Annotated in this window: 46 protein-coding genes, 1 pseudogene and 1 riboswitch (1 of these 48 running past the window's edge); of the genes and pseudogenes, 27 read left to right on the forward strand and 20 right to left on the reverse strand. The window is 65.9% G+C overall.

Features of this window, described 5'->3' with window-relative positions; translation table 11 throughout:
* A pseudogene (locus tag ACLMAL_RS04405) lies at window positions 1–1,801 on the reverse strand (DNA-directed RNA polymerase subunit beta); the annotation flags it as partial.
* Between the two features lie 689 nt (window positions 1,802–2,490).
* On the opposite strand from ACLMAL_RS04405, the gene ACLMAL_RS04410 reads away from it, so the two are divergent.
* Complete coding sequence (locus ACLMAL_RS04410; protein WP_411997909.1) at window positions 2,491–4,227, forward strand: cutinase family protein; 1,737 nt, start codon at window positions 2,491–2,493, stop codon at window positions 4,225–4,227.
* A 102-nt stretch (window positions 4,228–4,329) separates the two neighbouring features.
* Here ACLMAL_RS04410 and ACLMAL_RS04415 read toward each other — a convergent pair whose 3' ends face one another.
* The 3 genes from ACLMAL_RS04415 to ACLMAL_RS04425 all read right to left on the reverse strand — a co-directional run bounded on the left by ACLMAL_RS04415 (window position 4,330) and on the right by ACLMAL_RS04425 (window position 6,786).
* Window positions 4,330–4,509 (reverse strand): YegP family protein, encoded by a 180-nt coding sequence (locus ACLMAL_RS04415; protein ID WP_411997910.1) that lies wholly within the window; start codon window positions 4,507–4,509, stop codon window positions 4,330–4,332.
* A gap of 63 nt (window positions 4,510–4,572) precedes the next feature.
* Window positions 4,573–5,376: a DUF1460 domain-containing protein gene (locus ACLMAL_RS04420; protein WP_411997911.1), complete on the reverse strand. Its 804-nt coding sequence runs from the start codon at window positions 5,374–5,376 to the stop codon at window positions 4,573–4,575.
* Window positions 5,377–5,514: 138 nt separating this feature from the next.
* Window positions 5,515–6,786 carry an SGNH/GDSL hydrolase family protein gene (locus ACLMAL_RS04425; protein ID WP_411997912.1) on the reverse strand — a complete coding sequence of 424 codons (1,272 nt, stop codon included), beginning with the start codon at window positions 6,784–6,786 and terminating at the stop codon, window positions 5,515–5,517.
* Window positions 6,787–7,054: 268 nt separating this feature from the next.
* Here ACLMAL_RS04425 and ACLMAL_RS04430 point away from each other — a divergent pair, with 268 nt between their 5' ends.
* From ACLMAL_RS04430 to ACLMAL_RS04455, 6 genes are all read left to right on the forward strand, one after another.
* The gene (locus tag ACLMAL_RS04430; RefSeq protein ID WP_411997913.1) at window positions 7,055–7,372 is read left to right on the forward strand and encodes a hypothetical protein; all 318 of its coding nucleotides are present in this window, start codon (window positions 7,055–7,057) and stop codon (window positions 7,370–7,372) included.
* Between the two features lie 89 nt (window positions 7,373–7,461).
* Window positions 7,462–8,367, forward strand: a complete 906-nt coding sequence (locus ACLMAL_RS04435; RefSeq protein WP_411997914.1) for a DMT family transporter — start codon at window positions 7,462–7,464, stop codon at window positions 8,365–8,367.
* Window positions 8,368–8,446: 79 nt separating this feature from the next.
* Window positions 8,447–8,866 (forward strand): nuclear transport factor 2 family protein, encoded by a 420-nt coding sequence (locus tag ACLMAL_RS04440; RefSeq protein WP_411997915.1) that lies wholly within the window; start codon window positions 8,447–8,449, stop codon window positions 8,864–8,866.
* Window positions 8,867–8,880: 14 nt separating this feature from the next.
* Window positions 8,881–9,525, forward strand: coding sequence for a class I SAM-dependent methyltransferase (locus ACLMAL_RS04445; protein ID WP_411997916.1), 645 nt, complete (start codon window positions 8,881–8,883; stop codon window positions 9,523–9,525).
* 135 nt (window positions 9,526–9,660) lie between these two features.
* On the forward strand, window positions 9,661–11,022 hold the full coding sequence (locus ACLMAL_RS04450) for a WS/DGAT/MGAT family O-acyltransferase (RefSeq protein ID WP_411997917.1): 1,362 nt from the start codon (window positions 9,661–9,663) through the stop codon (window positions 11,020–11,022).
* 203 nt (window positions 11,023–11,225) lie between these two features.
* Complete coding sequence (locus ACLMAL_RS04455; RefSeq protein WP_411997918.1) at window positions 11,226–12,350, forward strand: NAD(P)H-dependent flavin oxidoreductase; 1,125 nt, start codon at window positions 11,226–11,228, stop codon at window positions 12,348–12,350.
* A gap of 17 nt (window positions 12,351–12,367) precedes the next feature.
* On the opposite strand, the gene ACLMAL_RS04460 is transcribed toward ACLMAL_RS04455, so the two are convergent.
* The 3 genes from ACLMAL_RS04460 to ACLMAL_RS04470 form a co-directional block, all read right to left on the reverse strand.
* Complete coding sequence (locus ACLMAL_RS04460; protein WP_411997919.1) at window positions 12,368–13,336, reverse strand: DUF5996 family protein; 969 nt, start codon at window positions 13,334–13,336, stop codon at window positions 12,368–12,370.
* A gap of 629 nt (window positions 13,337–13,965) precedes the next feature.
* Window positions 13,966–14,937: an oxidoreductase gene (locus tag ACLMAL_RS04465; protein ID WP_411997920.1), complete on the reverse strand. Its 972-nt coding sequence runs from the start codon at window positions 14,935–14,937 to the stop codon at window positions 13,966–13,968.
* Between the two features lie 59 nt (window positions 14,938–14,996).
* Complete coding sequence (locus ACLMAL_RS04470; RefSeq protein ID WP_411997921.1) at window positions 14,997–15,782, reverse strand: GntR family transcriptional regulator; 786 nt, start codon at window positions 15,780–15,782, stop codon at window positions 14,997–14,999.
* Between the two features lie 107 nt (window positions 15,783–15,889).
* Between ACLMAL_RS04470 and ACLMAL_RS04475 the strand changes: the two genes are divergently transcribed.
* Window positions 15,890–17,374, forward strand: coding sequence for an ABC1 kinase family protein (locus tag ACLMAL_RS04475; RefSeq protein ID WP_411997922.1), 1,485 nt, complete (start codon window positions 15,890–15,892; stop codon window positions 17,372–17,374).
* Between the two features lie 166 nt (window positions 17,375–17,540).
* Here the strand turns inward: ACLMAL_RS04475 and ACLMAL_RS04480 are convergent, their stop codons facing one another.
* Window positions 17,541–18,140 carry a GDSL-type esterase/lipase family protein gene (locus tag ACLMAL_RS04480; protein WP_411997923.1) on the reverse strand — a complete coding sequence of 200 codons (600 nt, stop codon included), beginning with the start codon at window positions 18,138–18,140 and terminating at the stop codon, window positions 17,541–17,543.
* An 89-nt stretch (window positions 18,141–18,229) separates the two neighbouring features.
* Here ACLMAL_RS04480 and ACLMAL_RS04485 point away from each other — a divergent pair, with 89 nt between their 5' ends.
* Entirely contained in the window at window positions 18,230–19,021 is a 792-nt protein-coding gene (locus ACLMAL_RS04485; RefSeq protein ID WP_411997924.1) for a 2OG-Fe(II) oxygenase, read from the forward strand.
* On the forward strand, window positions 19,008–19,799 hold the full coding sequence (locus ACLMAL_RS04490; RefSeq protein WP_411997925.1) for an SDR family NAD(P)-dependent oxidoreductase: 792 nt from the start codon (window positions 19,008–19,010) through the stop codon (window positions 19,797–19,799). The genes ACLMAL_RS04485 and ACLMAL_RS04490 overlap by 14 nt, the downstream gene beginning before the upstream one ends.
* A gap of 15 nt (window positions 19,800–19,814) precedes the next feature.
* On the opposite strand, the gene ACLMAL_RS04495 is transcribed toward ACLMAL_RS04490, so the two are convergent.
* Entirely contained in the window at window positions 19,815–20,678 is an 864-nt protein-coding gene (locus ACLMAL_RS04495) for an SDR family oxidoreductase (RefSeq protein WP_411997926.1), read from the reverse strand.
* A 52-nt stretch (window positions 20,679–20,730) separates the two neighbouring features.
* Window positions 20,731–21,630, reverse strand: coding sequence for a polysaccharide deacetylase family protein (locus ACLMAL_RS04500; RefSeq protein WP_411997927.1), 900 nt, complete (start codon window positions 21,628–21,630; stop codon window positions 20,731–20,733).
* A gap of 270 nt (window positions 21,631–21,900) precedes the next feature.
* Here ACLMAL_RS04500 and ACLMAL_RS04505 point away from each other — a divergent pair, with 270 nt between their 5' ends.
* Both ACLMAL_RS04505 and ACLMAL_RS04510 read left to right on the forward strand, forming a co-directional pair.
* Entirely contained in the window at window positions 21,901–24,273 is a 2,373-nt protein-coding gene (locus ACLMAL_RS04505) for a flippase-like domain-containing protein (RefSeq protein ID WP_411997928.1), read from the forward strand.
* Between the two features lie 662 nt (window positions 24,274–24,935).
* On the forward strand, window positions 24,936–26,033 hold the full coding sequence (locus tag ACLMAL_RS04510; protein WP_411997929.1) for a lysylphosphatidylglycerol synthase transmembrane domain-containing protein: 1,098 nt from the start codon (window positions 24,936–24,938) through the stop codon (window positions 26,031–26,033).
* Window positions 26,034–26,070: 37 nt separating this feature from the next.
* Here ACLMAL_RS04510 and ACLMAL_RS04515 read toward each other — a convergent pair whose 3' ends face one another.
* Window positions 26,071–26,781: a methyltransferase domain-containing protein gene (locus tag ACLMAL_RS04515; protein ID WP_411997930.1), complete on the reverse strand. Its 711-nt coding sequence runs from the start codon at window positions 26,779–26,781 to the stop codon at window positions 26,071–26,073.
* Between the two features lie 131 nt (window positions 26,782–26,912).
* On the opposite strand from ACLMAL_RS04515, the gene ACLMAL_RS04520 reads away from it, so the two are divergent.
* The gene (locus tag ACLMAL_RS04520; RefSeq protein WP_328407570.1) at window positions 26,913–27,554 is read left to right on the forward strand and encodes a TetR/AcrR family transcriptional regulator; all 642 of its coding nucleotides are present in this window, start codon (window positions 26,913–26,915) and stop codon (window positions 27,552–27,554) included.
* On the opposite strand, the gene ACLMAL_RS04525 is transcribed toward ACLMAL_RS04520, so the two are convergent.
* Window positions 27,513–27,851 (reverse strand): cupin domain-containing protein, encoded by a 339-nt coding sequence (locus ACLMAL_RS04525; RefSeq protein ID WP_411997931.1) that lies wholly within the window; start codon window positions 27,849–27,851, stop codon window positions 27,513–27,515. The two genes, ACLMAL_RS04520 and ACLMAL_RS04525, sit on opposite strands and share 42 nt — an antisense overlap.
* 64 nt (window positions 27,852–27,915) lie before the next feature.
* On the opposite strand from ACLMAL_RS04525, the gene ACLMAL_RS04530 reads away from it, so the two are divergent.
* Window positions 27,916–29,340, forward strand: coding sequence for a PLP-dependent aminotransferase family protein (locus ACLMAL_RS04530; protein WP_411997932.1), 1,425 nt, complete (start codon window positions 27,916–27,918; stop codon window positions 29,338–29,340).
* 389 nt (window positions 29,341–29,729) lie between these two features.
* Here ACLMAL_RS04530 and ACLMAL_RS04535 read toward each other — a convergent pair whose 3' ends face one another.
* Together ACLMAL_RS04535 and fadD5 are read right to left on the reverse strand one after the other, a co-directional pair.
* Entirely contained in the window at window positions 29,730–30,335 is a 606-nt protein-coding gene (locus tag ACLMAL_RS04535; RefSeq protein WP_411997933.1) for a cysteine hydrolase, read from the reverse strand.
* Window positions 30,336–30,400: 65 nt separating this feature from the next.
* On the reverse strand, window positions 30,401–31,972 hold the full coding sequence (gene fadD5, locus ACLMAL_RS04540) for a fatty-acid--CoA ligase FadD5 (RefSeq protein WP_411997934.1): 1,572 nt from the start codon (window positions 31,970–31,972) through the stop codon (window positions 30,401–30,403).
* 389 nt (window positions 31,973–32,361) lie between these two features.
* Here fadD5 and ACLMAL_RS04545 point away from each other — a divergent pair, with 389 nt between their 5' ends.
* Window positions 32,362–33,339 (forward strand): NAD(P)H-dependent flavin oxidoreductase, encoded by a 978-nt coding sequence (locus ACLMAL_RS04545; protein WP_411997935.1) that lies wholly within the window; start codon window positions 32,362–32,364, stop codon window positions 33,337–33,339.
* A gap of 73 nt (window positions 33,340–33,412) precedes the next feature.
* On the forward strand, window positions 33,413–34,504 hold the full coding sequence (locus tag ACLMAL_RS04550; protein ID WP_411997936.1) for an RNA ligase (ATP): 1,092 nt from the start codon (window positions 33,413–33,415) through the stop codon (window positions 34,502–34,504).
* A 229-nt stretch (window positions 34,505–34,733) separates the two neighbouring features.
* Here ACLMAL_RS04550 and ACLMAL_RS04555 read toward each other — a convergent pair whose 3' ends face one another.
* Together ACLMAL_RS04555 and ACLMAL_RS04560 are read right to left on the reverse strand one after the other, a co-directional pair.
* Complete coding sequence (locus ACLMAL_RS04555; protein ID WP_411997937.1) at window positions 34,734–37,418, reverse strand: LuxR C-terminal-related transcriptional regulator; 2,685 nt, start codon at window positions 37,416–37,418, stop codon at window positions 34,734–34,736.
* 67 nt (window positions 37,419–37,485) lie between these two features.
* Window positions 37,486–38,436, reverse strand: coding sequence for an MBL fold metallo-hydrolase (locus ACLMAL_RS04560; RefSeq protein WP_411997938.1), 951 nt, complete (start codon window positions 38,434–38,436; stop codon window positions 37,486–37,488).
* Between the two features lie 175 nt (window positions 38,437–38,611).
* Between ACLMAL_RS04560 and ACLMAL_RS04565 the strand changes: the two genes are divergently transcribed.
* From ACLMAL_RS04565 to ACLMAL_RS04585, 5 genes are all read left to right on the forward strand, one after another.
* A complete protein-coding gene (locus ACLMAL_RS04565; protein WP_406234735.1) occupies window positions 38,612–38,872 on the forward strand; it encodes an acyl carrier protein in 261 nt (86 codons plus the stop codon).
* A complete protein-coding gene (locus ACLMAL_RS04570; protein ID WP_411997939.1) occupies window positions 38,869–44,121 on the forward strand; it encodes an SDR family NAD(P)-dependent oxidoreductase in 5,253 nt (1,750 codons plus the stop codon). Before ACLMAL_RS04565 ends, ACLMAL_RS04570 begins: the two co-directional genes overlap by 4 nt.
* Window positions 44,121–45,848: a fatty acyl-AMP ligase gene (locus ACLMAL_RS04575; RefSeq protein ID WP_411997940.1), complete on the forward strand. Its 1,728-nt coding sequence runs from the start codon at window positions 44,121–44,123 to the stop codon at window positions 45,846–45,848. Before ACLMAL_RS04570 ends, ACLMAL_RS04575 begins: the two co-directional genes overlap by 1 nt.
* 87 nt (window positions 45,849–45,935) lie before the next feature.
* Window positions 45,936–46,313 (forward strand): hypothetical protein, encoded by a 378-nt coding sequence (locus ACLMAL_RS04580; protein ID WP_411998136.1) that lies wholly within the window; start codon window positions 45,936–45,938, stop codon window positions 46,311–46,313.
* Entirely contained in the window at window positions 46,310–47,446 is a 1,137-nt protein-coding gene (locus ACLMAL_RS04585; RefSeq protein ID WP_411997941.1) for a cation:proton antiporter, read from the forward strand. The genes ACLMAL_RS04580 and ACLMAL_RS04585 overlap by 4 nt, the downstream gene beginning before the upstream one ends.
* 69 nt (window positions 47,447–47,515) lie before the next feature.
* On the opposite strand, the gene ACLMAL_RS04590 is transcribed toward ACLMAL_RS04585, so the two are convergent.
* From ACLMAL_RS04590 to ACLMAL_RS04600, 3 genes are all read right to left on the reverse strand, one after another.
* On the reverse strand, window positions 47,516–47,920 hold the full coding sequence (locus ACLMAL_RS04590; RefSeq protein ID WP_328407602.1) for an RNA-binding S4 domain-containing protein: 405 nt from the start codon (window positions 47,918–47,920) through the stop codon (window positions 47,516–47,518).
* A gap of 3 nt (window positions 47,921–47,923) precedes the next feature.
* Window positions 47,924–48,514, reverse strand: coding sequence for a C40 family peptidase (locus tag ACLMAL_RS04595; RefSeq protein WP_406239073.1), 591 nt, complete (start codon window positions 48,512–48,514; stop codon window positions 47,924–47,926).
* Window positions 48,515–48,592: 78 nt separating this feature from the next.
* Window positions 48,593–48,764: riboswitch (cyclic di-AMP (ydaO/yuaA leader) on the reverse strand.
* A 223-nt stretch (window positions 48,765–48,987) separates the two neighbouring features.
* A complete protein-coding gene (locus tag ACLMAL_RS04600) occupies window positions 48,988–49,272 on the reverse strand; it encodes a hypothetical protein (protein WP_411997942.1) in 285 nt (94 codons plus the stop codon).
* Window positions 49,273–49,443: 171 nt separating this feature from the next.
* On the opposite strand from ACLMAL_RS04600, the gene ACLMAL_RS04605 reads away from it, so the two are divergent.
* The 4 genes from ACLMAL_RS04605 (at window position 49,444) to ACLMAL_RS04620 (ending at window position 54,599) form a co-directional block, all read left to right on the forward strand.
* On the forward strand, window positions 49,444–50,625 hold the full coding sequence (locus ACLMAL_RS04605) for an AAA family ATPase (RefSeq protein ID WP_411997943.1): 1,182 nt from the start codon (window positions 49,444–49,446) through the stop codon (window positions 50,623–50,625).
* 128 nt (window positions 50,626–50,753) lie between these two features.
* Window positions 50,754–52,703 (forward strand): acyl-CoA dehydrogenase family protein, encoded by a 1,950-nt coding sequence (locus ACLMAL_RS04610; RefSeq protein ID WP_411997944.1) that lies wholly within the window; start codon window positions 50,754–50,756, stop codon window positions 52,701–52,703.
* A 434-nt stretch (window positions 52,704–53,137) separates the two neighbouring features.
* Window positions 53,138–54,103 (forward strand): alpha/beta fold hydrolase, encoded by a 966-nt coding sequence (locus ACLMAL_RS04615; protein ID WP_411997945.1) that lies wholly within the window; start codon window positions 53,138–53,140, stop codon window positions 54,101–54,103.
* Between the two features lie 208 nt (window positions 54,104–54,311).
* The gene (locus ACLMAL_RS04620) at window positions 54,312–54,599 is read left to right on the forward strand and encodes a hypothetical protein (RefSeq protein WP_411997946.1); all 288 of its coding nucleotides are present in this window, start codon (window positions 54,312–54,314) and stop codon (window positions 54,597–54,599) included.
* 53 nt (window positions 54,600–54,652) lie between these two features.
* Here the strand turns inward: ACLMAL_RS04620 and ACLMAL_RS04625 are convergent, their stop codons facing one another.
* Window positions 54,653–55,876 (reverse strand): acetyl-CoA C-acyltransferase, encoded by a 1,224-nt coding sequence (locus ACLMAL_RS04625; RefSeq protein WP_411997947.1) that lies wholly within the window; start codon window positions 55,874–55,876, stop codon window positions 54,653–54,655.
* Between the two features lie 394 nt (window positions 55,877–56,270).
* Between ACLMAL_RS04625 and ACLMAL_RS04630 the strand changes: the two genes are divergently transcribed.
* Together ACLMAL_RS04630 and ACLMAL_RS04635 are read left to right on the forward strand one after the other, a co-directional pair.
* Window positions 56,271–57,101: a hypothetical protein gene (locus ACLMAL_RS04630; RefSeq protein WP_411997948.1), complete on the forward strand. Its 831-nt coding sequence runs from the start codon at window positions 56,271–56,273 to the stop codon at window positions 57,099–57,101.
* Window positions 57,102–57,117: 16 nt separating this feature from the next.
* A protein-coding gene (locus ACLMAL_RS04635; RefSeq protein ID WP_411997949.1) for a fumarate reductase/succinate dehydrogenase flavoprotein subunit crosses the window boundary here: on the forward strand, window positions 57,118–57,671 show its 5' portion. The gene runs 1,387 nt beyond the window's last position; only the first 554 of its 1,941 coding nucleotides appear in the window; it begins with the start codon at window positions 57,118–57,120; its stop codon lies beyond the right edge, outside the window.

Here is a 57,671-nt window from a genome sequence, read left to right on the forward strand (position 1 = left end):
CACCCATCAGGGCACGGTTGGCGTCATCGTGCTCGAGGAACGGGATCATCGCGGTCGCCACCGACACCATCTGACGCGGCGACACATCCATGTAATCGACCTCGGCGGCCGAAACGAACTCGACCTCGGAGTTCTTGCGACGCACCGCGATTCGCGCAGCAACCAAGCGTCCCTCGGCATCGAGCGGCTCGTTCGCCTGCGCCACCACATGCAGGTCTTCCTGGTCGGCGGACAGGTAGTCGACATCGTCGGTTGCCTTGCCGTCGATCACTTTTCGGTACGGCGTCTCGATGAAACCGAACGGGTTGACCCGCGCATACACCGACAGACAACCCATCAGCCCGATACTCGGACCTTCGGGCGTCTCGATCGGACACATCCGGCCGTAATGGCTGTAATGCACATCGCGGACCTCGAGACTGGCGCGTTCCCGACTCAGACCACCCGGCCCGAGCGCCGACAGGCGACGTTTGTTGGTCAGACTCGCGAGCGGATTCCGCTCATCCATGAACTGCGAGAGCTGCGAGGTTCCGAAGAACTCCTTGATCGCGGCGACGACCGGGCGGATATTCATCAGCGTCTGCGGCGTGATCGCCTCGACGTCCTGAGTCGTCATCCGCTCGCGGACCACGCGCTCCATGCGCGACAGTCCCACCCGGATCTGGTTCTGGATCAACTCGCCGACGGTGCGCACCCGACGATTACCGAAGTGGTCGATGTCGTCGACCACGACCCGAACCTCGATGCCACCCGGCGCGGTCATCACCCGATCACCCGCGTGCAGGCGCAGCAGGTATTCGATGATCGTGACGATGTCTTCCTCGGTGAGCACCGGTGACCCGATGACTTCGTCGGTATGGATGCCGAGCTTCTTGTTGATCTTGTAGCGACCGACGCGCGCCAGGTCGTAGCGCTTCTCCTTGAAGAACAGGTTCTCCAGCAAGGTCTGCGCGGACTCCTTGGTCGGCGGCTCACCCGGGCGCAGCTTGCGATGGATATCGAGCAGCGCCTCATCGGTGCCCGGTGTGTTGTCCTTCGCCAGGGACGTCGTCATGATCTCGGAGAAACCGAACCGCTCGGTGATCTGTGCACTGGTCCAGCCGAGCGCCTTGAGCAGGACTGTTACGGGTTGACGGCGTTTGCGGTCGATGCGAACGCCGACGGTGTCGCGCTTATCGATGTCGATTTCCAGCCATGCGCCACGCGACGGGATGACGCGCACGCTGTGCAGATTTTTTTCCGTGGCCTTGTCGACGGTGCGATCGAAGTAGACACCCGGCGAACGCACCAACTGCGAGACTATGACGCGCTCCGTGCCATTGACAACAAAGGTGCCTTTGTCGGTCATCATCGGGAAATCACCCATGAAGACCGTCTGACTCTTGATCTCACCGGTGTTGTTGTTCATGAACTCAGCGGTGACAAACAGCGGCGCCGCGTAGGTCATATCCTTGTCTTTACATTCCTCGATCGAGGCCTTGACCTCCTCGAAACGGGGCTCGGAGAGCGTCAAAGACATCGTTGCGGCGAAATCCTCGATCGGGCTGAGCTCCTCGAGCACCTCCGCCAATCCGCCGACGAGTGAGCTGCCGCGCGCCGCTGCCCGTTCGCGCCAGGCCGGCGCCCCGATCAGCCATTCGAACGAATCGGTCTGGACATCCAACAACCCCGGAATATCGAGGGGCTCACGGAGTTTGGCGAACGAGACCCGCTTCGGCACCCCGGAGATTCCGGTATCGACGGGTTTTCCGGCATTGACCTTGGTCTGACTCGAGACTGCCAAGATGCGTCCTTCCAGCACCTCGCGCCGCCCACGCGTTCGCATGGTCGTCACGGTATCTGCTTGTCCTGTGGGCTGTATTTCACATTGCGCACCGTGCCGGCCGCTGCCCGAACATGACTCGACAACAACGGGTAGAAAATGACACGCAGACAGTGCCACTTTCTACAGTCATTTCGTATTTCGAGAGTTGGACAGCACGCGCCCCGGCGCGAAGTCTCAAATTACACCCCAACTCGACCGATGTCGAGGGCGAAAGAAAATAGACACACGATTTCCTTGTGTCTTCCCCTATTAATAATGGCATCTCAATATGCCATTCGTCAAGTCTATTAGCGGTAATTCGCCAACGCATTCACACGGGCAGGAGAAAAGCCCGGCCCACAAGCGAGCGCGCTGCGTTCAGCGTCATGGTTCCCGAGCTGCAGCGAAGGCGCCCACGCGAGAAAACCGGGTCCCGCGCCTGCTCACCTGTCATCGGCTCCGGGCGGGCTCAGAGGGCGGCCGACGAGATCGCGGCAGCTACTTGTCGAAGACGGCTTCGAGGTGATCCTGGAGGTGCTTCAAAAGCACCTCGCGACGCCGAAACAAGATCGACAACCGATTGCCCGAGTAACGCTCGGCGCCCCGACCACGACGTTCTTGGTGACGCATGGCCCGTCGGGGGGCTTGTCCGTCCGCTTTGTTGGTAATTGAATGGGGATCAGGACATGGCTTTTCGCGAGTTCATCGCGCGACATCGCATCGCTTCGGCCGTTGCCGGACCGGCGGTATTGGGGGTGGCAGCGGTCGTCGCCTCCTCCTGGGCACTGACATCGACGCCACAGACCAGGGATACGCAGCTCACCACGTCGGTGACCGAATGCCACGACATGGTGACCATCTCGGTGGCAGGCCGCGGCGACACTCCGGTCGCGGGGACCACCAAGCTGCTCGTCGGGGCCAACGGTGAGGAATTGCCCGCCGCGCTGTCCGGTGACCATTCCAGCGAGTGGGTCGATCCGGTCGTCAACGCACCAGCCGGTGCCGTCGACCCGGGCTCGTACGCCGCCGTCTACATCGCGTATCCCGCGAACATGGCCAGCTATGAAGATGCCGTCAACACCGGTGTTGCGAATACCGAACAGGTGATGCAGGAGATCACGAGGGCCTGCCCCGACACCAAGTTCTCGATCGTCGGATACAGCGAGGGCGCCGACGTCGTTCGTCGCGTCGCGATGCAGATCGGACACCAGGAGGCCGACAAGGACGGTGGCTACGGGATCGTCGATCCCGGCGACGTCGTCGGTGTCGTCATCCTCGCCGATGCGGGTCGCTCGGCGGGCGAGGGGCCGTTCCCCGGCGCGAAGGACCCGTTCGGCAATCCCGACGGCTTCGACCAGCAATATCAGAACGGCACGAAACCGGCACCGGGCAGCGGTGCGGTGCCGGGCACCCGCGGTGACTTCGGTGCGCTGAACGGCAAAATCGCCTCGTTCTGCTCCGAAGGCGATCTCACCTGTGCGGCGCCGGAGAACATTTCCCTGCTGCAACTGGTGGCCAATGTGGGCAGGCAGTTGAACGTCGACGCACTCGAACGAGAAGGGCTGACGCCCGCAACAGGGCAGGACGTTGCTGTCGTCCTCGGCCAGATCGCGCTTGCGGCGTTCGCCGACATTCAGTCGCAGCCGAACTGGATGCAGAGCGACGAGACGTTCCTCCAGGTACTGCTGAAGGTGTCGGATCCGGCGTACAAGCCGGGTGCGCCGAAGGCGCCGGCGAAGGCGGACTCGATCTCGACCAACCAGATGTCGCCGCTGGCCTACCTGCCGCAGAAGGTGCTGAACGAGATCATCGGTCTCATCGTGACGAATCAGAACACGATCCCCGTGGTCATGAGCGACCCGTACCAGCTCACGCTGGGGCCGAACCACACCGGTCACCACTTCGACTACTGGCGTGACGCCAGCGCTGCCGACGGCAAGCCGCTGACATCTGCCGAGTATGCGGCTGCCTGGCTCACGCACCTGGCAAAGCAGGCACAGGCGGGTCAGCCGGTCGACACGACCGCCAAGCCGCAAGCGGCGGACCTCGACGCGGTGTACAAGGCGGTGGCGGTCACCTCGGCGGCGCCGACGACCGAACCGACCAAGACCCCGTCTACGTCTACGTCTACGTCTACGTCGACATCCACGTCACCGTCCGCATCAGCGACGACCACGCCTGCTGCGCCCGCTAAGACCGATGTCAGCAGCACCACGACGACTCCAGCGCCGACGACTTCCGCGCCGCCGTCCGAGACCGCGAGCACGACAACCCCACCGGCTCCGACTTCGGTCGCGGCGCCCGTCGAGACCACGAAGCCGACCACAACACCCACCGAGACCACCAAGCCGACCACAACAACGGAATCCGCGGTGGTGACCACTACCACCGGTGCGCCCCTAGCGGCAGGCACCGGCGGCTAGTCGAATTCTCGACCCTGCCCGACTCACTACGCGTCGGGCAGGGTCTTTTTTGATCAGGCACCGAGCGCCGTGGCTCGAAGTGAATGCGCCGCGAAATCCGGATCAGGTCTGGTCGTCGAATTGCGCGACCGGTGCGTTCTTCTGGACCGATTCGATGCCGTTCAAGGCGGCGGCTTTGCTTTCGTAGGCCTGGCCGGCGGCGATGGTTTCGCCGTTCGCGGCGTTGAGTCGCCAGCGGAACTTCGCGTCCTTGTCCTTGTACAGCTCGAACTTTGCAGCCATTGCGGTCACCTCGTCTCGAAACGGGGATAGCACCTGGTCGGTGCAGAATACCGCTGCGGTCGGCTACTGCGGACGAAGTACGACTATGCCCGGGGTGGACCGCACATAGTCGGCGAAGGAGGAGTCGACCACTTTATTGTCGGCGGCGAGGGAGGACGCGTTGCGGAAAATCGGGCCGTTGGGCGTGCTGACGAAGATGCCGACGTGAGTGACATCCAGGCCGGGCAGGTCGGCGTAGGCGCCGATATAGTCGCCGGTGCGGAGTCGGCCGACGACATTCTCGTCTACGGCCGCGCTGGGAATGTAGGTGATCGCGCGATCGACCACCGGCAGTCCGGGGAGATAGGTCACCCCGTCGGCTTTCGCGTTGAGGTGTTTGGTGACGGTCAGTGCGGCACCGCTCAGGGTTGCGGTGACGTCGGTAGCGGCGATTCTCGGCGTGTACGCCCAATCGCTGAAGAAGTGTTTGCGCTGTAGATAGTCGACTCTGCCGTCGGTATAGCGCGTCTCGATCAGATTCGTCACGAACTGGCTCCGGTCCGTTGACCTGCTCAGCGCTTCGACATAGTCGAGATAGGTGAAGCAATCCACGCGCCGGAAGTCGATGACGAGCTGTTCTGGCTTGCTCGCCGAGCCGACGAGCATATTCGCGCCGTACGGCGTGCCGAGGAATTGGCGAGACAGCACCTCGATCTGCTCGCCCTTGCTGTGCCCGCCGGTGCCCAACGCCAGCAATTCGTCGATCTTCCCGGCCGTAGCGTCGTCGATCCCGGCAGCGCTCGGTGCGCCGAGCGCGGTGGGCAGCATCGGCGCAACGCCGCAGACCATGGCCACGATGACGAACAGTAAGCGGGTGATGGTGCGCAAGACGCCTCCAGAGGTGAACCGGTGCACAAACCGACACCCACGGTAGTCCGGGCACTCCGGCGGCGTAGCCGGTTGCTCGGCACCGACGTGCGCGGGCCGAGCTGGTTTGCTCGGTCCGCGCACCGTAATCGTCTCGCGCTAAAGGGTTTTCAGGTCGATCGCGGCGGCCATTGCCGCATAGCCTGCGGCATTGGGGTGCTTGTGGTCGCCCGAGTCGAAGGCGGGCGCCAAACGTTCGGGGTCGGCCGGGTCTGCCAGTGCGGCGTTGAAGTCGACGACGGCGTCGTACTCGCCGCTGGTGCGGATCCACTCATTGAGCAGGCGGATCTTCGCGGCGGATGTTTCGGTGTAGTACTCGGCACCCCGCATCGGTAGCAGGGTCGCGCCGATCGCCGAGATCCCGGCCTGGTGTGCCTTCGCGATCAGCTCGCGGTAGCCCTTGATCAGTTCGTCGACGGACACCACCGGATTGGGCTTGTAGGTCGGCAAGTCGATCTCGGAGAAGCCGACGTCGTTGAGGCCGGCCAGAATGACCACCGAGGACACGCCGGGCTTGGCGATTACGTCACGCTCGAACCGCTTCAGCGCACTGTCGCCGAACCAGGGTGAGTCGTTGCGGACCAGGTTGCCGCCGATGCCGGAGTTGAGGACAACGCGGGATGCACCGGCCTCGGCCAGGCGGTCGGCCAGTAGGTCCGGGTAACGGTGGTTGGTGTCGTTGCCCGCACCGTAACCGTCGGTGATGGAGTCACCGAAAGCTACGACCGTGCCGGCCGGTTTCCTACCGCCGGTGACCTGGAGGTCGGACAGGTAGTACCAAGAGTGAGTGGTCTCGGTGAAAGCCGCGCCGCCGGTGTCACCGGCGTGGTCGCCGCCCGCGCGGTAGCTGGTTGCGTAGCCCTGGGCATGGAAGGTCGCAGGTCCGGTGCGCGCCGGGAGGTACAGCGTCACCGTCGCCGACTCGAAGGGTGCCAGGCGTAGTTCGGCTGCGTCGCTGGTGGCCGCGTCGCCGGGCGCGATCGTCACCGATTCCGTGCCGCCGAACCGCAGTGGCCGAATCGTCTCCGGCGCCACCGCAGCGGCCTGGCTCGTCCGGGCGATCGTGGCGGCGTTGATCTGTAATTTGTCCGCGCCGTAGCGATTGGACAGCGTGATCCGTGCCTCGGTGCCGCCGCCGGTCACTCTGACCACCTGCCGCACCGTCTGGTCGGCGAAACCATCGGTGGACCAGTTCGGTTCGAAACCCTCGCTGGGCAACTGCATCGGCACCGCCCACGCGGCGCGCCAGTCAGATGTTTCGGCAGGGCCGTCCGAGTGCGCGATTCCGACGGCGCCCGCAACGGCGATTCCCACGGCCGTGGCCGCCAGCAGTTTCTTCCAGTTACGCACTACAGCGCTTGTGATCGTCATGTCGTACCCCACTATCGGGAATGCCGTTCCGTTAAGACAAAAGAGACCGTAGCACGACTCGGATCATTAACGAAACCCCAGTTCCATTAGACCTGCTCCCGGGAACGCCCTTCCAGGTAGCGACCTGGACCGAAACACGCCGTCAGACGCAAACGGGCGCCTTGTTCGCCAGCTCGGTCGCCGATCGGTTCGGACTGTTCGCCGCACCGGACGCGCCGGGAGTCTCCTGGGGCAGCTACTCGCGATTCATCGACTACACCGCACACTGATGCCCTCGACATTGGACTGGGCCGCACCGACGGTGGGGACCATCGCGACCGTCCTCGAGGCAGCCATCGCACTCGGACTGCTGCTCGGCATCGCGACGAGCAGCACCGCACGGGCAGCGACCGCCCTCCTGATCGCGTTCGTCACAGCGATGTGGACATCTGTCGGGTTCGGCGAAATGTCTTCCTACGGCGTCCTTGTCGTCGCCGGTGGCACGGCCGTCCTCGGGACCTGCGACACGGCTGTGCACCTCGATCGAGGTGTTCCAGCGATCGGCAACCCCCGATGGGTGAGGTCGGTCGCGGAAAACCCGCGCTGAACGGGGTGTCGGATGATGGGATCTTCCGGATAGGCTCCCCGCTGGAACGAAAGTGAGCGGGAGATGTCCGAGAAAGAAGCGGTCGCACGATGACCAGGCGTGGGTGGGTGCTTTTCCTGGCCATGGGCGTCATCTGGGGCGTGCCCTACGCAATGATCCGCGTCGCGGTGCAGGACCTCGATCCGACCGTGGTCGCCTTCGGCCGGACGCTGATCGGGGCGACGATTCTGTTGCCGATCGCGTTGTACAGCAAGACTCTTGCACCGGTGTTCCGGCGATGGCGACCGCTGCTGTTGTACACGCTCGTCGAGATCACCGGGCCGTGGTTCTTGATCGGATACGCGGAGACCACGTTGAACAGCTCCACCGTCGGTCTGCTGATCGCCGCCGTGCCGCTGATCGCGGTGGTGATCGTGACGAAGCTGGGCCACGACCGCTTCGACGCCCGGCGCACCATCGGACTCGTCATCGGTTTCGCGGGCGTCGCCGCCCTTGTCGGTCTGGACGTCGACCTCTCACAGCCGGCCGCCATCGGCGCAATCGCGCTGACCACGCTCGGCTATGCGATCGGTCCGATCATCATCAACCGTGCGCTCGCGGATCTGCCGCCGCTCGGCGTGGTCACCGCATCACTGATCCTGGCCGCGGTGATCTACGCGCCGTTCGCCGGTCTGCGCTGGCCCGCCCGCATCACCGTCGACGCTGCATGGTCGGTACTCGGGCTTGCCGTAATCTGCACGGCCGCTGCGTTCCTGGTGTTCTTCGCGCTGATCAGCGAGGTCGGCCCGGCCCGAGCGACCGTGATCACCTACATCAACCCCGCGGTGGCCATCCTGCTGGGCGTGACCCTGCTCGACGAACCACTGACCATCGGAATGGCAATCGGCTTCCCCCTCGTCATTCTCGGATCCGTGCTCGGCACCGCACGCACGCGCACCACACCGGACCAGGATCTGGTGCACGCGGCTCCCGCCGCGCCTTTACCTGACGAGTAATCGCCAAGGCCGCAGGCCCCGACAAGGATGGCGGTCGGCACCCGTCGCCGGACGCGGTGCGGATCGGAGGACACCTGTCATGACCACTCGCGCCGTAGTAGAGGATTTGCTGGGACGCATCGGGTCCGGCGATCCCGAACGAATTGCCGCGCTGTATGCCGACGGCGCGGACTGGAAGCTGGATTGGCCGCAGGACGAGCACGGGCGCACCGCGACCCCGTGGATTCGGCACAAATCAACCCGCTCCGAGGCCGCCGCGCATTTCCGTGAGATCGCCGAGCATCACGTGCCGGAGCAAGCCGACACCCGGATCGAGCAGATCCTGATCGACGGTGCGCACGCGGTGGTGCTCGGCGAGATCCGGCAGACCGCCCGGGCGACCGGTCGTGCGTACCGCTCGCGGTTCGCGCTGCACCTCACCGTCGAGCACGGCCTCATCACCCGCCACCATGTCTACGAAGACAGCCTCGCGGTTGCAAAGGCTTTCGACCCGGCGTAAGTACTCTGCACAGGGTGTTGGATTCGAGGGCCGATACGGCCGCCACCCGAGCCGCCTACGACGACATCGCGGAGCTCTACGCGGACTTCGTCAAGGATCACCTCGCAGCGAGCACGTTCGATCGCGCCATGCTCGCGGCGTTCGCGGAACGGGTGCAGGCCATGGGTTCCGGTGTGGTTGCCGATATCGGATGTGGACCCGGACGGGTGACAGCGCATCTGACCGATCTCGGGTTGGACACCTTCGGGATTGATCTGTCGCCGGAGATGATCCGGCTGGCGCGGCAGAATTATCCGCAGCTGCGGTTCGACGAGGGATCAATGGAGCAGCTCGCGCTGGGCGCGGGCACCCTCGCGGGCATCGTGGCCTGGTATTCGATCATCCATCTGCCGCCGGAGCGGGTCCCCGAGGTGTTGACCGAGTTTCATCGGGTACTTGCGGTAGAAGGGCACGCGCTGCTGGCATTTCAGGCGTCGGACGCGGCCGATGTGGTGGAACCGTTCGACCACAAGGTGATTCGCGCCTACCGCTGGTCACCGCGACGACTTGCCGGACTACTACAGGCGGCCGGGTTCGTGACTGTCGCGCAGCTGGTTCGGGAACCGGAGCCCGGTGAGCGTTTCCAGCAGGCTTACCTGCTGGTAGTCAAGGATCGATGATTCGGCGAACGCGAACCACTCGGGCCGGGTAAGTTCGAGGCGTCGCGCAGGGGATTTCATGGCCGCGCGGACCCGTACGACAACGTGGTCGATGCACCGAACACACCGCACTGCTGTCGTCAGGGGGCGACCACCATGGAACTCATTTCACCGATCGATGCCGTCTTCCTGCTCGCCGAATCGCGTGAGCACCCGATGCATGTCGGCTCCTTGCAATTGTTCGAGGCACCCGAGGACGCCGGTCCGGATTTCGCGCAGCTGACCTACGAGAAGCTCTCGGCGGACAGGGAATTCCACCCGACCTTCCGCAAACGCCCCGCGACGTGGCTCGGCGCGCCACAAGTGGGCTGGACCCAGGAAGGCGACGTCGAGCTCGAATACCACCTCCGACGAGCCGCCCTACCGGCTCCGGGGCGATTCGACCAGCTGCTCGACCTGGCCTCCCGCCTGCACAGCACACTGCTCGACCGCCATCGTCCGCTGTGGGAGATCCATCTCGTGGAGGGCCTCGACGACGGCCGCTTCGCGATCTATTCCAAGATGCACCACGCGCTGATCGACGGCGTCGCGGCACAGCGTCTGCTGGCGCGGACGCTGACCAACGACCCGAACTCCGCCGAGACCCGGGTGCCCTGGCACCTGCCGCGCTCGACGCGCCCACCCAAGGCCGCCGCTGCCGGGTCCGGGCTGGGCAATGCGGCACGAAATCTGTTGTCGGCGGCAGGTTCCGCGCCCGCCGCAGTGCGGGTTGCCCGTGCCGCACTTGTTGAGCAGCAGTTGACGCTGCCGTTCGATGCGCCGCGCTCGATGTTCAATGTGCCCATCGGTGGCGCCCGCCGGTGTGCGGTCCGATCGTGGCCGCTGGAGCGGGTCAAGCAGGTCAAGAAGGCGACCGGCTCGACCATCAACGATGTCGTGCTCACCATGTCCGCCGGCGCTCTTCGCTCCTATCTGATCGAGCGAAATGCCTTGCCGGACAAGCCGTTGATCGCGATGGTCCCGATGTCGCTGCGGGCCACCGACGAGGACGAGGACACCAACGGCAACAAGATCGGCGCGATCCTGTGCAACCTGGCCACCGATGTCGAGGACCCGATCGAACGACTCCGGGTGGTGAGCGAGTCGATGCGCCGCAGCAAAGAGGTCTACAACTCGCTGTCGAGCGTCCAGGCCATGGCGCTGTCCGCGGTGATGCTCAGTCCGCTCGCGCTGACCCTGCTGCCCGGCGTCGTCTCCTGGACCAATCCCCCGTTCAATATCGTCATCTCCAATGTCCCCGGCGCGCGCGAACCGCAGTACTGGAACGGCGCCCGCCTCGATGCCACCTATCCGATGTCGATTCCGATGGACGGCCAGGCGGTGAACATCACCCTCACCACCAATGCCGACAATCTCGACTTCGGCCTGGTCGGCTGCCGCCGCAGTGTGCCGCAGTTACACCGCCTGCTCGACCACCTGGAGGACGCGCTGACCGGCCTGGAGCAAGCCGCTCGATAGCAGGTCTATCCCAGCAAAACTAGAACGTGTTACTGTCGAATTATGGTGCACTCGCCAGTCGACGGGGCCGCTGCCGCGCCATGGCGATACTCGCGGTATGCGGCCCATTCGGCCGGTTCAGGGAATCACCCGCCCTGCCGGACTGGAACACGGCAGAGCAACTATGTAACCCGTTCTAGAGCCACTAGGGAGACCAGCACGCCATGCGTACCGAAATCTGCGATCGGCTGGGGATCGAGTTCCCCATCTTCGCCTTCACCCATTGCCGCGACGTGGCGGCCGCGGTCAGCAATGCAGGCGGGCTCGGCGTGCTCGGCGCGGTGGGCTTCACCGCCGAGGAGCTGGAAGTAGAACTGGCGTGGCTCGATGAGCACGTGAACGGCGTCTACGGCGTCGACCTGGTCATCCCCTCCAAGTACGAGGGTAAGGGCATCGACGGGCTGAGCCCCGAGGAGCTGGAAGCCAAACTAGCGGAACTGGTTCCGCAGGGACACCGCGATTTCGCCGAGAAGATCCTTGCCGACCACAATGTTCCGCACCTGCCCGACAGCGAACACCACAACCAGCTGCTCGGCTGGACCGCGACCACGGTGGCACCGCAGATCGAAGTGATCCTGCGCCATCCCAAGGCCAAGCTGGTAGCCAACGCACTCGGCACGCCGCCGCCGGACGTCGTGCGTCAGATCCAGGACTCGGGCCGCCTGATCGGCGCGTTGTGCGGCTCGGTGAAGCACGCGCTCAACCACAAGAAGGCCGGCCTGGATTTCGTGGTCTGCCAGGGCACCGAGGGCGGCGGACACTGCGGCGAGATCGCGTCGATGGTGTTGTGGCCGCAGGTCGTGGACGCCATCGGCGATATGCCGATGCTGGCCGCGGGTGGCATCGGCAACGGCCGTCAGGTCGCCGCGGCCATGGCGATGGGCGCAGCGGGCGCGTGGACCGGCTCGCTGTGGCTGACCGTCGAGGAGGCCAATGTGCCGCCCGCGCAGATGCAGACCTACATCGACGCCACCAGCCATGACACCGTGCGCTCGCGGTCGTGGACCGGTAAGCCCTGCCGCATGCTGAAGAACGACTGGACCGAAGCATGGGAGCAGGCCGACAATCCCGACCCGCTGCCTATGCCGCTGCAGATGATGGTGGCGCTGGACGGCGTCAAGCGCGGGCACCGCTACCCCGAGGCCGCCAAGGACGTGAACTTCAACCCCGTCGGCCAGGTGGTCGGCCAGCTGAACAAGGTGGAGCGCTCCGCGGACGTGGTCGGCCGCCTGATCCAGGAGTACGTGGAGGCGTGCGACCGCCTCAACAAACTCAACGACGCACTCTGACATTCACCGCAGGGCCATCACTCCGGCCATTCCGGCCATGAGTGCTTCGCCTCGAGCACCGGGTCGGTGATGCCGCCCCAGCAGGCCAGCTGGGCGGCATCCCATCCGGCAAGCTCGGATCCGGCCGCGTAGACGGACTGGAAGAACTCGAGCGCGGCGCCGACCGGATCCGGGGACAGACGGGCTTTGTCGTAGGGGTAGTACGCGGCGTGCCCCGTACCGGACGGCACCCACAGCGCACCCGCGGGCAGCAGGCGATCGGTGAGCCCGGCGGGCTCGGGTGCGATGTAGGAATAGAACGTCGGCTCGGGCACCTTGGCGTCGCCGAACCAGAATCCAGCGCTGATGACCTCGCGCGAGTACGCCTCGCGCGTCACCGAGTCGACCGTCGCAGGCATATCGATCTGCCGCTCGGAGAATCGCTGCACCGCGAGATCGAACGTGTGCCAGAACAATTGCACCGGGCTGATCTTGCCGGAATAGGTGGCGCTGAACTCCTCGAGTATCCGCCCGACCTGGCTGTGCACCCGAAATGCCCGCTGCGCCAACTCCGGGTCGTAAGCGGCGTGGTCGGTGTCGTCCTCGAACGGGCGCGCCGCGTCCGGCAGATCGAAGGGATGTGGGTGCGGCAGTACGACATCGATACCGAGATCACGCAGACCAGTCATGACGTCGCCGTAGAAGGTGGCGACAGACTGCATCGGCAGATCGATCTCGACCTCGATGCCACGATCGGTCGCTATCCGCAGCACATGATCGAAAAAGTCGAAGGTGCAGGCGAATACCGGTCCGTTGCGAGCAGAACCGAGCGGGACCGTGGTCCAGCCGCGCGCAGTGAGCCGATAGGTCATATGCCACCAGTGGTTGCGCCGGATGCCCTTGGCAAGGGCAACCTTGCCGACGATCTGGGCGAACCGGTGCAGTGTCTCCTTGGTGGGGCGCCAGGATTCCAACGGTAGGGCGGGCAGCGGCTCGACAGCGTCCATATCGAAACGGTACGACCGATCGAGTGACTACGCCAGAAGATTGCCATTTCTCTTACCTGTCTCAGATAATCGCCACTGATCTGCCAAAATGCGGTACCCGAAGCGTTGCCGAACAATCGCTGTGAATTGTTTCGCGGTATAAGACCCTCCGGAGCGACCTGGTTACGCACCCTGCTGCCTGCCACGATCGCGTCAGTAAGCTCACCTCGTCGGCGCGGGCCCCGGTCGGCTACCGCGCAGTCGGCTGCCACACGCCGGACCGACCCGGACGGTGCCGCCGGTCCGCCACCGACACCAGGCCGGGCCCGTGGCGCAACGGCCTGACTGCTGCGCCTGCCGCACCGATCCCCATACTGGAAGCCGCTCTCCTGCATGCCGGGTAGCGAGTGCTCGATTGTGAAGATCGTTGAGAGGTCGATATGTCTTTGTGCACCAATCCCGATTGCGCAGGCGCAAGCCATGATTCGCTAGTCTGTCCACATCGGGACAGCACAGATGCGCCGCGCGGCAGGAATCTGGCGATACTCGGCGTTCTCGCCCTGATGATCATCACCGCGCTTGTGCTGGCCGCAGGCGCGGTGGCCGAACGGTAAGCGCCGGCTGCGCTGCGATCGTGCACCAGTGCAGTGTTATTCGACCATCCCCTGTGCGGCCGAATCCCAGTCGTAGTGCACGCCGGTCAGCTTTTCACTCAGTCGCCACATCCTCCTGGCCGCCGAGCGGCTGTAGGCCATCGGGTGTCGCAACGCACGCCGCGGATACCCCGCGAATTCGAATCCCGGTCCCAGATAGGCGTTTCCGGGCAGATCCGGGAGGGTGGCCGCGTACAGCTGTGGCAGCGCACCCATCCGGTCGGACTGGGCGAGTGCGAACAGAATGGCCTGTGGGATGGCAGCAAACATGCCCGCAGCGCCCTTTTCGCCGTTCAGGTCATAGAGATGGGTTGCCGACAGGCCCGGGTGCGCGGCCACCGCGCGCAACCCGGTGCCCGCGGCGCGGGCCCGGCGATCGAGTTCGGCGGTGAACAGCAGGTTGGCCAGTTTCGACTGGCTATAGGCGGGCCAGCGCAGGTACAACCACCGCCAGTTCGGGTCCAGCCAGTTGATCAGACCGCCCCAGGCGGCCACCGACGATACGGTCACCACCCGCGGTCGCTGCGCCCGCAGTAGCGCGGGCAGTACGGCGCCGGTGAACGCGAAGTGGCCGAGATGATTGGTGCCGAACTGGGCATCGAAGCCGTCGGCCGTCTGCCCGCGTGGTGTCGCCATCACCCCCGCGTTGTTCACCAGCAGATCCAGCCGTTCGACCGAATCGTCGAGCTGCCCGCCCGCCCGCCGCACCGAGGCGAGATCGGCCAGATCCAGCGGCAGCACTTCGGGTTTCGGCCCGGTGGCCACCGCGGTCACTTCGTCCAGCGCCACGGCGGCCTTCTGCTGGTTGCGACAGGCCAGCAGGACTCGGGCGCCCTTGCTCGCCAATGCTTCCGCGGTGCGCAGGCCGAGACCGCTGTTGGCGCCGGTGATCACGACAGTCTTTCCCGACTGGTCAGGGATATCGGCGACGGTCCAGCGGCGCGGGAGAATGGTGTTGTACACCGACATTTCAGGTGATCAATTCTGGCTCAGACAGTTGACCGGACAGCATTCGTCGAGCAGGGGCGTCAAGCCGTCGCCGCGTGCGCGTCGTCCACATGACCGGCGTCCGCCGCGGCGCCGTCGAGCAGTTCCTCGAACTTGGCGGTCACCTTCTCGTGGTACATCCCGAACAGATCCTCGAACAGCGCAAGCTGCGCTTCCGACGGCCCGGAACCGGAGTCCCACACCGCGACCAGCGCCCGCCAGACCAGCACGTGCAGGTCCGCGGCACCCGCGAAGTAGGCCGCGATCGCCTCGGGCACCTCGAGCACCATCTCGCCGATGGAGTTCAGAATGGCCCGCTGCATGCTCAGCCCGAGCGCCGTCAGCAACTTACGCACCAGTGCGACCTCGATCGCAAGAATCTGGCGGAAATCCGGAACCTCCAGCCGGGCAAGCGCTTCCAGCCGGTCGATATCGGCCTTCAATTCGGCCGGATCGATCTGTTGTTCGCTGCCGGTGTAGGCGAGCAGCGCCTCCATCACGATCCCACGCTCCACCTCGACGATGTCGCGGAACATTTCGATCGCGGTATCGGGCATCGGGATGGAGAAGCGGAACAAGTGCCGGTACACATCTATGCCGCCCGCCTCCCGGACGTCACGGATGGTGAACCCCTTACCCCGCCGTGCTTCGACGAATCCGTACGACTCCAACCGACCCAGCGTCAGCTGCGCGGTCGCGCGATTCATGTCGAATTCCTCCGCGACCTGACGGACCGACGGCATCAAATCCCCTGGCTGATATTCCCCCGCGGCAACCCGGCGTGCCAGCTCATCGGCAACGTCGGCGACTACCGTCTGGGATCCCATCGAATGCCACCTTTCGACTCGGTTCCAATACGTCCCAGACAGTCTAAGCCCTCCTCTGCCGGACTGCACGTGTGTAAGACTGATCTGCGCACAGTGTGAGGTGAGTCATGACCATTCGACAAGGCAACGGTCCGCAGGACGGCGAATCCGCCGGTAGGCGCACACGCCTTTTCGCGGCAGGGTCGAATGGCAAACTCCCAGTTCGCAAGGCGGTTCGCAGCGCGAAACTCGCGACGCTGCCGGTGGCCTTCGCCGGCAGGCAGGCGGCGGGCGTCGGCAAGCGCGCACTCGGCAGGTCGGCGAGTGAAGTGAACCGGGACATCCAGTTGCGCACGGCCCAGCACATTTTCGAGGTGCTGGGCGAGCTGAAAGGCTGCGCCGCCAAACTCGGTCAGCTGCTGGCGATCTACGAGCTGGCCCTGCCGCCGGAGATCGCCGAGCCGTACCGCATCGCATTGAGCAGGTTGCAGGATTCCGCGCCCGCGATGCTGCCGTCGAGCGTGCACGCGGCGATGGCGGCGAGCATGGGCGAGAACTGGCGGTGGTATTTCCGGGAATTCGACGACCGGCGCGCGGCCGCCGCATCGCTCGGCCAGGTTCATCACGCGGTGTGGCGCGACGGTAGGCCGGTTGCGGTCAAGGTGATGTATCCCGGGGGCCGGCAGGCGATCGAGAACGATCTGGAGCAGTTGCGCCGAATCTCCACTCTGGCAGGTGTTTTCCTGCCCGGCGCCGATGTCGAGGCGGTTACCGAGGCGATCTGCGCCTGCGTCCGTGCGGAACTCGACTATGCGGCGGAGGCCGAGAATCAGCGCGTGTTCGCCGCGGCGTACGCCGACGATCCGGACATCTACATTCCGCAGGTGATCGAGCAGTGCGGCGATGTGCTCATCACCGAATGGCTCGACGGCACTCCGGTTCCGCGCGTCATCGCCTCCGGCGCGCAGACCGAGCGCGACCGAGTCGGCATGCTGATGGTGCGATTCGTGGCTTCCGGGGCGCTGCGCACCGGCCTGCTCTATGGCGATCCCCATCCGGGAAATTTCCGCATCCTGCCCGACGGCCGGCTCGGGGTCGTCGATTTCGGAGCCTGCTCGGCGTGGCCGCCCGACGGCTTCGAGGAACTGGCGTCGGACTATTGCCACGCCCTGTTCAACGGCGGCCCACCGGAGTTGGAGGCGGCGGCCCGACGCCACGGATTCGTCCAGGCCGGCCGCGAATTCGACGTCGAGGCCCTCTATGCCCTTGTCGTGCCGTGCACCGAACCGTTCAAACACTCGACCTATCGAATGACCACACCGTGGCTGCGCAAGCAGGTGCTGCGGGTGACGAATCCCCGGCTGTCCAACAGCGTTCGGCAAACGACCATGCCGCCGTATTTCACGCCGTTCGCGCGGTCGGCGCTCACGTTGATCGGCGTGCTGTGCCAGCTCGGCACCGAGGGACCCTTCCGCGACGAGGTCGGACGCTGGATGCCGGGATTGCTGGCGGCATTCGTCCCGCCCGCGGCCGACGACGGGCTGCCGGTGGACCTGGCCGCAGTGCGCAGGCAGCGGGCCGGCACGGCTGTTGCGCGTCGGTCCGTCGGTTGACTCGGGACCTCCCCGACTCGATCGAAGACCCGATCAGCCACCGCTCGCAACGTCTCAGACAGCGGAGTAATCGTCGCGGTATCGCGATGTGGGTCGATTCGCCGTATCCGCGCACCCGCCCTACGACCAACCGGCCGACTCCTATCGAGACCGACCAGCGGATCACTCAGCGGGACAACCACTCCCGCCACTGCGGAGCAACTGCCGCGGCCAGCTCGTCGTAGCCTGCCGCCCCGGGGTGCGCGCCGTCGCCCTCCCGGACTTCACGCATCCACACCGCGTTCTTGCGCAGCTGGTGATGGATCCGGACATACGGGATCCCCTCGGCCGCACAGATTTCCGTGAATTGCTCGTCGAGTGCGGCGGTGCGGGCATTGTGTTCGACGTCGTCGATCGGCGGCGGCGCGACCATCAGCACCGGCCAGCCATACTCGGCGGCCTGCCGCACGAGCGCACCGAGGTTGGCGACAGACTGGTCCGACGTCACTCTGCACTGCCCGTCCACCTGCATGGTGTCGTTGACGCCGAAGGACAGCACGATCCTGGCGTCGGTGCCCGCCGGCAGTCGCTGGACGCACTCGGCCAGGAAGCGTGCACGGATATCCGTGGATGTCTGCCGGCGGACGCCCAGGTTGTAGGCGACGACCGGGATTCCGTCGGTGTAGGCCTGCGCGGCGAGACGGCCCACCCACCCCAGGCACCGCGGGTCACCGACCCCGGCGACGAGCGAATCACCGACGAAACACACACGGAGGTCACGGCTCACGGTGCGATCCTCGCAACGCCCGACCGACCAGCGCGCACCGGGGCACCGGCAGGCAATAGGATCGCGGGTGGTTCATCAGGGAGGGATTGATGTCGACAGGGGAAGCACTGCGCGCTGCGCCGACGGCGCCGCCATGGTTCGTGGAGCTGTTCGCCCACCGGCGCTGGATTCGCCGCGCCGGACCGTTTCCGCATGTGTATGCGCGGGATGTGTTCGTCCCCGAGTTCTTCCAGCGGCTGACCGAGGAATTCCAACGGGTGCTTCGGCAGCAATCGGAGGCGTTCACACAGGTCACCGACGGATACAGCGCGAGCGGGGTGCCGCTGACAACACTGCGCGATGGACCACTCGCGCTGTTCCTTTCGCGGGAGTGGCACGACCTGATCGCCGGGGTCGCCGGCGTCGCAACGACCGGAGACGTGGAGGGGTCGCTGCACCATCACCCGGTAGGCAGCCCCTCGGGATGGCCGCACAACGACCTGAATCCGGCCTGGTTCGCCGGCCCGGCGCCGGGACCCGGCGAAATACGGACGCCCGACGGCACGGTCGACCTGAAGACCGGCGCCAGGGATTCGGCAATCACCGCCCGGGAAACCGTGCGCGCGGTGGCGGTGCTGTTCTACCTCGGCAACCCGGGGTGGACCGTAGGCGACGGCGGGGAGACGGCGTTGTACGAGCACATCGCGGGCAGCAGCCCGGTGCCTGCGCTGACCGTTGCGCCGCTGGACAATTCCATGGTGCTTTTCGAATGCACGCCGCGGTCGTGGCACACCTTCGTCGGTAACAATGCCGCCGCCCGCAACAGCGTGGTGATGTGGCTGCATCGGCCGAAAAGCGATGCTGTGCAACGGTGGGGAGGAGACCGCATTGCGCATTGGTGATTTCGCACGCGAGGAACGCAGGGTATGCCTGCTGACCGGCGCCGGCGGCAGGCTCGGTGACGCCTTCTGCCAGGCGGCCTACACCGAGTACGACATCGTCGCGGTGTGCCGCAACCGGATTCCGGCCGCGCCCTCGCAGCACGAATGGTTCGTCGACCCGTTCGCACCGGAAATACCGGTGCCGGAGAATGATTCGCGGATCTTCATGATCCGCGCCGATCTGACCGAAAAGGGTGAGGTCGAGCGGGTCGTCGACCTCGCGCTTGCCCGCTTCGGGCGGGTCGACCTGCTTGTCAACAATGCGGCCCACAGCAACTGGCAGCCGCGCGGCATCGTCGACGGCGATACCGCACTGGATGAATTCGAGCCGCATTTCGCGGTCAATGTCGGTGTGCCACTGCGATTGTCGGCACGATTGGCACAACGGTCCTGGGTGCACGCCGGGGACGAGAACCGCAGGCACAACCGCAATATCGTCAATGTCTCCAGCATCGCCGGATCCGAGGTGTTCCCGGGTGGGCAGGCGCTCTACGCGGCGTCCAAGGCCGCGCTCAATCAGCTGACTCGCCACCTCGCCGCCGAGTTCGACGAGTTCGGCGTCCGGGCGAATGCGATCGCGCCCGATAGCTTTCCCTCGGCCGTGCCGACCGAGCAGGTCGTGCAAGCGATCGTCGAGCTCGACAGGGGCACCATGACCGGCGGCGTGTTCGGGGTCGGCGGCGCGCCCGAGAGCTCGGCCGGCGGCAGGCACTCGCGTGCCGGCGACCGGCCGAGCTGAGGCCCGATTCGACTGCTACTCGGTCGAATTCGACGCCAGGCCGGTGATCTGCTCCGACATCGTCCACAGCCGCTGTGCGAAGTCCAGGTCCACCGCCTGCTTGTTGCTCGGCGCTTCTTCTTTGAAGCGATGGAAGTACTTGCCGTTGATCGACTCGCCGTCCGCGACCGTCGCCAAGTGCACCAGGGGATCCGCGCCCTTGTCCGGTCGGATGAAGAAGGGCCGCGACAGCGGAGAACGGATCAGCGCGCCGAGGCCGAGCGGCGCGTTGTCGTACACGTGGGTCGCCACGGCACCGGGATGGAAAGCCGCGGTGACCAGGCCGGTGCCCTCGGTGCGGCGAGCGAGTTCCCTGGTGAACAGGATGTTCGCGAGCTTCGACGCGGCGTAGGCGCCCATCTGGTTGAACGAGCCGGTCGCCGCGTTGACGGTGTCGAGGTTCAGTTTCGCCATCCGGTAGGTCATGCTCGAAGTGTTGATCACCCGGGCCCGCGATTGCCCGAGGCGCTCGCGCAGCAGGGCGGTCAGCAGGAACGGTGACAGATGGTTGACCTGGAAGGTCAGCTCGTTGCCGTCGTCGGTGACGGTCCGCTTCGCCCAGGCACCGCCGGCATTGTTGGCGAGTACATCGATGCGTTCGTAGCGGTCGAGCAGTTGCTCGGCGAGCTTGCGCACCTCGTCGAACCTGGCGAAGTCGGCGAGGAACGCTTCCGCGCCGACCCGCTGCGCCACTTCGGCGGTTCGCTCGGGTGAGCGACCGACGACCGCGACGGTGGCGCCGCGCGCCACCAGCTTCGCGGCCGCCTCGGCGCCGATGCCGGAGCTCGCGCCCGTCACCACCACAGTCTTACCTGCTAGATCCTGTTCCTGCCCTGCCATCGCTGCCCTCCGAGCGTCGGGTGCGGCGCCCGGACGAGCGTCCGGCTGCCGTCTAACCGACCTGATCGTCTTCGGATCGGGCGGATTCGGCAAGACCCGACGCGCCCGAGTAGTGCGCGGCGATCTCATCGCTGGTGGTCAGCCACACTCCGGGATGGTTCACCACGTACTCGAGCGCCTGGTCCAGGTACTTGCTGCGAAACGCCTGGCCGATGACGAACGGATGCAACGCCAACGCCATCACCCGACCACTGGTCGCCGAGTCGGCGTAGAGCTGGTCGAGCTGATCGGTGACGATCTGCACGAAATCGGGCCCCGTCGTGCTCTTGCTGACGAACAGATTGATGTCATTGAGTTCCACCGAATACGGCAGGTTCAACAAGCCGGGCACCTTGGTCTGATACGGCTGATCGTCATTGGTCCAGTCCAGCGCGTAGCTCAGCCCGAGTTCGGTGAGCAGCTCCGGAGTGCGGAAGGTCTGGGTCAGCGCGGGCCCCATCCAGCCCTGCGGTTTACGGCCCGTTGCCTTTTCGATGGTCTGTACAACCTCGGTCAGGTATGCACGCTCCTCGTCGACCGACATGTCGGCCTGGAAGATCGAATTATTCTTGCCGTGTGCGAGCCATGCCCAATCCCTGGCCAGCCCCGCCGCGATGATCTGCGGATTATGTTCGGCGACATCAGAATTGAGTAGCACACTGGCGCGGATTCCGTGCCGATCGAGGGTCTCGAGCACCCGCCAGAACCCGACACGCGGCCCATAGTCGCGCCATCCGTAGTTCAGCGGATCGGGTGCCAGCCCGGCCGTCCCGGCGAAGATACTGGTCGAAGGCCGATCGACTTGGTAGTGCTCGACATTCAGGCCGACATAGAAAGCGACACGCGCATCGCCCGGCCAGTGCATCGGCGCACGGTCGACGATCGGGCTGTAGTCGAAGAGTTCGTTGTCCATGCGTCCATGCTCGAACTTCACACCAATGTGAGATTCAACCCGAAATTCAGTGAGCTGGCCCACACGATGCGGTGGCAGCCCCGGATAAGCGCGAAAACCGCAATGGACGGGTGTGTATCGTGCGGCGAGCGCACCAGCCGATCTCGTAAGTACTTGGGTAACTTACCGGGTACGCCCAGAACTCAGCCTGTCGTTAACCGCCGGCCCGCAACGGTAGGTTAAGCGCACCCCACGACCGGCAAAAGACGCGGAGAGGCGGACGAGCGGAGCATGCGAGTCGACGGGCGGGATATCCCGGTCACGGGCAGCTTGCTGCAACCCCTGATCCAGCGAACCAGTGACATCATCCGTGTCGTACTCGCGACACTGTGGGTCGGTGTTGTCGTCGCCGCCTCGGTGATCACCCGGCCGGAATGGCTGGCTCTGGAACGTTCGGTGTCGACCATCGTCGGATTCCTCAACCCCGACCAGTCGAATCTGGTGTACCTGGTCTATGGCATGGCCATCCTGGCACTGCCGTTCGCGATCCTCATCGAGTTGATCATCGGCAGGCAGTGGAAGCTGTTGGCCGGCTATGCCGCAGCGGGTCTCGTTGCCGGACTGCTGCTATCGATCACCGGCACGGGCCTTTCGGCGCCGAGATGGCACCTACAGGTGTCCGACCGGCTCGATACCTTCCTCTCCCAGTTCCTGGACGACCCGCGCTGGATCGCCATGCTGGCAGCGGTACTCACCGTATCCAGTCCCTGGCTGCCGACCCGGCCGCGGCGCTGGTTGTGGTTCCTGCTGTTGGCCTTCGCGCCGATCCATCTTGTGGTCAGCACCGTCGTGCCCGCACGGGCGATGTTCGGGCTTGCGGTCGGCTGGCTGGTCGGCGCGGTGATCGTGCTTGTCGTCGGTACCCCCGCGCTGGAAGTTCCGCTCGAGGCCGCGGCACGGGTGCTGGCCAAGCGTGGGCACACGGTCACCGCATTCACCGTGGTGCACCCGGCCGGGCAGGGTCCGCTGGTGCTCGCCGCCGCAGTCGAGGGCCCAGAGCGCGAACTGATCGTCGAGATGTATGGCAAAAACCAGCGCAGCTTCGGGGCGTTGCGCCAGCTGTGGCGCTGGCTCACCTTCCGCACCAGCGAAACCGCGGCATTACACGGATCCATGCACCGGGCTGTCGAGCATCGGGCACTGATGGCGATCGCGGCGGGAGACCTCGAATTGTCCTCCGTCACACCGGTGGCTGTGACCTCACTCGACCGCGGCTGGATGTTGTACTCGCATACCGTTCCTCGCGGCACACCGATCGCCGAACTCTCCGGCGATGTGCTCGCGTCGGTGTGGAATTCGCTCGACACGCTGCACCGCGGCCAGATCTCGCACGGCGACCTGCGGCCCGCCGAGATCCGCATCGACCACGACAGCGCGCTGTTCAGCGGATTCGCCAACGCCGAATTCGGCGCCTCCGAGAAACAGCGGCAATCCGATGTCGCGCAACTGCTGGTATCGACGACCGCGATCTTCGGCAGGGAACCCGCGGTGCGGGCCGCCATCGATACCCTCGGCGAACAAGAGGTTGTGACCGCCGCCAGCCGATTGACCAGGTCCGCTATGCCATCCGGGATCAAGAAGTCGGTACCGGACTGGAAGGAGGCCATGTCCTCGGCGCGCGACGAGGTGCGCAAGCAGACCGGGCACGACAAGATCGAGGCCGAGCAGATCACCCGGTTCAGCCGCAACCAGATCATCCAGCTCGCGCTGCTGATCGCGCTGGTGTACGTCGCCTACCCGTTCATCAGTGCGGTACCCACGTTCTTCACGGAGCTGACGACGGCCAATTGGTGGTGGGCGCTGCTCGGGTTGGCCACCTCGACCCTGACCTACCTCGGCGCTGCGGGGGCCCTGTGGGCTTGCGCCTCCCGGCTGGTCAGCTTCCGCAACCTGGTGATCATGCAGATTGCCAACACCTTTGCCGCGACAACAACGCCCGCCAGGGTGGGCGGCCTCGCGCTGAGCGTGCGGTTCCTGCAGAAGGGCGGACTCGGCGCGGTACGTGCCACCGCCGCGGTCGCTTTGCAGCAGGCGGTGCAGGTGATCACCCACATCAGCCTGCTCACCATCTTCAGTATCGCGGCCGGGACCTCGGCGAACCTCTCCCATTTCGTACCGAGCGCCACGGTGTTGTATCTGATCGCCGGCGTCGCTATCGGCATCGCGGGCACCTTCATGTTCGTGCCGAAACTGCGGCACTGGCTCAATACTTCGGCGCGCCCGCAAGTGCTGGAGGTGCTCGACGAGCTCGCTGCCCTGGCTCGCGACCCGAAGCGGTTCTCGGTGATCATTCTCGGTTCCGCCGCGATCACGCTCGGTCAAGCGGGAGCGCTGTGGGCCAGCGTCGAGGCCTTCGGCGGCGGTGCCAGCTTCGTGGCAGTCACCATCGTGACGATGATCGGCGGCACGCTCGCCTCGGCGGCGCCGACTCCCGGTGGTGTCGGCGCGGTGGAGGCCGCGCTGATCGTCGGCCTTCAGGCATTCGGCCTGCCCGCGAGCATCGCGGTTCCCTCGGTGCTGCTCTACCGCGTGCTGACCTGCTGGCTTCCGGTGTTCTTCGGCTGGCCCACCATGCGCTGGCTGGCCGCGAAAGACATGATCTGAAGCATGGACCTGCACTGCCAGAAGATGGCAGTCGGTGGACAGCTTCCGGCGATCTGCCCAGCCTGATCAGCGTATTGCACTGCACGACAGCATGTCTCACATCTCATCTCAAAAGAGGGGGAATAGGAAGGCTACGTAATCTCGTGATCGGCACTCCACTGCCACAGGTCCGATGATCGGACGCGCACCCGGCGCGAATGCCTCGCCGATCGGAAATTACAACCTTCAATTAATTCCGGGTTCCAAGCGGTCGACCTCCCGTGCGGACATTCCGAGTGCAACTACCCTGGATATGACCTCACCGGGTGGAACAACTGCACCGGTAGCGGCCAAAAATTGCTGGTACACGTCAGGCAGTTCCCGGATATCGAACGGGGGATCCCCGCGGGTATCGCCGAACACATCGGCGGAGCGGTAGAAGGGGCGGGCACTGTTTCGGATGTCGAAATAATCGGAGGCGGCTGAGTCGGCATTTCGCCCGGCAGCAGACCGGCCTCTGCATCCAGGACAGCTAAGGGTATGAGCAGGTGCTGCGCAGTCGTCACCAGCGGCCGATGACCAATGGTCGCTGGTGACGGCTTTCCACAGCGCCGACCGGAAGTAGAATCGGACCCGCTGCCACCTCTTGGCCACCTACCGCGGATCCGGGCTAGGCTGAGCCCGTGGTGGACGCAGAACCCGACGCTAGACCGGAGTCCCCGCGGCGACGGGGGTACTCGAGATGGATAAAGTGGCTGCTCGGCACCGCGCTTTTAGCGATCTTGGTCGCCGAGGGCGTCATTCTTTGGCCCAGCCTGCATGACTCGTGGCAGCAGCTCATCGGCGTGAAATGGTATTGGGTAGCGTCCGCGATCTGGGCAGAAGCGGTGTCTTTCAGCGGATTCGCCCGGGTCCAGAAGCAACTACTCCACTCTGCCGGAGTCGAGGTCAGCCAGCGTAAATCTTTGGCCGTCACTTACACGGCGAATTCTATATCGGCAACACTTCCCGCCGGCCCGATCTTCTCGATGGCTTTCATCTACCGGAACACTCGACGCTGGGGCGCAAGTCCATTGGTAGCGTCGTGGCAGCTGGCAATTTCGGGCGTAGTCGCTGCGGCAGGCTTGGGCTTACTCGGGCTCGGCGGCGCGCTACTGGGTTTCGGTTCCATCAGTCTCGTCACCTTGACATTTTCGCTTGCGAGTGTGGTCGCTCTGGTCTGGGCCGGGCATTATGCCGCCACCCATACTGATGCACTCGAAAACACGCTCAGGCGAATTGTCGGGAAAATCAACAAAATACGCAAAAAACCCGAAGACAGGAGCATGGCGAGGGTCCGTGAGATTCTCGGCCAACTGGAATCGGTAGACCTGAATCGACGAGACGGGCTGCTGACACTGGTCTGGGCCATACTCCATCGCACCGGTGATGTCGTTTGTCTGGCCTTCTGCTGTTATGCCGTCGGCGCAAATCCGAACTGGGCCGGACTGATGGTCGCTTTTGCGGCCGGCAAAGCCGTCGGCACCGTGCCGTTCATACCGGCAGGCATCGGATACGTTGAGGCAACCTTGATTTGGGCTCTCACAGCCGCAGGTATGCCACTGTCCCAAGCGGTACCCGCAGCGATTATCTACCGGATGATCAGCTTGATTCTGGCGGCGGTTCTCGGCTGGATCATCTTCCTCGTATCGTTCCGCACGCTTCATGAACAAGCCGACCTCGATACCGAGATCGACGCGGAATTGGGTGTCGGCACCCCAACCCCGCGTGATCTCGAATAGCCTCCTATGTGTGCTGGAAATAGTTTCCAGCCACGACTCACACGTCTTTGACGGCGAGCAGCGCTCCGGTCGCCGGTTTGACCTGGGCGAAATCAACGGTCCGAAATCCGGCCGCCAGCAGTGTTTCCCGGTAGCGCCGAATATCAATGGCCGCCAATGGATCTGCCTGGTGTCCAACCGCGGCGTCGTCGTGGGTGCGGTGCCCGGCATGCCGGGACATGCCCTTGACCACCGCGCGCAACATGCGGCCGTTGGTGTCCGTATCGGCAAGCAGCAGTCGGCCGCCGGGCCGCAGGACGCGGAACATGTGCGCGATCGCGGCATCGCGTTGCGCCTCCGGGATGTGGTGCATCACGAAAGTGCAGGTCACCACGTCGACCGAAGCGTCGGCCAGCCCTAGCGACTGAGCGGGGCCGAGTTCGAATCGACAGTTCGAATCTCCGCGGGTGCGTCCGATCGCGTAAGCGATCATCTGCGGCGATGGGTCGACGCCGATCACTCGGCCGCTGTTGCCGACCCGAGCCGCAAGGGCGCGAGCGAGATCGCCTGGCCCGCTACCGATATCGAGTGCATGCTCACCGGTAACAGCACCGGTCAGTGCGACAAGGCGGGCATTGAGCGCCCTGCTCCTGCCGAGCATGAATGCGGTCTTGAAGGCGCGATAGCTACGCGGCTTGGTGAGCAGGACGCCGACTTCGTTGTCATCGCGAGAATGGGTAATGGCAAACTGTTGTTCGTTTCGGGTCATGTGTTCATGATCTGAAGGAACTGCCAGATCGACCAGAAGCAAATCGGCGGAATCGGTTCCGTTCGGGACGGATTCCTGCCTTCTGTTCGGAAGGCCACGCCATCGGGAGGCCCCATGCACGGAACGAAGCTATGAGCGACAGCAAGGATCGCCGGGTCAGGCGCACCAAGAGCCAGCTACATCGCGCACTGATCGAGCTGATGCTGGAACAAGGCTACGACCGGATCTCCGTGCGGGACATCTTGCAGCGCGCCGACGTCGGGCGGTCCACGTTCTATGCCCACTTCCGCGACAAGGACGATCTGCTGCTGGTGAGCAGCACCGAATACCTGCGTGCGGCGGTGGCGGCCTGTCGCACCGGACGCGACACCGCGCCGCTGGCGCCGGTCTTCACGCTTTTCCGTCTTGCTGCCGAGAATCCCGAGGTGTACGAAGCGATGCTCGGACGCAAGAGCAGCGCGGTGCTGCTGCATACGACCCGGCGCATGGTCGCGGCCATTCTCACCGAGCAGCTGTCCAAACGGCTGGATATGGACGACAGAGAGCTCACCACCACCGTGACATTCATGTCCTGGGGGGTGGTCGGCCTGCTCGGCGCGATTGCCGATACCGAATCACCACTTTCGGCGACCGAGGCCTATCAGCGCTTCGAGCAACTGATCGGCCCCGGCCTCGTCGGCCGAGTGCGAGTGGTGCCGCCGGTCGACGACTCGAAGGTCACCGACCTGGAGTCAGTTGCCGTACTGCGCAGTCTCGGGGCGCTCGATCAATAGCGTGTGCGCGATCCCATCGGCCACCGGGCGGTGGCTGATGCCCTTGGGCACGACGAACATTTCACCGGCGTGCAGCGTGACGTGCTCCCGTCCCGCCAATTCGATGCGGAAAGACCCGTCCCAACACAGGAAGAGTTCGTCCTCCTCGTGGTGGTGCCACGGGAACTCGCCCGCCAACTGAGCCACCCGGACCACGGTGTCGTTGACGATGGCCAACTCGCGCTGTTGAAACGGCCCGGGCAGGCCCGCGATGGCCGCGGTGATCGAAACGGGTCCGGTGGTGCTTGCTGCTGTCATGGGAACCATCGTCGAGCCGTCGGGCAACCCGATCCAGCGCCAATCCGGCATAATTGGTTTGCCTATGGATCCAATCGATGTGACGAAGCGGCTCGGCCGCTGGTCGGCGGGCCGCGGCCCGTTGTACGCCCTGCTCGCCGCGGGACTGCGCCAGCTGATCGATGACGGCGAGCTGTCCCCCGGCGCGCCACTACCACCGGACCGCGCCCTCGCTACCGCACTGGCGGTCGGGCGTAGCACCGTGGTCGCGGCTTACGACTTGTTGCACGACGAAGGACGGATCGTGCGACGGCAGGGCAGCGGCACCCGGGTAGCCGGAACACCACAGGTGGACCCGCTGGGAACCACGAGTGAGCCGATGTTCCTCGACCTGCTCGAACCGCGATCGGACGTCATCTCGCTTGCCTGCGCGGCACCCGACCGGCCCCCCGCCGAGCTGACCGAGTCCTACGCGGCGATGCTGCCCGCGCTGGCCGCAACCACCGATGACATCGGCTACTACCCCGCGGGTCATCCCGTGCTGCGCCGCGCAGTCGCCGAGTACTATCGCGGACGCGGCGTACCGACCGAGCCCGCACACATCCTCGTCACCACCGGTGGCCAACAAGCGCTTTCGCTGCTCGCGAGGGCATACCTCCGGCCGGGCGATCGAGTGCTCGTGGAAGCACCCACCTATCCCGGCGCATTGGAGACATTCCGAGAGCAGGCGGCAGTCCTGTCCGGGTTGCCGCCCGGGCTGGACGGTTTCGCGGCGGCAGTGCGCGAACACCGTCCGGCAATCGCTTACGTGATCCCCACCTTCCAGAACCCGACCGGCTCGGTGCTGTCCGTGCTCGCGCGACGCCGACTCGCGGAAACAGCTGCTGCCGAAGGCATTCCGCTGATCGATGATGAAGTCCTCGCCGAACTCGGCTTCCCCGGTCACCAGACACCCCCACCGCTTGCCGCCTTCGCGGACACCGTGATCACCATCGGCTCGTTGAGCAAAAGCGTGTGGGGCGGACTGCGTGTCGGATGGATACGCGCGGCCGCACCCGTCATCTCCAAACTGGCCAGAATCCGTGCGGTGCACGACCTCGGCGGCAATCTACCCGCCCAGCTCGCCGCCGCCGAGCTGCTGCCGCACCTCGATGACCTGCTGCGCAGGCAGGCGCCCGAGCGAAAGATGCGCCACGACCATCTGCGCGCCGAGCTGGCCCGCCGCCTACCGGACTGGGCAGCGCCCCCGGTCGAGGGCGGCCAGACCCTCTGGATCCGCCTGCCCTACGGCGACGGCGCCTCTTTCGCGCAAGCCGCACTGCGCCACCGTGTTTCGATCCTGGCAGGTAGCGGACTCGACTCGTCCGGCGGCTCTGAGAGCTCGGTACGAATCCACTTCCTGCACCCACCGGAAACCCTCAGCACTGCCGTCGATCGCCTGGCCGAGGCCTGGCGCACCTACCGTCCACCGTCCCGGCCCGCCACCGCACCACCCGCACTCGCCATGTAGCGACGGCGGCAGGCCCGATCCGCGCCGGTTCGCGCACAGCCCGATGACCAGACCGTCCTTCGAACAGATCGCGGGCATCGCCGCGTCGGGCTGAGCATTGCACTACCAGCCGTCGACGGGCATGACGTCCGAATCACTCACCGTAATAACGTATTTCGTCGCGACGGTGGTCGCCTCGGTGGAACCGGCCCGGCCTGCCGGGGACCCTACGGCAGTAATGGGTGCCGATGCCACCGCCTGCGTCGGTGACCGGGCCGCAGTTCACGTCTTCGACGGTGTCACCGGGGTTCGCGCGGGCGGCTCGTCCTGGTGGACCTGCTGGTTGCCAGTGTCATTGGAGCACAGCAGCAACCGCTCATTCGTCTTTCGAAGGAGGGAACCGGCGAGAATCAGTGGGGATCGATCAGTGCCAGTGCCTGGTCCGCGGTGCGGCATCCCGCCGTGGTCAGTTCGAGATTTGCCAGCGAGGCCGCGTCTGCTTCGGCGGTCGGCGCGACGACACAGTCCGCGATCGGATGGACGGTGAAGCCCAGATCGGTGCCGTGGCGCGCGGTTTGCTCGACCGTGAGGTTGGTGGCGACGCCGGTGATGAACAGGGTGTCGATCCCTTGATCGGCGAGCCAGTCGGCCAGCTTGTTGCCCGCGAGGCCGGAGAGCTTCTGGTTGTCGAAAACGATGGTCGGCTGTTCGATCATCTCCGGAATGAGCTGGCTACCAGGAGAATCCGGACGAAAGTCGGTCTGCGCCGCGCCGACCGAGCGCATGAACCCGGTATTGCGCACCAGCTGGCCCTCCCCGATCGGAATCGTGAACCGGGTGAAGACCACCGGCAGGCCGCGCTCGGCGGCCGCCTCATGGAAGCTCCGCGCACGCGGCACGACGCCACTGGCAGCGACCGGACCCGACAGCATCGGTCCGAAAAACCCTTCGGGCCGAATCACATTCACTTGCCAGTGCAGCGCGAGAACGGCCGCACGGATGCGTGGGATAGCCATATTCGATCCTTACGCATCCGCAACGCCGATGTCCACCGAACAGGCGGGATCGATTCACCCGGGAATCAGGACGAATAGTCTTTTCGCAGTTGAACTTTCACAACCTTGCCACTGGCAGTGCGGGGCAGCTCGGCCACGACGACCAGATCCTTCGGATGCTTGTAGCGCGCCAGATTCTCGTTGAGGAAGGGCGCCAACTCCGCCAGCGTGAGCTCGGTGTCGGCATCGACAAGGGCGACGATGGCGACCGGGACCTCGCCCCACTTCTCGTGCGCCCGCCCGACCACCGCCGCCTCGCGGATCTTGGGGTGCGCGAACAGCACGTTCTCCACCTCCGCGCAGTAGATGTTCTCACCGCCGGAGATGATCATGTCCTTCTTGCGGTCCACGACGTAGAGGAAGCCCTCCTCGTCGGCGCGAACCAGGTCACCGGAGTGGAACCAGCCGCCCGCGAAGGCATCCGCCGTCGCCTCCGGCTTGTTCCAGTAGCCGGACATGAGAGTCGGTCCTCGGTAAACGATTTCACCGACCTCGCCGGGGGCGACATCGTTCATCTCGTCATCGACGATGCGAGCCTGGATGGTAGGGATGGGCTTGCCGACCGAGCCGAGCTTGCGGATCGCGTCCTTGCCATCGAGTACACAGGTAATGGGCGACATCTCGGTCTGGCCGAACACCGCGACATTGGCGGCGTTCGGGAAGCAGTCGGCCATCGCCTGCAGCACCGTGTCGGAGGCGGGGGCCGCGCCCCAGCTGAGCATCGTCAGCGCGAGTTTGCGGTCCTTGACCGTCGGCTCCGCACAGATCATCTGCCACTGCGCAGGCACGCAGAACGCCGTGGTGGCCTGCTCGCGCTCGACCGCGTCGAGGAAGTCGGTCGCGTCGAAGGCGCCGAGCGGGTGCAGGACCGTCTTGCCGCCGAGCAGGAAATACGGTGCGAGACTACCGATTCCGGCGATGTGGAACAGCGGCGAAGTACAGAAGCCGACGGAATCGGGACCGAGGTCCATGGCTCGAATGCAGGTCAGCGACTGGGCATTCATATTCGCGTGCGAGAGCACCGCGCCCTTGGGGCTGCCGGTGGTGCCCGAGGTGTACATGATCAGCGCCGGAGTGTCCTCCGGGATGTCGAGCGGCGTGTGCGGCGCACCGCCCTCGACGAGCACGTCGTCGTAGCCGAATACGCCGTCGGCGGTCTTGCCGCCGATCACGATGCAGCTCTCCAGCGCGGGCGCTTGCCCCTGCACGGCGGCGGCCAGCGGCTGCAGCATGGTGTCGGTGACGATCGCCTTGGCGCCGCTGTCGCCGACGATGTAGGCGACCTCGGGCGGGGTGAGGCGGAAGTTCACCGGCACCGCGATGGCGCCGATGGCGGTGATACCGAAGATCGCTTCGAGGTACTCGGGGTAATTCAGCGCGAGGATGAGCACCCGATCGCCGAACCCCACGCCACGCCGGGCGAGGGCGTCGGCGAATTTCAGCGAACGCTCGTTGAGCTGCTGCCACGTGGTGTCCACCCCACGGAACCGAATCGCGACCGCGTCCGGGCGCATCTGCGCGTGTGCCGCGATCTGGTTGTTCCAGTGGTTGCGCCGCGACCTGATCGGCTCGTCGAGCGGCTTCACACCAGTGGTCATGCCACGAACTCCTCTCGGACCGTCGCGTGTCCGCCGGGGAGTCCGGCAGCGCTGACGGGCTGAACTGAGGCCAGAATAACAACTAACTTACTGGTCTATCAAGAGACCAAGATATGAATCATCGTTAATCGCCTCAGCGTGAGCCTCGGTACACATAAATATCCCTTAGCTGCGCATATGTCGAGAACACCGATGCGACAGCGAGGACCTCGGTCGAACGAACCGGAGTCAAGTATGCGAATGTCGGCTCACTTAGGAGTTGAACGTGAGGCGATTCTCGTGTCACCATCAGTGCCTGAGGCGGATGGTATGCAGCTGTCCACCCCGGACGACGGTGTCCACCCGTTCCGGGCGAGCACCGCGCCCGCGCAAGGCATAGGAGAAACGCAATGCTGCGTACCAGGTTCACCGAGACCTTCGGCGTCGAGCACCCGATCGTGCAGGGCGGCATGATGTGGGTCGGCAGGGCCGAACTCGTCGCGGCCGTCGCGAACGCGGGCGGACTCGGCTTCATCACCGCGCTCACCCAGCCGACTCCGGAGGACCTGCGCCGCGAAATCGCGCGCACCAAGGAGCTCACCGATAAGCCGTTCGGTGTGAACGTCACGATCCTGCCGTCGATCAACCCACCGCCCTACGCGGAATATGTGCAGGCCATCATCGACACCGGCATCAAGATCGTCGAAACCGCGGGCAGCAACCCCGAGCCGTTCCTGCCGTACTACAAGGACGCGGGCATCAAGGTGCTGCACAAGTGCACCAGCGTGCGGCACGCACTCAAGGCCGAACGTATCGGCGTCGACGGCGTCAGCATCGACGGCTTCGAGTGCGCAGGCCACCCCGGCGAAGACGACATCCCCGGCCTGGTCCTGATCCCCGCCGCGGCCCGCGAACTGCGCATTCCGATGATCGCCTCCGGCGGCATCGCCGACGCCCGCGGCCTGGTCGCGGCACTGGCACTCGGCGCAGACGGCGTGAACATGGGCACCCGATTCCTGTGCACCCAGGAATCCTCTATCGCACAGAAGGTGAAGGAGCAGATCGTCGCCAACTCCGAGCGCGACACCCAGCTCATCTTCCGCACCATGCACAACACCGCCAGGGTCGCCGATAACGAGATCAGCCGCAAGGTCGTCGAAATCGAAAAGTCCGGTGGCACTTTCGACGATGTCCGCGACCTGGTCTCCGGCGCGCGCGGCCGCCGCGTCTTCGAAGAGGGCGACCTCGACGCCGGCATCTGGTCGGCGGGCCTGTGCCAGGGCCTGATCCACGACATCCCGAGCTGTGCGGAACTCATCTCACGCATGATCACCGAAGCCGAAGAGCTCATCACCGCTCGGCTGGCGGAAACCGTCGTCGTCGGCTGACCCGACGCAGAAAACCCTTCGACCGCCCAGCTTTCCGGAACGTAGGCTCGGCGGACGAAGAAGGGGGTTTCCTATGTCGACGTTGCAGGTCACCGCGGAGCGGCTGGTCGTCCATCCACATCCGAATGCCGATCGGCTCGAGCTCGCTCAGGTCGGGCTCTATCGTGCGGTAATCGCCAAGGGGCAGTTCGCCACCGGGGACTACGCGCTGTATATCCCCGAGCAGGCCATCCTGCCCGATGGGCTGATCGAGGAACTCGGACTGACCGGAAAGCTGGCAGGCGGCGCGCGCAATCGGGTGAAGACGGTGCGGTTGCGCGGCGAGGTTTCGCAGGGGATCGTCTGCCTTCCCGGTGTGATCGGCACGGTGGATCTCGCGCAGGCCCAGGCCACCCGGACCGATTTCGCCGAGCTGCTCGGGGTGACCAAATGGGTGCCCCCGGTGCCGGTTTCGATGTCGGGACAGGTGGAATCTGCACCGGATCTGATTCGGTGGATCGATGTCGAGAACATCAAGCGATACCCGGACATTTTTGTGGCCGGCGAAGCGGTGGTCGCGACGGAGAAGATCCACGGCAGCGCGTGCCTGATGACCTATGTCCGCAACGACGACCGGGTTCATGTGTCGTCCAAGGGAATCGGCGGGCAGTCCTTGGCACTGACCGCCGCCGACGGCAACCTGTACTGGCGGGCGGTGCGGCGGTACGGGCTGATCGAGGCCGCGCGGAAAATCTCGGAGGCACTCGATCTTTCGCGGATCGGCCTGTTCGGCGAGGTGTTCGGCGCCGGGGTGCAGGATCTGCACTACGGCGCTGCCGCGAGCCGGGACGAGACGCTGGGATACGCGGTATTCGACATCGCGGTCGAGCCGTTGGGTTCCCCGCTGCGCTGGCTCGGGCATCACGAGATCGGTGCGCTGCTCGATGAACTCGGCATCACTCTGCCGCGTGTCCCGGTGCTCTATGACGGGCCTTATGACATCGATCTACTGCTCGCACTCGCCGAGGGCACCGAGACCGTCACCGGCTCCGGAACCAATATTCGCGAGGGCCTCGTAGTTCGGCCTGCGGTGGAACGCTATTCGACGGTGCTCGGTGGGCGCGCCATCGGCAAGGTCGTGTCGAACGCGTACCTGCTGCGCGACGGTGGCACCGAGTACGAGTAAGCGGTGGCCTCGCCTTCGCTCAGGCCAAGCGCACCAGCGGCGGCCACGCCTTCCCTCGAGCCAAGCGCACCAGCGGCGGCCACGCCTTCCCTCGAACCAAGCGCACCAGCGGCGGCCACGCCTTCCCTCGAACCAAGCGCACCAGCGGCGGCCACGCCTTCCCTCGAACCAAGCGCACCAGCGGCGGCCACGCCTTCCCTCGGGGCTCGACAGGTCGACGCGGTCGGAGTCAGTCGAGCTCGAGGCGGACGAGCTCGACGCGGCTGGCCACGCCGAGTTTGGGGAAGGCGCGATACAGGTGGTGCCCAACGGTTTTCGGACTCAGAAACAGTTGGGCGGCGATCTCTTTGTTCGTCGAACCGGCGGCCGCCAACCGGACCACCTGGAATTCCTGCGGGGTGAGGACCGCGGCCAGATCGGTTTCCGGCTCCGGCACCACGCCCTCGCCCGCCGCACGCAGTTCGGTGCGGGCACGTTCGGCCCACGGCGCGGCGCCGAGACGGTCGAAGATCTCCAACGCCTTGCGCAGGTGGGTACGGGCCTCGCCCGCGCGCCGTTCACGGCGCAACCATTCGCCGTAGAGCAGGCCGGTGCGCGCGTAGTCATACCAACGCTCGACTGCGGCATGCAGTTTCAATGCTTGCCCGAACAGCTCGCCGTCGCCGTTGAGTTGCGCCTGGCAGCGCAACGTCAAAGCCTCGGCCCACGGCGATTCGATAGCGCTGGACCACTCTTCGATATCGGTCAACGCCTCGACGGCCCGCTGCGGACTCCGCAGCCGTGCGGCGGCTTCCACCAGGTCCGATAGCAGATCGATCCACTGGCCCCGCGCCCGATTCGGCGAATGGTACTGCGCCTCCAGCCGATCGAGCGCGAGCTCGTTGCGCCCGAGACCGAGGTCGAGCAATGCGAGCGCCCATTGGAAGTGCGCGACATCAATGGCGTTGTAGTCGCTGGGCGCCTCGCGCAAATTGCGTTCGGCGAGTTCGCGGCAGCGCTGCTCGTCACCGCGGACAGCCGCGATGATCGCCAGATTTCCCTCGGCATGGCAGACCCGGTTGGGCTGGCCGATATCGGCGGCGATCCGCCCGTACTGGGTCGAGGTCAGCTCGGCTTCGCGAAAGCGACCGAGGATCAACTCCGTCGTCGCCAGTGTGCAGCCGACGGCGGGCAACCAGCCGATCATGCCGCGATCACGCAGCAACTCGGCCAACTCCGCCAACATGTCCCGCGCGTCGGGCATATCGCCGATCAGTGCTGCCTGCAGCGCGTAGGCGAGCCGGATGGAGATCATTTCGAGTGGAATGGCGCGGCTGAAGGCCACACTGGCGCGGATCTGCGCGACCCCGGCCGCGCGCTCACCGGAATGCAGCATGAGTGGCCCGTTCACCGACGAAACCAGCAGCGCTCCTTGCTCACCGAGTGGCAACGCCGCCATCCGGTCACGCGCCCGGATGACCCCGGTGAGGTCACCGGCGGTCCACGACGCGCGCCCCGCTTCGATCAAGGTCCACGCGGCACGCTCGGGATCGACCTCGGCGAGGTGCTCGGCAGCCTCCATGAACAGGTTGTGCGCCCTACGCAGTGAGCCGTGCTCGAACTCGATCAACCCACGCACCCCGCCGATCCGGCCGCGTTGGCTCGGGTCGAGGTCCAATCGCTCGGCCTGCTCGGCAAGACGAAGAGCACGGTCGGTCCGGCCGGCCTCTGCGGCGATTTCGACCGCAGACATCAGCCGCCGGGCCCGCACGGCCGGGTCCGGCGTGAGCGATGCGGCGCGCTCGAGTGCCGCGGCGGCCGAGGCGTGACCGGTCCGGTCGCGGGCCCGATCGGCGGCGACTTCCAACGCCGCGGCGACGGTCTCGTCCGGGCCCGTCGCGGCCGCGGCACGGTGCCACGCACTGCGGTCGGGATCGTCGGCCAGCGCTGCGGCAATGGCAGCATGCACCGCGAGACGCTGGGTGAAAGACGCGCTGTGGTAGGCGGCCGCGCGCTTGAGCGGGTGCCGAAACGACACGGACGGTCCCGTGATGCACACCATGCCGGAACGTTCGGCCTCCGTGAGCGCGTCTGCGGTGAGCCCCATTTCGGTGAGCACCCGCAACACCAGACCGAGGTCACCGGTCTCCTCGGCGGCGACCACCAGCATGGCCATGCGGGCGGACTCGGACTGGTCGGCGATGAACTGTGCATAACCGCTCTGCAGACGCGACGGCAGCGGCAACGGTCCCAGCTGCGGCGAATCGAGATCCATCCGCGGCAGTTCGAGCAGCGCCAAGGGATTGCCCGATGCCTCGGCGAGCACCCGCCGACGCACCGCAGGCTCCAGGTCCGGCCAGAAGTCCGCGAGCAGGGCAGCGGCGGCTTCGCCATCCAGCGGCACCGGCCGCAATTCCGGCAAACCGGGCGCGGTGAATTCGGTACGGCCCGCGAACAGCATCACGATGCCTTCGGCGCCGAGCCGCCGAGCCGCGAACAGCAATGCGTCGGCCGAGGGGCGATCCAGCCACTGCGCATCGTCGATCAAACACAGCACCGGCCCCTCGGCGGACAACTCGGCCAGCAGTGACAAGGTGGCGACTCCGACAAGGAACCGGTCGGCCTGCTCGGCCGGACACAAACCGAGCGCGCCGCGCAGAGCGTCCCGCTGCGGACCCGGCACCGCGTCGATCCGATCCAGCGTCGGGTTGAGCAAGAGGTGCAGGCCGGCGAAGGGCAGTTCGGATTCGCACTCGATGCCGGTGCAGCGCAGCACCCGCCAACCAGCCCCGGACAGTTCCTCGGCATGGTGCAGCAACGCGGACTTGCCCTCGCCCGCCTCCGCGATGATCGCCAGCGCGCCGCTACGGGAGTGGCGCGCCCCGTCCAGCAATCTTCCGATCTGCTGTATATCTCCAGCGCGACCGTAAAGCATGTACGTCAACCTAAGGGGCCGGCGGAAAATCAGCAAACGGGATTCGGTCGCTGAACTGGTCCACTACCTATTTTGCGGCCAGCGCGGCGACGGCGGTGTAGTCGTGGGCCGCGACGATATCGATGCCGTCGGGCAACGCGTGCAACCGATGGATGGTGGCGAACGTGGCATCGCGGTCGGCGTCGAACAGTTGACCAGGCATCGGCGCCTTCTCCCGAATCAGCTCTACCTGCAGCTTGTTCCACACCGCGTCACCGGCCAGCAGCACTCGGCTGCCGTCGTCGACCGCGAGCAGTACGCCGATGCTGCCCGGCGTGTGCCCGGCCAGATCGACGAGCAGCACCGAGCCGTCGCCGAACAGGTCTTTGCTGCGCGGGAAGGTCGCGACCGGTGGCCCGTCGAGCTCGAAGGTGTCGAAGGTGCGGGCACGTAGCGGACCGCGGGCAACACCGGTCGGGGCGTGCTCACCACCGAGCGCCCAGGCGTGCTCGGCGGCGGGCAGGCGGATCACTACGGAATCGGGCAGCTCGAGCAGACCTGACACATGGTCCCAGTGCAGGTGGGTCGGGATCACGAAGTCGATCGTGGTAACGGCGATATCGCGGGCGGCAAGGGCATCGGAGAGCCCGAGCACGGGCTTGTGCGGGGCAACCAGCAGCGGGATCGGGAACGGGAGTTCGGGCAGCACACGATCGTGCACGCCGGAACACAGCGCCGGATCCACCAGGAAGCGCGCGCTCGGGTGCTCGATGAGGTAGGTCGACATCGTCATCGGCAGCTGACCGATGCTCCGCACGCCCTCGGCGACGATAGTCGTCGGCGCCGACATCCTGGCCTGCATCAGCACCGTGAGTCCGACGGTGACCTGCGCGGGCGGCAGCGGTTGCGGACTCAGGCTCGCAAGCAACGCGGCATCGGGGCGCCGCGGGCGCAGCAACCGCCCCGGCGTCGCAGCTACCGCAGCGCAACAGCGCAAGACAGTGGGAAGGGTGGGCGTCCGCTCGCTGCTGTCGGCCATCGTGCCACCGTAGGCGATCGAGGCAGTCGGTGAAAGCGGCGGGGGGCCAGGCAATTTCCGGCCTTGCCCACAACGATTTCTGCGGCATAATTTCTGGGGTACCGGCCGCCACCGTCAGCAGCCCGCGGGCGGCAACTTCCGTGCGGCAACTTTCGGTCGAAGGGGAGGGAGATCGATGGCGTCCAGTCTTCCGAACCCGCACAGTCGGCGAACCGCACTCACCACCGCGGCCGTTGCCGCGATCGCGGATCTGCTCGGTGTCGAGGCCGCCGCGGTGTCCACCAACGCCCCGTTCAGCGAACTCGGACTCGGCTCGCTCCAGCTCGCCCGGCTCACGGCGCGCCTGGAAGATGCCATGGGCGTCGAGGTTTCACTCACCGCGCTCTACGACAACCCGGATATCGAGCAGCTTGTCGAGTATCTCGCGATGCGATGACAGCCACCACCACACCCGACCGGCCGTATCCGCCGGTATCAATCGTCGGTATCGGCTGCCGGGTCCCCGGCGCCTCGGGCGTTGCCGACTTCTGGCGGCTGCTGTTGGAGGGCAGGGACGCCACCGGCGAACCACCGGCCGGACGGCTCGGTGCGCGCCGCGGCGGGTATCTCGACGATGTCGAATCCTTCGACAACGACTGGTTCGCCATCTCCGGCCGGGAGACCGCGCTGATGGATCCGCAGCAGCGGCTTGCGCTGGAGGTCGCGGTGGAGGCCATCGACGATGCCGGAATCGGCTACCGCACGCGAGGTTCCGGTGCGGCCGTCGTCTTCGGCGCCTGCTCCTACGACCACGGCATCGCGGTGCTCGGTCACGGCGGAAACGATGCGCCCTACGCGGTGACCGGCGCCGCGCTCAGCATCATCGCCAACCGGCTGTCCTACGTGCTCGACCTGCACGGACCGAGCCTGGTGGTGGACAGCGCCTGCTCGTCCTCGCTGGCCGCGGTGGACCTCGCGTTGCGCATGCTCGCCGACGACGCGGTGCCGTTCGCCATCGTGGGCGGTGTCAATCTCACGCTGCTGCCGCATACCTCCGACTACCTGGCCGAGGGCGGATTCCTGGCACCCGACGGTCGCTGCAAACCGTTCGACGCCGCAGCGGACGGCTACACCCGTGGCGACGGCTGCGGCGTGGTCGTCCTGCAGCGCACCGCCGACGCACTGCGCGACGGCAACCGGGTGTACGCGGAGATCGTCGGCTCGGCGGTCGGCTCGGACGGCCGCTCCAATGGTCTGTATGCGCCGAGCGGCCGCGCCCAGCAGGAAACCCTGCGCACCGCATGGGCGCAGGCCGGGCTCGACCCGGGCACCGCAGGCTATCTCGAATGTCACGGCACCGGTACGCCATTGGGTGACGCGGTCGAGGTCGGCGCCATCGCAGCGGTGCTGCGCGGCGACCATTCCGGCGCGACCTGGATCGGCTCGATCAAATCCAATATCGGTCACCTCGAGGCCGCGGCGGGCGTCACCGGCCTGATCAAAACGGCGCTCTCCATTCGGCACGGCGTGATCGCACCGACCATCCACTTCCACACCGAGAACCCGCTGCTGAAACTCGCCGAGCACGGACTGCGCGTCCCGACCGAACCCATCGACTGGAGCAACACCGAGGTGACCGAACGCCGAGCCGGTGTGAGTTCGTTCGGATTCGGCGGTACCAATGCCCATGTGGTCTTGCGCGGCATCGCCACCGAACGCCCGCACCGCGGCGGCGAGCCACCTGTCCTGATCGCGGTCGGCGGGCGCGATGTCGCCGACCTGCGGGCACGGGCAACCGGATGGGCCGACCTGCTCGAGCGGGCCGACGACGGGCCTGGGGCCGACGCCAATACATTGCGACAATTCGGTTCAGCCACAGTGCGATTGATTCCGGAGGGCACTCGGGCTGCTGTCGTCGCCCAGGATGCCGGCGAGGCTGTCGGACGGTTGCGGGCCCTGGCCGCCGCAGACGCGGGCGTCGGCGTGCTCGGCCCGAGTTCGGTGCGACAACGCGGCGGCGTCCTGTTCCTGTTCTCCGGCCAGGGGAGCCAGCACTCGAAGATGGGGCGGGCGCTCGCGGCCCGCTATCCGGTGTTCGCCGCCGCCGTCACCGAGGCTGCCGACGCGATCACCGAGGCGGGTGGTCCGCGAATCTGGACTCCGCGCAAAGGGTTTGCCCTCGCATCCTCGGTTGCGAACAACGGCAGTGCGGCCACCGAACTCGTGCAGCCTGCGATGTTCGCCTTCCAGCTGGGGATGGCGAAATTGTTGGCATCGTGGGGTGTCACGCCCCATGCGGTCGCCGGCCACAGCCTTGGTGAGGTAGCGGCAGCGGCCGTGAGTGGAGCACTGTCGCTGCCGGACGCCGCCCGCGTCATCGTGCAGCGCAGCAGCATTCTGGCGCGGCTGGATGGTCACGGTGCGATGGCCGTGGTGGAGGCAGCGCCGGACGAGGTGGCGAACCTGGTGGAACCGCTGCGTGCGATGGTGGGAATCGCGGCGATCAACGGACCGCGTTCGGTTGTCGTCTCCGGCGCACCCCGATATGTGGATACGGTGGTGCGCCGGGCCAAGCGGCGCAAGCTGTTCGCGCAGCGGATAGCCGTGGACTTCGCCGCGCACAGCCCGCAGGTCGCGGCGGTGCTGCCCGAATTCGTCGACGCACTCGACGATCTCGACCCGCTGGTACCCCACACACTGGTCTATTCCACTGCGCACCAGGGCAAAACCATCAGCACAGGCGAGATGGACGCCAACTATTGGGCCGACAACGCTTCGGGCACTGTCGAACTCACCGCGGCCCTCGAGCGCGCCGCTGCCGACGGACTCACCACCGTGCTGGAGATCGCACCCCATCCGGTGCTGACGCCGGCCGTTCGCGAGCATGCCGACTTCCAGGATTCGACCCACCCCGTAGCAAGCCGCGACGACGAGGCCGCGGCCTTTCTCGCCTGCCTCGGGCGGCTCTACACCGAGGGACGATCCGTCGACTGGTCCGCGCACGGGCCGTTCACCGCTGCGCCGCCACCCCGGCATTGGATAAAACACCGATTCCCATTGATCGGCGCGCTCGATGCCGCCGCCGTTGCCCCGAGCCCTCTGCTCGGCGAGGGTGGCGACAATCCACCCCTCGAGCCGACTCTCCGCACGAGTCGCGACGGCGGATCGGCCGAGGCAATTATCGCCGAATCGGCCTTTCCAGCAGACGATCTCGCCGACCACGTGGTGCAAGGCGTGCCGACCGTGCCTGCCGTGTTCTGGCTGCGCCGATTGCTGCACCTGGCGCGCGGAGCGGCAGCCACGGCTGTTGCCGACTTCGTGGTGCACGAGCGAACCGATCTGACCGCGCTGCCTGCGGTTTCTTATCGGCGCGACGACGAGGACGCCAGCGTGCTGGCGGAGGTCACGGGTGCCGGGACGCTGGCATCGGCTCGGCTCGCCGGTGACCCCACACCCGCCGATATCGTCGCATGGATGCGGGTGGTCGATGCAAATCGAGCGGCCCGCCGCCGCATGCGCAGGATTGATCCCGATGTTTTCTACGAGGCGCTGCACGGCCGGCAGCTGACATACGGACCCGGTTTCCGCCCGCTGCGCGGTATCGAGGCAGGCCACGATTGTGCGTTGGGCGCCTTCGATGCCGCACCGCTGCAACGCGCCGCGACACTCGATGGCTGCCTGCAGCTGCTCGCCGCGGCAAGCTCCGACGCCCTACCCTCCGAGGCGGTCCCACTGCCGGTCGGCATCGAATCGGCGTGGCTGTCCACAGAATCGGACCGCGTGGTGCTCGAGGCGCATGCCTTCGTGCGTGAACGCACGGACACGGGCCTGACCGGCGACATCGTCGGCACCGACCAGCACGGCGTCCCGGTGCTGGCCATGTCCGGTGTCATGGTCCGGTTCGCGGCGCTCGGCGCGTATCCGCCACCGATCCAGTCCGGTTCGGCCACCGGACCTTTCCGCCGCCAGATATGGCGGCCGATACAGCTCGAGTTGCCGGACGACATGTCGACGAGCAGTCCCGCTCGCGGATCCGGGCACGCGCAACGAGCTCTCGTGATCGGCGAATCGGAGTTGGCCATGCGGCTGACCAGGGAACTCGACCGGACGCTGCCCACTGAAAGGGTCGCCCGCGAGCCCGACGCCGCCGGCCCGATCGTCTCCGCGGTGCTCGCAAGCCGGACCACACCCTCGCGCACCGCGGTCGTGCTGGTGTGGCCGTCCGGACTCGATGCAACGCGGCAGCGCGAATTCACCAGCGCGGTCCCCGCGGTGGGACGGATTCTCGATGTGATCCAACGCGTCCAGTCCGACGACGCCACTGCCTCATTGACGATCGTGCTCCCCGACCACGGCCTGCCCGCCGGGACGACGGCACCGCCCGAGCCGGGCCGCGGCACCGATAGCTCGGTACCGATGGCGATCGCCGGTTTGGTGCGCTCCCTGCAGCTCGAGTCGGGTCACGATGTCCGACTGGTGTGGAGTGATTCGGCCGCGGAGAGCACCGCGCTGCTGTGCAGCATCATTGTCGAGACATCCACCACGCGGACCGGTCGGATACCTGAGGAGCTGCGAATCACGCACGGCGTCACGGCCATCCGCCGGTTCATCGCCGCGCGCCGCCGATCCGCATCGCCGGCGCCCATCGACACCAACGGGACTTACGTGGTCACCGGCGGGCTCGGTGCGCTCGGCGCTGTCGCGGTGCGCTGGCTGCTCGATGCGGGGGCACACGATGTGGTGGTGCTGACCCGTGCACCCCGGCCGGTGCCCGCGCTGTTGGAGGGTCTGGAGGACCGAATCGTCGTCGTTCGGTGCGACGCCGCCGATCGAAACGATCTGCACAACGCGCTCAACGATATTCGTGAATGCGGTTCCACCATCCGCGGTATCGTGCACGCGGCGGGCACCCTGGAGGACGCGATATTCGAGGCTGTCAGCGGTCGGCAGCTCGCACGCATGTTCGCGCCGAAGCACCGTGCCGCAAGCAATCTGATCGAACTCACTGCTGCCGATGCCACCGATTTCGTCCTGCTGTGTTCTTCTGCCACCGGCGCACTCGGTGCACCCGGCCAGGCCGCCTATGCTGCTGCCAACGCGGCCATGGACGCACTCGCTCTCGCCTATCAGGATCGTCGAATAGTGAGCGTCGGCTGGGGCGTCTGGTCATCGGGGCTGGCCGAAGTCGCCGGCGGGGCGGCGCATATGGGGCGCGCGGGTATCTCCGCATTCACCGCGGCGCGAGGTGCGCAGCTGCTGGCACAGGCGTTGCACTACGACGACGCCTACCTCCTCGCACTGGACTACGCACCGACGTCCGACACCTCGCCGGTCGCCCTTCGCCTCAGGGACTTACTCACCGCAGCCGACGACTCCGCAACAACGCCGGCACTCCCCGACCGATCGAATATCGATGCCGCCACCGGCCCGACCCCGCCGCAGGACCCTTCCGAACCACTGACCGCAACCATCCGCGCCGTGCTGAGCGCCACCCTCGACCTGCCCGCCGAACACCTCGATCCCACCACTGACTTCAATGAACTCGGCCTCAGCTCCTTGCTCGGCATCGAGATGCGACGCCGACTCGAAGCCCGGCTCGATGTCCGAATCTCGACCGCCGAACTCTTCGAGCACCCGACCATCACCGCGCTCGCCGCGGCCCTTGCCGAGCGGGTGGCCGTGGCGAATCCCCGCAAGGCCCAGTGATGCCATCGAAAACTGCTCCCCCGCACAATGTCCTGGCAGCTCGGGTCGCCGAATGGGCGACTACCAAACCTGGTGCCGACGCCTATACCGAATTGCGCTACCGCGGTTCGGAATGCCTACCCGTCACCATGAGCTACGCCCAATTGCACAACGCGGCAGGGATGCTCGCTCAACAGCTCAGGGCTTCGACCGATGCCGGCGACCGAATTGCAATCCTGTGCGCCCACGGCATCGACTATGTCGTCGCGTTCCTGGCCTGCCTCTACAGCAATCGTGTTGCCGTCCCACTCTTTCCGGCTACCGACACCCGCAATCACGCTCGAATCGAACGCGTGCTGGCGGATGCCCGACCGACACTGAGCCTGGTCTCGGCGACGGACCGGATGACCGCCGCGCTCTTCGGCCCCGCCCTGGGCAACGTGCTCACGCTCCCGGCGGATGTCGCCGCCGCGGCCGTGACAGATCCAACGATCGACACGCTTCGGGCCGACCTCGCCTACCTGCAATACACATCCGGCTCCACCCGAACCCCGGCCGGGGTGGAGGTCACGCACGCCAATTTCGCGGCAGCACTGGATCAGGTGTGGTCCGCCGTGCCTGCGGTGCGGCACAAACCCATCGTGACCTGGCTGCCGTTCTTCCACGATATGGGCCTGGTCCTCGCTCTCTCGCTGCCGCTGTACTCGGGGGTGCACGGGGTGACCATGGCACCCGCGGAATTCGTGAAGCGACCCATCCGATGGTTGCGCGCCTGCAGCGACTACGGAGCGGGAACCACCGGCGGCCCCAATTTCGGCCTCGCCCTCGCCGTCTCGTCGACCACACCGCAAGAGCGGGCCGGACTCGACCTATCCCGGCTGGACGCACTGCTCAACGGCGCCGAACCGATCCGCGCCGATGCACTCGCGGACTTCACCGAGACCTATGCCGCACACGGCTTCCGCAACCACGCGCACACCCCCGGATACGGCTTGGCCGAGGCGACGCTTCCGGTAACAATCTGCCGGTCCGAAGATGACCCCGTCGCGCTCCGATTCGATCGCACGGCCTTGGCACAGGGACTGGCGGTTGTCACCGCCGATGGCGTGCCCCTCGTCGGCTGCGGTAGCGCGGCGGGCCAACAGGTCGCGGTGGTGCATGCGGTCGAGCGAATCGAGGTTGCGGACGGCACCGTCGGTGAAATCTGGGTCGCTGGTCCGAATGTCTGCGCGGGCTACTACGGCAACCCCGACGCCACTGCACAGCGTTTCGGCGCCGCCTTGCCCGGCAGTGCCGAATCCTGGTTGCGAACCGGCGATCTCGGCTTCTGGCATGAGGGACAGCTCTACATCGCGGGCAGGCTTCAGGACCTCATCGTCATCGATGGCCGCAATCACTTCCCGGCCGATATCGAAACAACGGTGGCGGCGTGCGCGCCCGAGGTGCGTCCCGGTCATGTGACCGCGTTCGGCCACGACGACGGCCGCCGCGAAGAAGTGGTGGTGGTCGCCGAGCTGGTGACAGCGGAGACCACTGCGGCCGACGAACTGGCCGCGCTCGCCCACCGGATCCGGATAGCCATCGCCACTGTGCACGAGGTGCCGCCCGGCGCGGTCGTGCTGGTCGAGCCCGGCTGCATTCCGAAGACCTCCAGCGGCAAGCTGCGCCGCGGCGAATGCCGGGCACTGTACGGGTCGGGCAGGCTGCCGCAGCTGGCCGCTGTCGGCGCCGAGCTGCCACGGCAGTAGGTACAGCGGCGCGCAGCGACACGGAAAGGCGCACGCTTCCCCGTTATCGGGAGCCGCGACCGCGATGATGAGGCCATGGCGACCGAAATCATCTCCGTGACCTGGAAAGACCACCCCGACGAACACGACTATCCCGCCGCTGCGGACTACCTGGAGTTGCTGGCCGAAGCAGGGATCATCGACGCCGTCATCGCGGGCCTGCGTGACGCCCCGATCGTGCACAAGAAGGCCAAGGACATCCTGCGGGCCGCCCGGCTGGAACTGGTCGGTGCCGAGAATCCGTATGTCCGACGAGATCTCATCAAGATCAACAACGGCACGCCGCTCTCGCCGATCCTGCTGGTGCGCGGCGACTTCCGAGCCGGTGTGCCGATGGTGATCGCGGACGGCTACCACCGGGTGTGCGCTGTCCACTGGGCCGACGAAAACATCGCGATACCCGCGAAAATCGCCGCCCTGCCGTGACGTTCTCCACCCTGGCCCTTGTCGTCGCGCTCGGCCTGTGCGGACCGATCCTCGCCGTGCGTCGGTCGTGGCGCATTCCGGTGATCCTGGGCGAGTTGATCGCCGGAATCCTGTTCGGCAGCACGGGTTTCGGGATTCTGCACACTTCAGATCCGATTTTCACCTTCCTAGCGGACATGGGTTTCGCGGTGGTGATGTTCGTTGCGGGAACCCATGTCCCGGTTCGGGATCCGGCTGTCCGATCGGCGCTCGGGGTCGGTGCAATTCGTGCCGGTATGGTCGGATTGCTCGCCGCGGCAGCAGGTTTCGGTGTGGCCCAGTGGTTGGGCACCGGGCACGGCGGGATCTATGCGGTACTCATGGCTTCTTCGTCGGCGGCGCTGGTGCTGCCGATCATCGACTCGCTCGGGTTACGGGGAAAGCCGGTACTGGCATTGACAGCCCAGGTCGCCATTGCCGATACCGCATGCGTGATTGCGTTGCCGCTTGTCATCGACCCCGCCGAGGCGGGGCGCGCAGCACTCGGCGCCATCGCGGTGGCCGCGGCCGCCGCCATCTTGTTCCTGGTTTTGCGGCAGCTCGAGCTCTCCGGTGCGCGCCGCCGCGTGCACCGCCTGTCCGAGGACCGCGCCTTCGCCCTAGAGCTGCGGGTGAGTCTCGCCGTGTTGTTCGCACTGTGCGCGCTGGCAACCCAGACGCACGTATCGATCATGTTGGCGGGCTTCGCCGCCGGGCTTGCGGTCGCCGGGATCGGGGAGCCACGCCGGGTCGCCCGCCAGCTCTTCGCCATCAATGACGGCTTTCTCGGTCCGCTGTTCTTCGTCTGGCTCGGCGCCCGGCTCAATCTGCGCGAATTCGGCGAGCATCCGAAGCTCATCGGGCTCGGCCTGTTGCTCGGCGTCGGTGCGATCCTTGTGCATTTGGCGACCCGAGCCGTCGGACAGCCGCTGGCCTTCGGCGCGCTTGCCGCCGCACAGATCGGCGTGCCGGTCGCCGCGGTAACCGTGGGCACCCAACTGCATGTTCTGGTGCCGGGAGAATCTTCGGCCGTGATGCTCGGGACACTGTGCACGATCGCCGGGGCCGCATTGGCGGCAAGCTGGACAGCGGGCGCCACAAGAGTCGATGACTAACGCAGCGGGGTGAGCTGTCTTCGCGGCCGAGCAACCGATCGGGATGAGCCGGCGGCTAGCGCGGCGGGGTCAGCTGTCTTCGCGGCCGAGCAGCCGATCGGTCTCCCGGCGTTCACGTTTGGTCGGCCGACCCGAGCCCCGGTCGCGGCGCGGCATCGTCGCGAGAATCTCGCGCGACGGCGGCGGGGGGCTGTGGTCGATCAGGCATTGCGCAGCAATCGGAGGTCCGACACGTTTGGTGACGATTCGCTCCACGATCACGATGCGCTCGATGCCACCGGCGCGGATTCGCACCTCGTCGCCGGGGCGTACCGGTTGGGCAGGTTTGGCCGCGGCGCCATTGACGCGGACGTGCCCTCCGCGGCAAGCCTCAGCCGCCGCGGACCTTGTTTTGAACAGACGCACCGCCCACGTCCACGAGTCGACTCGCGCCTGTGTCGCGGTGTTCTGATTGCCGGGTACGGCTGGTGCCACCCGTTAGACGATACGGCGCGCCGTCACAACCATGTCGGGGCGCAGCGGGGTGTAGGAGACCGGGTCGCCCGACTGGACCGCATTCAGCAGCTTGCCGTCACCTGCGTACATACCGACGTGGCCGCCGCCGTTGGTCACGACGATGTCACCGGGCTGCAGCTCGTGGAACGCCACCGGCGCGCCGACGTGCGACTGCTCGAAGCTGGTGCGGGGCAACTCGACTCCGGCCTGCCGGTAGGCCCACTGGACCAGACCCGAGCAGTCGAAGCTGTAGGGACCAGCGGCACCCCAGGAGTACTGGGCGCCGACCTTGGTCTTGGCCGCGTCGAGTGCGATGTTCGCAGGGGTGGATTGGAACATCCCCTGCAGGTTGGGCGCACCGAAGCTGGGCAGCTGCAGCTGCGGGGCGGCCATCGGAGCCTGCGGTGCCACCGGCATCGCGGTCAGGGCCTGCTGGATCTGCTGATTGAGCTGCTGAACCGGCTGCTCGAACTCCGGCGGGACGTCGAAGTCGCCGATACCGGGGATATTGATGGTGGCGGCCATCGCGGGGATCGCGGGCATCGCACCTGTCGATGCGGCCACCGCGCCCATGACGAGGGCACCCTTGACGGAATTCGGTAGCCGCGAATCCCGCTGCAAACTGTGTTTACCCACCGAGCTGAGTCTCCGATCTTGCTGCTCTCCCGCCGACCGGGTTAGCTGACGGGCTCGGACCGGGAGATCGGTCCTACCTCACCAACCGAAATGGCTTGTGAGGATTCACCCCAGACGAAACCTGTGGGTCCCCGGCACGACAGCCGAGAGCTGGTGGCCCCGACAGTCGATTAGGCGGTGACTCCCTGGCGCCGTTTCTCTTACGAAGCGACAGACTCCATGAAGTCACGAAGAGATTACGATGCGGGCGCGGTGTTGTCCAGCGCACAGCAAAACATGTTCTGTGGTCTCGGCAAATTGCCTGCACGAACGGCCGGAAGAGCAACACGCCCGGATGATCACGACACGATATCGGCGGAATCGGTCCCGTTATCCAATCGACAGTCACACCCGGATCCGGTAGTGCGCGATCAAAATTCGGACGACTGCCCAGGATCGTCGCCGGAACGTTCGGCCAGCGCTCGCTCGAGCCGATCGATGCGACGCCGCGCCTCGGCGAGGTCGACCTCGAGCTGACCGAGCGCCATGACCAGCGGTCCGACCGCAAGATCGGCAACGAGCTGCGGATCGTCGTACCCGCGCTCGATCGCGACCAGGATGTTGGAGCGGATGCGTCCGGCCACCGTCGCTCCGGCAGGCACGTTCCAGGACTCGACCACCTCGGCGGTGGTGGTGGGAGTGGATTCCTCGGACATACCCCTCCGTTCCTGCGCTGGACCGTTCAGCGAACGGCCACCAGCGTAGAGATTTCCGTGGCGATAGCAATAGTGCAATGACAACAAGGCAATTCGCGCCGCTAGCAATATCTAGGACGCGCCGTAGACACCCGCAGATTTATCGGAGATGACGCGCTACGGTGTGTGTGCATGGACCCCGTGCGGAATCCGTATGCCCCAGGAGCCGGACAGCGCCCACCCGAACTGGCCGGACGCGACAAGCAACTCACCGCCTTCGACATCGTGCTGGAACGCATCGCACGCAGCAGGCCGGAGCGCAGCGTGATGCTCACCGGACTGCGCGGCGTCGGAAAAACGGTACTGCTCAATCAGCTTCGCTCCGCCGCCGTCTCGCGCGGGTGGGGCACCGGCAAGATCGAGGCGCGTCCGGATCAGGAACTGCGCCGCCCGCTGTCCTCGGCGCTGCACATGGCGGTCCGTGCGGTCGCTATGGCACACCGGAATCCGGAGCGGGTCGACGACTTCCTCGGCATCCTCAAGGCTTTCGCACTCCGCTCCACCGCGGACAAGGGCATGCGGGAACGCTGGCAACCAGGCATCGACGTGCCCGCGGTGACCGGTCGCGCCGACTCCGGCGACATCGAAATCGACCTCATCGAACTGCTCAAAGAGGCGGCGGTGCTGGCCGGCGATATCGGCGTCGGCATTGCGATCTTCATCGATGAGATGCAGGACCTCGGCGCCGCGGATATCTCCGCCATCTGCGGCGCGTGCCACGAATTGAGCCAGGACGCAGCGCCGCTCATCGTCGTCGGCGCCGGCCTCCCGCATCTGCCCGCAGTACTGTCCGCGTCGAAAAGCTACTCGGAGCGACTGTTCAGCTATCACCGCATCGACCGGCTCGATCGCGAATCGGCCGACCAGGCGCTCATGGCACCGGCCGAACGTGAGGCGGTGAAGTTCACCGACGAAGCGCTGGATGCCCTGTACCAAAAGGCAGACGGTTATCCATATTTTGTACAGGCGTACGGCAAGGCCGCTTGGGATCAAGCTCCGGAGAGTCCGATCGGCATCGAGGATGTCGAAGTGGCCGCACCGACCGCCGAGGAGGAATTGGCCGTCGGCTTCTTCGGATCTCGCTACGAACGCGCAACACCAGCTGAGCGCGAGTACATGCGCGCCATGGCAGACCTGGCCGGGGACGACGGCCCGGTGGCGACCGCAGCTGTCGCCACCGAACTCGGCCGCAAACCTGCCTCACTGTCCCCGGCCCGCGATGGGCTGATCAAGAAGGGGCTGATCTATTCGGCCGAGCGCGGCACCATCGGGTTTACGGTGCCGCATTTCGGCCGCTATCTACGCAGCGTCTGATTGCTACCCATTGCCTCTCTAACAAGATCATTAGAGATCTGCAGAAATCTCTTTCCCGACAGACCTACCGGCGGGTAACTAAAGTTCTACACTCGAATGTGATCCTGATCACGTCCGAGGAGGACATCATGGCGACCACCGCGAAAGTCGACGCGACCGAAGAACAGGCCCGGGCACTTGTCGAGGAATCTCGCGAAACCAGCTGGGTCAAACCGTCGTTCGCAAAGGAGATGTTTCTCGGACGGTTCCGGCTCGATCTGATCCACCCCTATCCGCAACCCAGCGCCGAAGACACCGCGCGCACCGAGGCCTACCTGGCCCGACTGCGGCCGTTCTGCGAAACGATCGACGGCGCCGTGATCGAAGCAGAGTCCCGGATCCCGGACGAGTACGTGAAGGGGCTTGCCGAGCTCGGCTGCTTCGGACTGAAGATCTCGGAAGAGTACGGCGGCCAAGGTCTTTCCCAGGTCGGCTACAACCGGGCGCTGATGCTGGTCGGCTCGGCGCACCCGGCGCTCGGCGTGCTGTTGTCGGCGCATCAGTCCATCGGTGTCCCCGAGCCGCTGAAGCTGGCGGGCACCGCCGAACAGAAGGCCGAGTTCCTGCCCCGTTGCGCCGCGGGCGCGGTCAGCGCCTTCCTGCTCACCGAACCCGACGTCGGCTCCGACCCCGCTCGGATGGCGAGCAGCGCGACACCGACCGAGGACGGCGAGGCCTACGAGCTCAACGGCGTCAAGCTGTGGACGACCAATGGCGTCGTCGCCGAACTACTGGTGGTGATGGCGCGGGTGCCCAAGAGTGAGGGGCACCGCGGTGGCATCTCGGCGTTCATCGTCGAGGCCGATTCGCCGGGAATCACGGTGGAGCGGCGCAATTCGTTCATGGGCCTGCACGGCATCGAGAACGGCGTCACCAGGATGCACAACGTCCGCGTCCCCAAGCGCAACCTCGTCGGCCGCGAGGGCGACGGCTTGAAGATCGCGCTCACTACGCTCAACGCCGGTCGCCTCGCCATTCCGGCGCTGTGCACCGCGGCATCGAAGTGGTCGCTGAAGATCGCGCGGGAGTGGAGCACGCAGCGGGTCCAGTGGGGCAGGCCGGTCGGCGAACACGCGGCCGTCGGCGAGAAGATCTCTTTCATTGCGGCCACCACCTACGCGCTGGAAGCGGCACTCGACCTCTCCGCGACGATGTGCGATGAGGGCCGCAACGACATTCGGATCGAGGCCGCGCTCGCCAAACTTTGGGCCAGTGAAATGAGCTGTCGGATCGCCGACGAGCTCGTGCAGATCCGCGGCGGCCGCGGCTATGAAACGGCGGCTTCGCTGCAGGCCCGCGGCGAACGTGCGGTGGGCGCCGAGCAATTGGTCCGCGACCTGCGGATCAACCGCATCTTCGAAGGCTCCAGCGAAATCATGCGGCTGCTGATCGCCAGGGAGATGGCCGACGCACACATGGCCGCCGCAGGCGCGCTCGTCGATCGCAACGCCGAGTTCAAGGCCAAGGCCAAGGCCGCTGTCGGCGCGACCGGCTTCTATGCCAAGTGGTTCCCGCAGCTCGCGGTCGGCGCAGGCACCGTGCCCGCGACCTATGGTGAGTTCGGTGTGCTGGCCAGGCACCTGCGGTTCGTCGAGCGCAATGCGCGCAAGCAGGCCAGATCGTTGATGTATGCGATGGGCCGCTGGCAGGCAGGCCTGGAGTACCGGCAGAACTTCCTCGGCCGGATCGTCGACATCGGTGCCGAGCTGTTCGCAATGTCGGCGGTCTGTGTGCGGGCTCAGGCACAGCGGGCCGCTGGCGCCGAGGAGGCCGCCGCCGCCGAGGAGCTCGCCGATGCGTTCTGCCGGCAGTCGCGGGTGCGGGTGCGCGCGCTCTTCGACGCGCTGTGGGACAACACCGACGACGAAGACCGGACCCTCACCAGAGGCGTCCTCGACGGTCGCTACCGCTGGTTGGAGGACGGCGTGCTGGATCCGAGCGAGGGCACCGGGCCGTGGATCGCCGAATGGCAGGTCGGTCCGTCGACCGAGGCGAACCTGCTGCGCCCGTTCCTGCCCTCCACCAGGACCCGCCTGTAGTCGTCGACGCCGATCGGCCGCAGCTCGCGGCGTCACGCCGGTGGCCCTGGTCACCGACGCCACGCTCGGTGCGGCCGATCGGCCTGTCTGCCGAGGTGCAGGAAAGCCGCTGGATACACGCAGGCGCCGAAGACGGGCGCGTGGGTGACCGTGGATAGCAAAATCTAGTGGACTCTAGGAAATCTGGTCGATCCGCTGATAGTCGGCGGCCAAGTGGTTGATCATAGGTATCTACCAAAATCTAGCGTTTGACCTACTGTTTCGTAGATTCTCCGATCAAAATCGGCCGGGACTGCGACGATGTTGATCACCTGCGTCGGTTCGGCATCGTGTGCATAACGGTGGGTATGGCCGGCTAACACCAAGGAAATGACTACCGACAACCAGGCAAGACGCTCCGCTCGAGGTGACTCGACAGTCACAGGAGAACCCTCATGTCCACGATCATCGCCCGCTTCGCCGCCGACCATGACGGCCACCGGATTACGGTGTCGGCCGACGACGGCGTCCCGATCGCGGTTCGCACCTTCGGCGCCGACGACGCTCCGCTGTCCGTGGTTTTCGTGCACGGCCATTGCCTGCGCACCGAATCCTGGTCGTTCCTGCGCGATCAGCTCTTGCGCCAGTGGGGACCAGGCACCCGAATGGTCTTCTACGACCATCGCGGCCACGGCGAATCGGGCGTGGCCGATCCGTCCAGCTACACCATCGACCAGCTCGCGCACGACCTCGACGCCGTGCTGCGGGCGGTGGTACCGACGGGCCCGGTCATCCTGGTCGGCCATTCCATGGGCGCCATGGTCACTCTCGCCTACTCTCGCCTGTTCCCCGCGGCGATCGGCACCCGCGTCGTCGGCGTCGGCCTGATCGCGGGTGCCGCCAACGGCCTCACCGAGGTGGGCCTCGGCCGCTTCCTGCATCGGCGCGCGGTGAGTTCGCTGCAGGTGGCGGTGCTGCGCGCACCTCGGGCCATGCAGGCATCCAAGCGGCTGACCCGACGGATCTTCGAGCCGATCCTGCGCGAGGCGACCTTCGGCACCAGGAAGGTGAATCCCAGGATGGTCGCGGTCGCGACGGCGATGCTGAACGAGACCCCGCTGCTGACGATGTCGAGCTTCCTTGCCTCGCTGATCACGTTCGACGAGACCGCGACGCTGCACCGGCTCGGCACCATCCCGGCTCTCGTGCTCGCTGGTTCCGCGGACATCGTGGTGCCGTTCGCGCATTCGGTGGTGCTCGCATCGCAACTGGCCGGATCCGAGCTGGTCCGACTGGAGGGCGCGGGCCACAGCGTGATCCTGGAGCGCGCGGAGGAAGTGGCGCTGTCCATTGCAGGGCTGGTCGACCGGGTCTTCGCCGACCTGCGCGGACAGGGACCGGAGTACGCGGCCGTCAGCTGAGCGAGGGCCATCCATCGTTACTGGCAATATTTCAGCGAACCTCCGGAATCGCATATCGACGAGCCAAAACGCAATTCCTCACGTACTGTGTTGGAGATCACGTTGTGTGGTGAGTCACACAACTTGGTGCAGCACGTTCCGCGGCAGACTATCGAAACACCGCTGTGCACCGAGTTCGTATGTCCGCCAAGGAACACAGGAGGTAACGATGACACGCAGCGATATCGCGGAACTCCGCTACGCAGTCGGCCAGCTCCGGCAATCTATCGGCGCACTGCGCTCGCACTACGGCGACGCAAACACCGTGCGACGACTGCAGAACGACCTCGAGCGGCTCGTCATCGACGCCGACGAGCTCGAGCAATCGCCGCCGCCGGAGCTCACCCGCCGACCCCAGGACACCATCTACGTCCCGGACAGCAAGTCGGACGAGGCAGCCTGGATGGGCGCGCAGGACGAAGGCCTGGGCTTCCACTCCCGCCCGCGCACGAAGTAGCACTTGCCGGTCACCGCCTGGAGCACCTGCATCGGGCGGTGTTCTTGCGTGCCTCAGGCCCGATGTCTGCCGAATCGACGGGGTCGAGAACCGTGAAAGCGGGCCCCGAGTGGTGCCGTCGCGACCGGGGTCGTCGCCGCTGATTCGAACAGGGCCGCGATGCCGTGGTCGTGACCGAGTGCGATTGCTTCGAGACCGTAGCGCCCCTCGGTGCGAGCCAATTCGTGCAGCATCGTGGTCATGATGCGCAGGCCGGTGGCGCCGACCGGGTGGCCGAGAGCAATCGCGGAGCCATTGACGTTGAGGCGGTCGCGGGTGTCGAAATCCCACTCCTTGGCCAGCGCGAGCACTTCCACGGCAAAGCCCTCGTTGACCTCCACCAGATCGACATCGTCGAGGGTGAAGCCGGTGCGGCCGAGCACCTTGGCGACAGCCGGGGCAGCACCGAGAGTCGCTGTGTCGGAATCACATCCGGCCGCGGCCCAACCCACGAGATAGGCCATGGGGGACAGCCCGAGTTCGTCGAGCCGATCCTCGGCGACCACCAGGCAGGCGGCGGCGCCGTGTCGATGCGCGCTCATATTTCCGGTGGTGACGACGCCCTCGGAGATCAACGGGTGCAGCGCGGCGAGGGTGCGCGCCGAGACATCCTCACGCACGCCCTCGTCCCGCAGTATCTGATGCCGCGATGCGGTGTCGGTGTGGGAATCGGACCAGTCGTGCCCCTCCGGCACCACGCCGACCGGGATCACCTCGGCGGCGAAGTGACCCTGCCGCCACGCGCGAGCGGCCTTGCGATGGCTCGCCGCGGCGAACTCGTCGGCATCGGCCCTGCTGATTCCGTAATGGCGGGCCAGGTCTTCGGCATTCGCGAGATCGCCGGTTCGAACCGGGTCGCCGTAGCCGGTCACCGCGTCCGCAGCACACTCCACACCACCCGCGACCACCACGTCGGCGGCACCGGTTTGCACCATCATCGCCGCGGTGATCACCGCCTGCAGGCCGCTGCCACCGCGGCGATCGGTGAGAAACCCCGGCACGGCGAAGGGCAGCCCGGCACCGCGGGCCGCGAGCCTGCTCAGCTCCGGTGCGCTGGTTGCACCGCCATCGACGCGGGCCATCGCGACATCCTCGATGCGCATCGGGTCGATACCCGATCGATCGATGACCGCCGAGAGGACGGTGGAGGCAAGCCATTCCGGCGGCATTCCCGATAGCGCTCCCCCCTCGACTCCACTCGGAGTTCGGACCGGCGCCACAATCGCAGCCCTTCTCATGCTGATGACTCCTTCCCTCGGCCTGCCCGTCCGGTGCGATACACGCATCAGCCCACGTCAGCGGGTAATTCTCGAGAGAAAAGGTCACCACAACTTTATTGCCGCCGTGTGACGATCGAACCGCCGATTATTCGACCTCGAGTCTTCTTTGTTCCACACCCACTCGAATCACGTTCTGTTTAAGCCGAGTTCGATACGTTTGCGGTCCGTTCACTGCCGCGCGCCGGCTACCCGGCGGCCGCCGATGTGGCGCAAATCACGGGCGTCGCAGCGGGTCTGTCTTACCGGGACCACGCTCGAGCAATAGCAGGGGTGTCGTATGGTGCTCAGCATCACATTCGACTGCGGAGGTAACGATGACCACCCGCACAGCAGATCAGCGAGGCATCCACCTGTGAGTGCCGCACCGACCGCCGGCCCGGAAACGGGCACAGGCGTCTTCAGTAAGACCCGGGCTCGAATCTCGGAGCGCACGCTACGCACCGATCAATGGTGGGTGCCGCCGCTCGTCACCGTGCTCGGCCTGGGCGCCTTCGTCCTCTACGCGACGATCAGATCGTATGTGCGAACAGCATATTGGGTTCCGGACTACCACTATCTGACGCCGTTCTATTCACCGTGCCTGAGCACCTCGTGCGCGGCAGGTTCCAGCCATTTCGGGACGCCTTTCGGCGAGTTGCCCGCGATCCTGCCGCTCGGCTTCGTGGTGCTGCCGTTCCTGCTCGGCTTCCGGCTCACCTGCTACTACTACCGCAAGGCCTACTACCGCGCGGTGTGGTTCTCCCCGCCGGCCTGCGCCGTCGCCGAGCCGCACGCCAAGTACACCGGCGAGACCAGGCTGCCGCTGATCATCCAGAATGCGCACCGCTACTTCTTCTATGTGGCCATTGTGGTTTCACTGATCAACACCTACGACGCGATCACCGCATTCCACGGCAAGACCGGCGGTTTCGGATTCGGTCTCGGCAATATCGTGCTGCTGGTCAACGTGATCCTGCTGTGGGCGTACACGCTCTCATGCCACTCGTGCAGGCACATTGCCGGCGGCCGACTCAAGCACTTTTCCGCGCATCCGGTGCGGTACTGGTTCTGGACCCAGGTCTCCAAGCTGAACACCCGCCATATGGCGCTGGCCTGGACAACTCTCGGCACCCTGGTGCTGACCGACTTCTACGTGATGTTGGTTGCCAGCGAGACGATTTCGGACCTGCGGTTCATCAACTGAAGGAGTATTCGCGGCCATGCCAGAAGTGGAACGGCACAAGTACGACGTCGTCGTTATCGGTGCCGGTGGCGCCGGACTGCGCGCGGTAATCGAAGCAAGGGAACACGGCCTTTCCGTTGCGGTGGTGTGCAAGTCGTTGTTCGGCAAGGCACACACCGTGATGGCCGAGGGCGGCTGCGCCGCCTCGATGGGCAATGCCAACGAAAAGGACAACTGGGAAACCCATTTCAAGGACACCATGCGCGGTGGCAAATTCCTCAACAACTGGCGCATGGCCGAACTGCACGCCCAGGAAGCACCCGACCGGGTGTGGGAGCTGGAAACCTACGGGGCCCTGTTCGACCGCACCGCCGACGGCCGAATCAGCCAGCGCAACTTCGGCGGCCACACCTACCCGAGGCTCGCGCACGTCGGTGACCGCACCGGGCTCGAGATCATCCGCACCATGCAGCAGAAGATCGTCTCGCTGCAGCAGGAAGATTTCGCGGAAAGCGGCGACTACGAGTCGCGCATCAAGGTCTTTCACGAATGCACCATCACCGAGCTGCTCAAGGACGGCGATCGGATCGC

It is taken from the genome of Nocardia sp. CWNU-33 (genome assembly GCF_046764895.1).
GTDB lineage: Bacteria > Actinomycetota > Actinomycetes > Mycobacteriales > Mycobacteriaceae > Nocardia.

Bases quoted from the DNA above. Each gene is read 5' to 3' on its own strand.
- ACLMAL_RS04410 (WP_411997909.1), top strand. From the start codon at position 2,491: ATGGCTTTTCGCGAGTTCATCGCGCGACATCGCATCGCTTCGGCCGTT.
- ACLMAL_RS04415 (WP_411997910.1), bottom strand. From the start codon at position 4,509: ATGGCTGCAAAGTTCGAGCTGTACAAGGACAAGGACGCGAAGTTCCGC.
- ACLMAL_RS04425 (WP_411997912.1), bottom strand. From the start codon at position 6,786: ATGACGATCACAAGCGCTGTAGTGCGTAACTGGAAGAAACTGCTGGCG.
- ACLMAL_RS04430 (WP_411997913.1), top strand. From the start codon at position 7,055: ATGCCCTCGACATTGGACTGGGCCGCACCGACGGTGGGGACCATCGCG.
- ACLMAL_RS04435 (WP_411997914.1), top strand. From the start codon at position 7,462: ATGACCAGGCGTGGGTGGGTGCTTTTCCTGGCCATGGGCGTCATCTGG.
- ACLMAL_RS04440 (WP_411997915.1), top strand. From the start codon at position 8,447: ATGACCACTCGCGCCGTAGTAGAGGATTTGCTGGGACGCATCGGGTCC.
- ACLMAL_RS04450 (WP_411997917.1), top strand. From the start codon at position 9,661: ATGGAACTCATTTCACCGATCGATGCCGTCTTCCTGCTCGCCGAATCG.
- ACLMAL_RS04455 (WP_411997918.1), top strand. From the start codon at position 11,226: ATGCGTACCGAAATCTGCGATCGGCTGGGGATCGAGTTCCCCATCTTC.
- ACLMAL_RS04460 (WP_411997919.1), bottom strand. From the start codon at position 13,336: ATGGACGCTGTCGAGCCGCTGCCCGCCCTACCGTTGGAATCCTGGCGC.
- ACLMAL_RS04465 (WP_411997920.1), bottom strand. From the start codon at position 14,937: ATGTCGGTGTACAACACCATTCTCCCGCGCCGCTGGACCGTCGCCGAT.
- ACLMAL_RS04470 (WP_411997921.1), bottom strand. From the start codon at position 15,782: ATGGGATCCCAGACGGTAGTCGCCGACGTTGCCGATGAGCTGGCACGC.
- ACLMAL_RS04475 (WP_411997922.1), top strand. From the start codon at position 15,890: ATGACCATTCGACAAGGCAACGGTCCGCAGGACGGCGAATCCGCCGGT.
- ACLMAL_RS04485 (WP_411997924.1), top strand. From the start codon at position 18,230: ATGTCGACAGGGGAAGCACTGCGCGCTGCGCCGACGGCGCCGCCATGG.
- ACLMAL_RS04495 (WP_411997926.1), bottom strand. From the start codon at position 20,678: ATGGCAGGGCAGGAACAGGATCTAGCAGGTAAGACTGTGGTGGTGACG.
- ACLMAL_RS04500 (WP_411997927.1), bottom strand. From the start codon at position 21,630: ATGGACAACGAACTCTTCGACTACAGCCCGATCGTCGACCGTGCGCCG.
- ACLMAL_RS04505 (WP_411997928.1), top strand. From the start codon at position 21,901: ATGCGAGTCGACGGGCGGGATATCCCGGTCACGGGCAGCTTGCTGCAA.
- ACLMAL_RS04515 (WP_411997930.1), bottom strand. From the start codon at position 26,781: ATGACCCGAAACGAACAACAGTTTGCCATTACCCATTCTCGCGATGAC.
- ACLMAL_RS04520 (WP_328407570.1), top strand. From the start codon at position 26,913: ATGAGCGACAGCAAGGATCGCCGGGTCAGGCGCACCAAGAGCCAGCTA.
- ACLMAL_RS04525 (WP_411997931.1), bottom strand. From the start codon at position 27,851: ATGACAGCAGCAAGCACCACCGGACCCGTTTCGATCACCGCGGCCATC.
- ACLMAL_RS04530 (WP_411997932.1), top strand. From the start codon at position 27,916: ATGGATCCAATCGATGTGACGAAGCGGCTCGGCCGCTGGTCGGCGGGC.
- ACLMAL_RS04535 (WP_411997933.1), bottom strand. From the start codon at position 30,335: ATGGCTATCCCACGCATCCGTGCGGCCGTTCTCGCGCTGCACTGGCAA.
- fadD5 (WP_411997934.1), bottom strand. From the start codon at position 31,972: ATGACCACTGGTGTGAAGCCGCTCGACGAGCCGATCAGGTCGCGGCGC.
- ACLMAL_RS04545 (WP_411997935.1), top strand. From the start codon at position 32,362: ATGCTGCGTACCAGGTTCACCGAGACCTTCGGCGTCGAGCACCCGATC.
- ACLMAL_RS04550 (WP_411997936.1), top strand. From the start codon at position 33,413: ATGTCGACGTTGCAGGTCACCGCGGAGCGGCTGGTCGTCCATCCACAT.
- ACLMAL_RS04555 (WP_411997937.1), bottom strand. From the start codon at position 37,418: ATGCTTTACGGTCGCGCTGGAGATATACAGCAGATCGGAAGATTGCTG.
- ACLMAL_RS04560 (WP_411997938.1), bottom strand. From the start codon at position 38,436: ATGGCCGACAGCAGCGAGCGGACGCCCACCCTTCCCACTGTCTTGCGC.
- ACLMAL_RS04565 (WP_406234735.1), top strand. From the start codon at position 38,612: ATGGCGTCCAGTCTTCCGAACCCGCACAGTCGGCGAACCGCACTCACC.
- ACLMAL_RS04570 (WP_411997939.1), top strand. From the start codon at position 38,869: ATGACAGCCACCACCACACCCGACCGGCCGTATCCGCCGGTATCAATC.
- ACLMAL_RS04575 (WP_411997940.1), top strand. From the start codon at position 44,121: ATGCCATCGAAAACTGCTCCCCCGCACAATGTCCTGGCAGCTCGGGTC.
- ACLMAL_RS04595 (WP_406239073.1), bottom strand. From the start codon at position 48,514: ATGGGCGCGGTGGCCGCATCGACAGGTGCGATGCCCGCGATCCCCGCG.
- ACLMAL_RS04600 (WP_411997942.1), bottom strand. From the start codon at position 49,272: ATGTCCGAGGAATCCACTCCCACCACCACCGCCGAGGTGGTCGAGTCC.
- ACLMAL_RS04605 (WP_411997943.1), top strand. From the start codon at position 49,444: ATGGACCCCGTGCGGAATCCGTATGCCCCAGGAGCCGGACAGCGCCCA.
- ACLMAL_RS04610 (WP_411997944.1), top strand. From the start codon at position 50,754: ATGGCGACCACCGCGAAAGTCGACGCGACCGAAGAACAGGCCCGGGCA.
- ACLMAL_RS04615 (WP_411997945.1), top strand. From the start codon at position 53,138: ATGTCCACGATCATCGCCCGCTTCGCCGCCGACCATGACGGCCACCGG.
- ACLMAL_RS04620 (WP_411997946.1), top strand. From the start codon at position 54,312: ATGACACGCAGCGATATCGCGGAACTCCGCTACGCAGTCGGCCAGCTC.
- ACLMAL_RS04625 (WP_411997947.1), bottom strand. From the start codon at position 55,876: ATGAGAAGGGCTGCGATTGTGGCGCCGGTCCGAACTCCGAGTGGAGTC.